The organism is Nocardiopsis sp. TRM 82005 (assembly GCF_056312425.1).
The window spans coordinates 1-57,671 of sequence record NZ_JBWDTQ010000013.1; the positions used below are offsets into that span (position 1 = coordinate 1).

The 57,671-nt window shown below is 67.6% G+C and carries 36 protein-coding genes (1 of these 36 running past the window's edge); 18 read left to right on the top strand and 18 right to left on the bottom strand.

All coding sequences use genetic code 11. The features are described 5' to 3' along the window. Positions 1–61: 61 nt before the first annotated feature. Complete coding sequence (locus AC0T5L_RS10210) at positions 62–316, bottom strand: glutaredoxin family protein (protein WP_476165171.1); 255 nt, start codon at positions 314–316, stop codon at positions 62–64. 436 nt (positions 317–752) lie between these two features. On the opposite strand from AC0T5L_RS10210, the gene AC0T5L_RS10215 reads away from it, so the two are divergent. Next, the gene (locus tag AC0T5L_RS10215; RefSeq protein ID WP_476165172.1) at positions 753–1,010 is read left to right on the top strand and encodes a hypothetical protein; all 258 of its coding nucleotides are present in this window, start codon (positions 753–755) and stop codon (positions 1,008–1,010) included. Positions 1,011–1,181: 171 nt separating this feature from the next. Continuing rightward, positions 1,182–3,314: a sigma factor-like helix-turn-helix DNA-binding protein gene (locus tag AC0T5L_RS10220; RefSeq protein ID WP_476165173.1), complete on the top strand. Its 2,133-nt coding sequence runs from the start codon at positions 1,182–1,184 to the stop codon at positions 3,312–3,314. A gap of 185 nt (positions 3,315–3,499) precedes the next feature. Here AC0T5L_RS10220 and AC0T5L_RS10225 read toward each other — a convergent pair whose 3' ends face one another. Beyond that, a complete protein-coding gene (locus AC0T5L_RS10225) occupies positions 3,500–4,135 on the bottom strand; it encodes a hypothetical protein (RefSeq protein WP_476165174.1) in 636 nt (211 codons plus the stop codon). A 962-nt stretch (positions 4,136–5,097) separates the two neighbouring features. On the opposite strand from AC0T5L_RS10225, the gene AC0T5L_RS10230 reads away from it, so the two are divergent. The 8 genes from AC0T5L_RS10230 to AC0T5L_RS10265 all read left to right on the top strand — a co-directional run bounded on the left by AC0T5L_RS10230 (position 5,098) and on the right by AC0T5L_RS10265 (position 15,146). After that, positions 5,098–5,763: a Crp/Fnr family transcriptional regulator gene (locus AC0T5L_RS10230; RefSeq protein ID WP_476165175.1), complete on the top strand. Its 666-nt coding sequence runs from the start codon at positions 5,098–5,100 to the stop codon at positions 5,761–5,763. A gap of 93 nt (positions 5,764–5,856) precedes the next feature. Continuing rightward, entirely contained in the window at positions 5,857–6,642 is a 786-nt protein-coding gene (locus tag AC0T5L_RS10235) for a hypothetical protein (protein ID WP_476165176.1), read from the top strand. Continuing rightward, positions 6,639–8,600, top strand: coding sequence for a hypothetical protein (locus tag AC0T5L_RS10240; protein ID WP_476165177.1), 1,962 nt, complete (start codon positions 6,639–6,641; stop codon positions 8,598–8,600). The genes AC0T5L_RS10235 and AC0T5L_RS10240 overlap by 4 nt, the downstream gene beginning before the upstream one ends. Before the next feature lie 338 nt (positions 8,601–8,938). Next, positions 8,939–9,412 carry a hypothetical protein gene (locus AC0T5L_RS10245; RefSeq protein WP_476165178.1) on the top strand — a complete coding sequence of 158 codons (474 nt, stop codon included), beginning with the start codon at positions 8,939–8,941 and terminating at the stop codon, positions 9,410–9,412. A gap of 104 nt (positions 9,413–9,516) precedes the next feature. Next, the gene (locus tag AC0T5L_RS10250; RefSeq protein ID WP_476165179.1) at positions 9,517–10,818 is read left to right on the top strand and encodes a hypothetical protein; all 1,302 of its coding nucleotides are present in this window, start codon (positions 9,517–9,519) and stop codon (positions 10,816–10,818) included. Further along, on the top strand, positions 10,805–11,371 hold the full coding sequence (locus tag AC0T5L_RS10255) for a hypothetical protein (protein ID WP_476165180.1): 567 nt from the start codon (positions 10,805–10,807) through the stop codon (positions 11,369–11,371). Before AC0T5L_RS10250 ends, AC0T5L_RS10255 begins: the two co-directional genes overlap by 14 nt. Then, complete coding sequence (locus AC0T5L_RS10260; protein ID WP_476165181.1) at positions 11,368–12,033, top strand: hypothetical protein; 666 nt, start codon at positions 11,368–11,370, stop codon at positions 12,031–12,033. Before AC0T5L_RS10255 ends, AC0T5L_RS10260 begins: the two co-directional genes overlap by 4 nt. Beyond that, positions 12,030–15,146, top strand: coding sequence for a hypothetical protein (locus AC0T5L_RS10265; RefSeq protein WP_476165182.1), 3,117 nt, complete (start codon positions 12,030–12,032; stop codon positions 15,144–15,146). The genes AC0T5L_RS10260 and AC0T5L_RS10265 overlap by 4 nt, the downstream gene beginning before the upstream one ends. On the opposite strand, the gene AC0T5L_RS10270 is transcribed toward AC0T5L_RS10265, so the two are convergent. From AC0T5L_RS10270 to AC0T5L_RS10310, 9 genes are all read right to left on the bottom strand, one after another. Next, positions 15,105–16,436, bottom strand: coding sequence for a Wadjet anti-phage system protein JetD domain-containing protein (locus AC0T5L_RS10270; protein ID WP_476165183.1), 1,332 nt, complete (start codon positions 16,434–16,436; stop codon positions 15,105–15,107). The two genes, AC0T5L_RS10265 and AC0T5L_RS10270, sit on opposite strands and share 42 nt — an antisense overlap. Before the next feature lie 203 nt (positions 16,437–16,639). Continuing rightward, positions 16,640–18,424 (bottom strand): GmrSD restriction endonuclease domain-containing protein, encoded by a 1,785-nt coding sequence (locus tag AC0T5L_RS10275; RefSeq protein WP_476165184.1) that lies wholly within the window; start codon positions 18,422–18,424, stop codon positions 16,640–16,642. A 41-nt stretch (positions 18,425–18,465) separates the two neighbouring features. Next, positions 18,466–20,583: a DEAD/DEAH box helicase gene (locus tag AC0T5L_RS10280; protein WP_476165217.1), complete on the bottom strand. Its 2,118-nt coding sequence runs from the start codon at positions 20,581–20,583 to the stop codon at positions 18,466–18,468. Between the two features lie 161 nt (positions 20,584–20,744). Continuing rightward, positions 20,745–22,070 carry a BREX system ATP-binding protein BrxD gene (gene brxD / locus AC0T5L_RS10285; protein WP_476165185.1) on the bottom strand — a complete coding sequence of 442 codons (1,326 nt, stop codon included), beginning with the start codon at positions 22,068–22,070 and terminating at the stop codon, positions 20,745–20,747. A gap of 2 nt (positions 22,071–22,072) precedes the next feature. Next, positions 22,073–25,000, bottom strand: coding sequence for a BREX-2 system phosphatase PglZ (gene pglZ / locus AC0T5L_RS10290; RefSeq protein ID WP_476165186.1), 2,928 nt, complete (start codon positions 24,998–25,000; stop codon positions 22,073–22,075). Then, the gene (locus AC0T5L_RS10295) at positions 24,997–28,830 is read right to left on the bottom strand and encodes a BREX-2 system ATPase PglY family protein (RefSeq protein ID WP_476165187.1); all 3,834 of its coding nucleotides are present in this window, start codon (positions 28,828–28,830) and stop codon (positions 24,997–24,999) included. Before AC0T5L_RS10295 ends, pglZ begins: the two co-directional genes overlap by 4 nt. Before the next feature lie 370 nt (positions 28,831–29,200). Continuing rightward, positions 29,201–32,914, bottom strand: a complete 3,714-nt coding sequence (gene pglX, locus AC0T5L_RS10300) for a BREX-2 system adenine-specific DNA-methyltransferase PglX (RefSeq protein WP_476165188.1) — start codon at positions 32,912–32,914, stop codon at positions 29,201–29,203. 182 nt (positions 32,915–33,096) lie between these two features. After that, the gene (locus tag AC0T5L_RS10305) at positions 33,097–33,453 is read right to left on the bottom strand and encodes a hypothetical protein (RefSeq protein ID WP_476165189.1); all 357 of its coding nucleotides are present in this window, start codon (positions 33,451–33,453) and stop codon (positions 33,097–33,099) included. A 113-nt stretch (positions 33,454–33,566) separates the two neighbouring features. Next, a complete protein-coding gene (locus AC0T5L_RS10310; protein ID WP_476165190.1) occupies positions 33,567–34,130 on the bottom strand; it encodes an ATP-binding protein in 564 nt (187 codons plus the stop codon). Positions 34,131–34,356: 226 nt separating this feature from the next. Between AC0T5L_RS10310 and AC0T5L_RS10315 the strand changes: the two genes are divergently transcribed. The 5 genes from AC0T5L_RS10315 to AC0T5L_RS10335 all read left to right on the top strand — a co-directional run bounded on the left by AC0T5L_RS10315 (position 34,357) and on the right by AC0T5L_RS10335 (position 39,267). Beyond that, positions 34,357–35,217 carry a helix-turn-helix domain-containing protein gene (locus tag AC0T5L_RS10315; RefSeq protein ID WP_476165191.1) on the top strand — a complete coding sequence of 287 codons (861 nt, stop codon included), beginning with the start codon at positions 34,357–34,359 and terminating at the stop codon, positions 35,215–35,217. Continuing rightward, on the top strand, positions 35,217–35,468 hold the full coding sequence (locus tag AC0T5L_RS10320; RefSeq protein WP_476165192.1) for a DUF397 domain-containing protein: 252 nt from the start codon (positions 35,217–35,219) through the stop codon (positions 35,466–35,468). Before AC0T5L_RS10315 ends, AC0T5L_RS10320 begins: the two co-directional genes overlap by 1 nt. A gap of 491 nt (positions 35,469–35,959) precedes the next feature. After that, positions 35,960–36,229: a hypothetical protein gene (locus tag AC0T5L_RS10325; RefSeq protein WP_150241173.1), complete on the top strand. Its 270-nt coding sequence runs from the start codon at positions 35,960–35,962 to the stop codon at positions 36,227–36,229. Then, on the top strand, positions 36,222–36,830 hold the full coding sequence (locus AC0T5L_RS10330; RefSeq protein WP_476165193.1) for a DUF6879 family protein: 609 nt from the start codon (positions 36,222–36,224) through the stop codon (positions 36,828–36,830). The genes AC0T5L_RS10325 and AC0T5L_RS10330 overlap by 8 nt, the downstream gene beginning before the upstream one ends. Before the next feature lie 64 nt (positions 36,831–36,894). Further along, positions 36,895–39,267 (top strand): ATP-binding protein, encoded by a 2,373-nt coding sequence (locus AC0T5L_RS10335; RefSeq protein WP_476165218.1) that lies wholly within the window; start codon positions 36,895–36,897, stop codon positions 39,265–39,267. A 126-nt stretch (positions 39,268–39,393) separates the two neighbouring features. Here the strand turns inward: AC0T5L_RS10335 and AC0T5L_RS10340 are convergent, their stop codons facing one another. From AC0T5L_RS10340 to AC0T5L_RS10350, 3 genes are all read right to left on the bottom strand, one after another. Then, entirely contained in the window at positions 39,394–40,380 is a 987-nt protein-coding gene (locus tag AC0T5L_RS10340; protein WP_476165194.1) for a hypothetical protein, read from the bottom strand. A gap of 159 nt (positions 40,381–40,539) precedes the next feature. Beyond that, the gene (pglW, locus tag AC0T5L_RS10345) at positions 40,540–44,808 is read right to left on the bottom strand and encodes a BREX system serine/threonine kinase PglW (protein WP_476165195.1); all 4,269 of its coding nucleotides are present in this window, start codon (positions 44,806–44,808) and stop codon (positions 40,540–40,542) included. A 205-nt stretch (positions 44,809–45,013) separates the two neighbouring features. Continuing rightward, the gene (locus tag AC0T5L_RS10350) at positions 45,014–45,214 is read right to left on the bottom strand and encodes a hypothetical protein (RefSeq protein ID WP_476165196.1); all 201 of its coding nucleotides are present in this window, start codon (positions 45,212–45,214) and stop codon (positions 45,014–45,016) included. A gap of 248 nt (positions 45,215–45,462) precedes the next feature. Here AC0T5L_RS10350 and pglX (AC0T5L_RS10355) point away from each other — a divergent pair, with 248 nt between their 5' ends. Further along, positions 45,463–48,939, top strand: coding sequence for a BREX-2 system adenine-specific DNA-methyltransferase PglX (gene pglX, locus AC0T5L_RS10355; RefSeq protein WP_476165197.1), 3,477 nt, complete (start codon positions 45,463–45,465; stop codon positions 48,937–48,939). Positions 48,940–49,126: 187 nt separating this feature from the next. Beyond that, positions 49,127–50,176 carry a hypothetical protein gene (locus tag AC0T5L_RS10360; RefSeq protein WP_476165198.1) on the top strand — a complete coding sequence of 350 codons (1,050 nt, stop codon included), beginning with the start codon at positions 49,127–49,129 and terminating at the stop codon, positions 50,174–50,176. A 359-nt stretch (positions 50,177–50,535) separates the two neighbouring features. Here AC0T5L_RS10360 and AC0T5L_RS10365 read toward each other — a convergent pair whose 3' ends face one another. Further along, on the bottom strand, positions 50,536–51,987 hold the full coding sequence (locus AC0T5L_RS10365) for an outer membrane protein assembly factor BamB family protein (protein WP_476165199.1): 1,452 nt from the start codon (positions 51,985–51,987) through the stop codon (positions 50,536–50,538). A gap of 188 nt (positions 51,988–52,175) precedes the next feature. Continuing rightward, positions 52,176–54,881: a DUF4132 domain-containing protein gene (locus tag AC0T5L_RS10370; protein ID WP_476165200.1), complete on the bottom strand. Its 2,706-nt coding sequence runs from the start codon at positions 54,879–54,881 to the stop codon at positions 52,176–52,178. Between the two features lie 533 nt (positions 54,882–55,414). On the opposite strand from AC0T5L_RS10370, the gene AC0T5L_RS10375 reads away from it, so the two are divergent. Further along, the gene (locus AC0T5L_RS10375) at positions 55,415–56,593 is read left to right on the top strand and encodes a hypothetical protein (RefSeq protein ID WP_476165201.1); all 1,179 of its coding nucleotides are present in this window, start codon (positions 55,415–55,417) and stop codon (positions 56,591–56,593) included. Here the strand turns inward: AC0T5L_RS10375 and AC0T5L_RS10380 are convergent. Further along, on the bottom strand, positions 56,542–57,162 hold the full coding sequence (locus tag AC0T5L_RS10380) for a hypothetical protein (protein ID WP_476165202.1): 621 nt from the start codon (positions 57,160–57,162) through the stop codon (positions 56,542–56,544). The genes AC0T5L_RS10375 and AC0T5L_RS10380 overlap by 52 nt on opposite strands. 78 nt (positions 57,163–57,240) lie before the next feature. Continuing rightward, positions 57,241–57,671, bottom strand: partial view of an SEC-C metal-binding domain-containing protein gene (locus tag AC0T5L_RS10385; RefSeq protein WP_476165203.1) — the 3' portion only. Its footprint extends 586 nt past the window's final position; 431 of the gene's 1,017 nt are visible here — the last part of the coding sequence; its start codon lies off the right edge, out of view — the gene reads right to left on this strand; the stop codon is at positions 57,241–57,243.

Sequence of the window (57,671 nt, forward strand, 5' to 3'; positions counted from 1 at the left end):
TGCGAACGCCCGGTCCGCTCATGCAGCCAGCCGAGCACGCCCAGGAGTGGCGACACCGCCGTCAGATCAACGACAGCTCGCGGAGCTTGGCCTCGACCCGCGCGTTGTCCGGTTCGACGTGGTGGGTCCCGTCCGGGTAGACGACCACCGGGATGTTCGTCCGCCCCGAGATCTCCCGGGCCCGCTCCGTCGCCGCCGGGTCGTGCTCGACGTCGATGTACTCGAAGGGCACCGCCAGCTCGGTCAGCTGCTTCTTCGTGCGTCGGCAGTCCCGGCACCAGTCGGCCCCGTAGACGCGGATCGCCGCCTCGTTCATCCGTCCTCCCCTGGGGTGGTCACCACGCCAGTGTGCCCGACGGCCCGATCCGCCCACCTCCGGGGCGGTGAGTACCGCCGCCTGCACGGCGAGATCGGCCTGATCCCACCGGCGGAGCCCGAAGCCGGTACATGCCAGATCCTCCAGTAAAACCGGCACGAGACAAGGCAGGGCATGGCCGGAAACGGCCACACCCCGCCCGAACTGGCACAACAACTGTGCGGTGTCGGCCCGGAAAGCGCTGCGGGGCCCGTTCGTCATCAGGCCCGTGCATGATCAGGCCATGGAACGCTGTGACTTCCGCGGACTCCCCGTCGGCGGCGGCTGCGCGTGCTCGCTCGTGCGTGAGGCCCGAACCCCCTGCGGACAGGACGGTGGTTCCTCCCTGGATGATGCGCACTTTCCAGGGGGCACCATCCTCATCTCACCTCGCGGCGTGGTCCACCGCCCGGGCTGCCTGCACCAGTCCGACTCCGCGATCAAGGCGCCCTTGTGGGGCTGGATCCTCCAGCCCGGCCCGCGGTTGTGGCGCCGTCTCAGCGGGGGCTCTCCCGCCCAAGCCACGCACGGCAACACCGAGCGGGTCGCCACACGGCGCTGCCAGAGCTGCGACACCTGCTCGGTCCGGGAACAGCGGGTGTGCGGAGTGACGTCGTTGGACGCACTCCACGATTCCCGCGCCGCCGATGCCTGACGAGGTCAGCGGCTCTTTGGTCTGCCGACCCTGGTGAACACGTGTTTCTGGTCCTCATGGGTGTGCCGGGCGGGGCGGCGCATGTCCCTGCTGGACGAAGAACGACGGGGATGTCGTCTGGTACCCCTAACGTGGATCCCGCCCCCTGCCATACGAGCGAAAGACCCCCTCTTGACCCGACCCGTTGACTTCCGCCTCACCCACCTCGTGCCCGCCCTCGACCACGTCTGCGACGATCTGGTCGCCGAGGCGATCGGCCACCCCTCCCTCCCGGAGGAGCACTGGTGGCGACGACTGCGCCTGCCACTCGTGCTGGGGCGGGTCGGCGCCGACCACCTCGCCTCGGGGCTGGCACTGCTCGCTCTCCTGCGCTGGGAGGGGCAACCCCTGGGCGAGCTGATGCCCGCGCTGTACGTGTCCGGCATCGCGGAGACGGAGGGCGCGGGAAGCGCCGAGACGCACCGGTTCCTCGCCACTCCCCTGTGGCGGTTGACCGCGGAAGCGAACGCCGACGCCGCCCGGAAAACGGTCAAGGACGCCTTTCTGGCCGTCCTCGAACGGCTGCCACGGGACCTGGTCGGGGATGACCTCTCCGAAGGCCGCACGGACGAAGAGGCGTCCGAACCGCGCCGACCGGTCGAAGAACCCGAGCCGGCCCCTTCAGTTTTCACCCACACCGCGGAGTCGCCACCTCGTGCACCCGCGCCCGAGGGGTCCACCGCTTCCGTCCGGGAGGACCGCCCACGCCCCGGTCTCTTCCAGGACTCGGGGTCCTCGACCGGTACCGAGGAGACAGACTCCGCCAACTCCCTGCTCGCCGAGATCGACTCCTGGTTCGCGGTCGGCGACGAACGGCACCGGGCTGTGGCCTCTCGACGGATCTTCACCGACACACCCGACACCCTGGACACGATCGGCGCGAACTTCGGGGTGACCCGGGAACGCATCCGTCAGATCCACAAGCAGGTCGAGCAGGACCTGCGTTCCTGGTTGGAGTCACCCTTCGGCGAGTCCCTGCGCGCTCAGGTGGAATCGGTGGCCGCCGAACTGGGGGCGGCCTCGCCGCTGGAGGCCTTCTGGTCGCTGCGCCCCGAGCACTCCCTCACCGTGCCGTCCCTGGGCATCCCGCTGGGACGCGTCGTCCTTACCCTGCTGCCCGGACACCGCACCGTGGAGGGCTGGTTGGTAACCGAGGCGGCCGACACCCTCGCCGAACACGTGACCGGCCTGTTGGAGACCAGGACCGCCCTTCCGCTCGACGAGGCCCTGGGGTCGGCCCACGGGGCGGGGGTCCTCCCCACACACGCACGGATGTGGCTCGACACCCTGCCTCGTACCCGCGTCGTGAACGACCACCTCGTCCGGTGGGGACGCAGCCTTCCGGACAAGGCGGTCGCGGTCCTGTCCGCGATGGGTCGGCCGCTGCACGTCGACGAACTCATCGCCCACGTCGGCGGGGACTTCAACGAGTCCGGTTTCCGCGAACGGATCCGCAACGACGAGCGCGTCATGCGCCGGGACCGGCGTGTGTTCGCCCTACGGTCCTGGGGCGGGGAAGAGTACCTGGGCATCGAGGAGACGATACGCAGCGAACTGGAGCGTGCTGGTGGCGAGATGCACGTGACCGAGCTCGCCGAGACCATCACGAGCCGATTCGACATCTCGGACAAGTCCATCCGGGCCATGGCGGCGGGCAGCGGGTTCGCGCGTCCCCGCCCCGGCTGGGTCGGGCTCCTTGACGGCTCGGCGGCCAGCGCCCACAGCTCCTACCGCCCCCGGCGCACCGTCGAGCGGGCCCGGCGCTGCTTCCGGGACGCTGAGGGCACCTGGTGGCTTCGATTGGACGTCAACGCGGAGCACCTGCGCGGTTCGGGCTTTCCGATCCCCAGCGGCTTCGCCTCATGGGCGGGTATGCGTCCGGGAGTACGGCTGCCTGTGCTCATCGGCGCCCGCGAAGCCATGGCGACCTGGAAGAACCAGCCGTTGATGAGCTCGATCCGCCCCCTCCTCCATGAGGAGGACGCCGCCGAGGGCGACCACGCCTTCCTCACCCTCTCCCAGGACCGTGTGCTGTGCCGGGTACTCCCGGCCGACCCGGCACCGACCGATCCGCTGTCCCGTGCCCTGTACCTGGCCGGTGTGGCCAAGCCGCTCTCCGGTTCCGACGCGGTGACTGCCCTGGCCGCAGCGATCGGTCTGGCTCCCGACGCCTCCGCGCAGCAGGTCCGGGCACACCTGACCGACCGTGGGGACGGCGACATCCTGGCGGCTCTCGGTGCAGCGCTGGACGGAGACCACAGCTAACGAACGGGGGAGGCGTTCTCAGGACGGCGGGCAGGGACGAGGAGGCGGCCGTCGGGCGCCCCCTCAACGCGGGAGGAGGTGTCCTTGGACCCTGGATCGGCCCTGGTGAGAGGTCCGGTTGGGAGAGAACGCCGGGGAGCCGACCGCTTCGACCACCCACAAGGCCTCTGGTAGGCCGAACACCGTCACTTCCAGGTGTTCCCTCCCCAGAGCCAGTCGGGTTCAAGGCTGGTTCCCAGCGTCTCGCCCAGGGTCTCCTTCACCAACGGGAGAAGACAGCACCGGGCGACCCTGGGATGCGCACCCGCGTCAGGGCAGATGAGCACAGCGAGGACGCGCAACTGCAACGCCAGGGCCTTCGGGTCGGCGTTCAGGAACCACTGGAAGCACTTCCAGAGAAACCCCAGAGCCACCTTCGCGAGCTCCGTTCGCACCGACCCCCACCCTGGAGGCTCCTCCGCGGCGAAGAGCGCCTCCCCGGCGACCGCGGGCACCCTGTCGAGCTGGTCGCCGCCCCGGTCCAGGACGTTCGCGATCTCGGTCAGCAGGTCGCACCAGAAGTGTCCGGCCATCGCGCTGCCGTAGTCCGCGAAGGCGGGATCCTCCTCGGCGCGCTCCGTGGCGTAACGGCGCAGATCACGGTCGAACACGTCAACGTGGAGTCCGTTACCGAGCTCACCGACCCGGTTCCGTGTCTCCTTCTCGTCCGCGAGCCAGGTGACCAGGGCTGCGACGGCGACGCCGCCCCCGGCCTGTCGAAGGTACCGGGTCGGTGCTTTGCGGCCGTTCTCCCTGTGCCGTCTTCTCTGGTCCCACCACACCTGATCGGCCGACTCACGTAGGACCCTGACCGCCTCCGGCGGGCCCTCCGCACGTCTGAGGTGACCGATCCATCCGTGTTGACTTCCTCCGCAGGCGGAACAGACGCACCTGGGTTTCGTTGCCTGCTCACAGCGTTCACTGTGCTTCACGGAGCCTCCGGGAGAGAGCATGGGGGGGTGGCTCTGGGCACGACGGGCCGCTCTCCACAGTGCCTCTGTGGTGGTGGGGCCCGGTACCCCGGGAGCGGGCACTTTCCCGTGTCCTCAAGGGCAGGCGTTCCTGCCTTCCCAGAACAGGAAAGCGGGAGATACAAGAACGGACGAGGACCAGAGCGACGTTCCGAACAGGGTGTAACAGGATCTCCACCGGCCTGCCCAGGAGGAGGGTGTCCAGCGCTTTCAGGCCAACCCCGGCCAGGTCAAGTGTGCCGATCTTCAGGTCGCGAAAGTACAGCAACGTGTTACGGCCGCCGACGTCGAACAGATCCATGCGCCGCTGCTTGACGGCCTTGGCCATCAGGAACGCCGTGTCGGAGAGAGCACCAGGGTTCAGGGACATGGACCCGTCTTCCCGGAGCCCGGTCCCGTCGAGAAAGTGTGTGACCAGTTCGGAGCGTCCACATCCGGCCAGCTGACCCTGGTAGCGACCATCCACGTCAGCCGCCGCCACAGAACCGCTACGTACCCCTCGCGCAACCCACGTTCGTGGGACGTACATAAGTTTCATTTTCGATACCACACCTGCGATTTCACCGAAGCGAAAGAGCAAGGAGCGCTTCTGGAACCACTTCTCACGCAAAGTGCAGGCCATCAGAAAATAGAACTAGCGTACGGTTTTTCAATCACGACTGATCCACGGCATCCGCATACCCCACCTCTGCCCTCTGGGAATGTCCGACGCGTTTGACACAATCCTGGTCGCCGCCCACTTTCCCGTCAGACCGGAGGGTATCGACGTGAACTTGCGAGAGAGCATTTCCACCACCGACTGGAACGAACTCGTACTCGGTGGAGCCCGCCGCGCCTTCACTCCCGGCGTACCCCTGATGCACCAGGGAGAGTCCTCTACCTTCGCCATCGCGCTGACCGAGGGCACAGTCAAGGTCACCGAGGACACGATCGACGGCCGACAGGTTCCCCTGGCACTACGCGGCCCGGGCGAACTGCTCGGCGAGATGGGCGTCCTCCTCAACGAACCCCGCAGCGCGTCGGTGTGGCCCACCACCAGGTGCGTCGGCCACACGATCTCCGCACCGGCGTTCCGCTCCCTCGTGGACCGCTGCGACCTGCACGGAGCCATCTACCGACTCTCGGTCACGCGTTCCCGCCAGAGGGAGCGACACCTGCGCAATCTGCTGTGCCACGCTCCGGACGTGCGGATGGCTCGCTTCCTCGCCGAACTGGCGAACGAGGTCGGCGAGCCACACGAGGGGACCACGGTCATCCACATGGGGATGGACCGCGAGGAACTGGGTTTCATGCTGAAGATGAGCCGGGCCACCGCGAGCGAAGCCCTTCGACGCCTCAAAAACCTCAATCTCCTAGAAATCGGACGCAAGGTCATCAAAGTACTGAATCAGGCCGGCCTGGAGAGCTACGCACCACAGGAACTGCGCGATGTGAGCTGATCCACTCGGCAACGTCCAGAATCAGACGGTCCCGCCAGAGAAGTCGAACCATGCTCTTCCTGTCACCAAGAAACCGTTCTTCCTGGAGGGGACATGAACATCTGGAAATGGGAGAAGCTGTGGCCCTACCGGGCCGTCGTGGCGGTGGACGCACGCGACTTCAGCTCACTGAACAGCACCGGGATGCAGCAGGTCAACCAGGACATCCGCACTCTGCTCTCCGAGGCCATGTCCACGATCGGCCTCAGTTCCTCGTGGGAGCGGCGCTACTTCGGTCAGCACACCGGCGACGGCTACGTGGCGGGGGTCAGCCCGGAGTGCCTGCCCGCGTTGGTCGGCTGCTTCCCCCGGTCCCTGCACGAACTGCTCCGCAACCGCCCGCGCCCGGACGGCAGGCCGCTCCAGCTGCGGGTGAGCGTCCATGTCGGCCCGCTCCCGGACAGCGGTATCGGCGACCCGATGGTGCAGACCCACCGTCTCCTGGACGACAGCAGGCTTCGCGGTCTCCTCTCACGGGCCACTCCCGAGCTCACCCCGCTGGCGATGATCGTCTCCGAACGCGCCTACGAGGACGTCTTCGCCAGCGGACAGCCCACCGGCGGGGTCGGCCCGGAGGAGTTCGCCCGGAGTCTGGTCCGCGTCAAGGCCTTCGAGAAGCCCGCCTGGGTCCACGTTCCCGGCCTGGACTGGAGGCTGGCGGACCCCGGGCTGCTGATCTCCGAACCGCCGGTTCGCAAGGAACCGGAGCAGGCGGAGGCCGCCCAACAGAGCGCTCCGGTGTCACCGGTGTCCTTCATCAGCAACGGGAGCGGACCCGTTGCTCAGGGACAGCAGCAGACCTTCCACAACTTCGGCGGCTATCCGGGAGGTAACCGATGACCGAGGACACCGCGACCACGACCGGGCAGGCCTCCTCCCAGTCCCAGTTCGATATGGACGTCGCGACCGGGGGGCAGGGGTTCCTGGGCCAGTACCAGTACTTCTTCGAACGGGGCTTCCTGCCTCCCACCCCTGTCGAAGAGCCCGAGTTCGCCCTGTTCCAGGACGGCCTGTACGTGGAACCGGACGCCACCGAGAACTGGAGCGTTCTCCCCGAGTACCTGGCGGACAACGGTGTCCTGGTGCTCAAGGCCCCTCCTGGCACGGGCCGACGCACCACCGCGCTGTGGCTGCTGCGCACGGTGCTGGGTTCCGAAAGGCAGTTCGTGGACCTGGAGGCGGACTGGCCCAAGCCGGAGGTCAGGCTCCTGCCCCAACTGGCCAAACACGGATGCATCCTCGACATGTCCTCACCTTCGGACAAGGAACCCGACGATCGCTTCGGACAGGCACTCGCTGCCTACGGCGAACAGGTTCGCGGGAACGACCAACTCCTAGTCGTGATCACCAATCCCGACGTGTGGAAGGGAAGGTGGACCGAGGGCGCACGCCCCTTCACGGTCGATCTCTCAGCACCTGACGGCCGTGAACTCGTTCGACGCCGCCTGGACGAGCAACGTCGGGATGATCTCGTCAAGTGGCTCGACGGAAACCACCTGACCGAGGTCTGGAAGCACAAGCCACGCGCACTCGACGCCGGGAACCTCGCCGAGCACCTGCTCCGCCTGAGCGATTCGGACGACCCCAGCAGTGAAATCGCGGCTCTCAGCAACCAGTTCACCGGCTGGCGCTCGCGTATCGAGGAACTGCTGGCCCCCAAGGATGACTTCGACGGCATCCAGCACGGTCAGGCGATCGCACGTTCCGTCGTCTGGTCCGGGGCCCTGCACGAGGGTTGCCGCCCCCAGTCCGTCATCCAGAGCTCCGACCGTTTCCTGGACGCGGCCGGTGTGAAGCGCAGCGATGCCGACGTCTTCACCGAACCCTCCGCGCTACACAAGCTCCACCTGGCCGGCGTGGAGGAGGAGAACGGCCTCGCCCGTTTCGAGGAACGTCCCGAGGCCCTCGACATGGCGGTGCTGAACCATCTGTGGGCTGGTTACAGCAGTCGACGCCTCACGCTCAGGCGATGGATCAAGGACGTCCTGCAGTCCGGTGAACTGAACGGGGACGAGACACGCCTGGTCGCACACCGTGTGGTCGACCTCGCCGTGACCCACTCCGACCGTGCTCTGTTCCAGACCCTGCGCGAATCCCTCGTCGGCGAGCACCACCCTCTGGCAGTGGAGGTCCTCACCAGCGCGTCTCTGGCCTCCTCGTCCGGCACCTACATGCGCGGTCAGCTCTACAACTGGGCCAAGAACCAGTCCGACACCGACACCCTGACTCTGGTCGCCGACATCTGCGGCGGCGAACTGGGCGTCCACAAGCCCAAGGTCGCCCTGACACGACTGCGCCTGGTCGCGGCGAACGCCTCCTTCGGGTTCGAGCCCCTCCGTGACGCCCTGGCGAGGATCCTGGCGAGGCACACCGACGTCAACGAGCCGCTGCGCGAGTGGTTGGAGAAGCCCGACAACGACCGCGCCCGCCTTGGCACCCTGCTCGCCCTCGCCCACAGCGGTCCGGGCTCCCGAGTCCTCCTGGGTGAGAGTGCCGAGCGCCTTGCCGAGGGCTCCCACAAGGACTCACTGTCCGGCTCACTGCGTCTCCTGATCAGCCACAAGGAAGCCGGGCTCTCCACTCACCATGCGCTGGAGCGTTGGGGAGAGCAGGTGAAGGCCGGTCACTTCGGTGACTTCGGCGACGAGGTCACCGACCTGCTCGTCGATGCCTACAGTGGCCCCATCCTCCACTCCGTCGGCCAGGAGTACAAGTACGAGGACCCCTACTGGCTCAACCTCTGGGACCGGGCGGTCGCTCGCAGCCTGGGTCGGCCGGAACCCTCAGTCCACACATGATCACCTCCGAGAACAACGGCAGGCGGGTGCGGATCCGCACCCGCCTGGCCACAGCCATCCCGGGTGTCTCCCTACGGATGTACGGCCATGTCCGCTACCGGACGAAGCACCGGACCACCCGTGCCGAGCGCCCAGCTCTACGCCTGGCCGCCACCCACTCGGTGTACCTGATCGCTCGTGACCTCACCCGAACTTCCCTACCCGGTGAGGACCATGCCCTCGGTGAACGTGTCTCCCTGGCACTCACTGACTGGCGGAAGTCACCACTCAGGGAATCCCCCGGACTCCAGGTCCGGGCCCGGGTACGGCTACGCCTGTCCCGAGCGGACCGCGAACGGGTGAACGAATACCACACCGCCCGCCGCCTGCGGCACGGTGATCTGGCCTTCCAGAGCGACCGACTCGATCACTTCTCCCGCAGGATCCTCCACAACACCGCCAGCGCACGTCTGTGGTGGGTGGAGAACCACGGCGTGTCCGAGGAGGCGCAGAAGGCATTCGACACGCTGTTTCTCCCCCTTGTCGGTAACGGCGACTGTCCACGGGACAAATCGACCAAAATTGCCGAAATCATCGCTTCCGCCATCCGTGACCGAGAGAACAAGCCGGGCGACTACAAGAACCTGGTCATGACTGTCGACGCTCTGCTCAGAAGGGCCGGACAGTCGGAACTGGCCGATCAACTCGACGGAGAGCAGCATGAGTCCGCAGACGATGTACCTGCGTCGTCTTATCCGTATGACATGCCCTCCAACGGCACCGCTCCACGTGCAGGGAACCCACCTGGAGACGTACCGCCACGTAGCAGGTAATTCCACAAAAGGCCGACATGGAAAACCCGCTTCTGTTTGACTGACATCCGCCCCATGTTCCTCTCCCCGCTCGAGCACTCACCCGAGAGACCGACAACCTCATCGTGCAGCCCGACCTCTTCTCCGACAACGATCCCGACCACTCGGGCAACGAGCACCTCGCTGCCTTCATCGCTCCCCTGGCCAAGGACAGCGATGCCGTCATCAAGGACCCCGGCCTCCTGGAAATCGCCGAAGCGGTGTTCGCCGCGTACTCGGCGACCGCCGCGGAAGGCGGTCTCAGCCGAGGAGAGCTGTGGAACGCCTGCTCACACCTGTGTGACGAGGAAGTTTTCCAGCAGCGCTTCACCACGTTCCGCAAGCTGCGCATGCTCCTCCCGGCTTTCCGCAAGGAACGCGAGGACCACTACATCCTGCATCCGATCAGCATGGCCGGAGTGCTCGTCGCACAGCGCCTGCGGGACCGGGGTGGAGTGTCGGAGATCCTCGCCCTGCTCGACGGCACGCGCACCGCCATCGAACACGGCGCCGGGGAGGAGGACGTACGTGCCTCTCTGGTGCGTTGTCGGCGCATGCTCACCGTCGTGACGGATCACCTGTCCGCGATCGTGTCCACCCGCCCCCTGACCGAGCTCATCCGGGAGCGTCGACACCACGAACACCCGGAACTGATGTCACACGTGGAGTCCCTGACCCGCATGGTCACCGAACTCTTCCCCGCCCTGGACGGGATGGCCGTGACGGTGACCACGTCGGCTCAGCGCTACGTCAGTGCCTGTATTCGTTTCCTGGGCCGACTCCTGGACGAGGGCGCGCGCAGCGAGGACTTCCGGATCCTGCACCACGAGCAGTACCTTACCGCGGCCATGGAGGCTCCACCGGACCTGTTGGCCGAAGTGTTCACCCATGTTGTCGTGGACCTACCTGACCCGGGCGTCTTCGAGTCCGCCGTGGTGGAGGCGGTCAAGGAGCTCAACCCCGACGAGCAGCCACAACCCAAGCCCGCTCGTGTCGAACATCCCGTGGCCACCGACGACCCGCTCGCCCGCATCGAGGACAAGGTCCGTTCCAGACGCGACGAGGCACGTAGGGTGGCCGAACTCGTTCTGGACGAGCGTCCGAACACGTCGTTGACGGACTACCTGCGTTCCCTCGGGTGGCCTGAGGCCGCCAAGAAGCTGACACAGCTCATCAACGAGGGCCAGGAGAAGGACAGTCCCTACTGGGTGGCCACGATGGACGACCTCTACGTCAGCTCTGTTGACGGCATCACCTACCTGTCGGAGGCAGAGCTCAAACGTGCCCCCGCGGACCCACCGATGCCGCCAATCCCGCCGACTTTCGAAACCACCTCGGCCGCCGATGGTGAGGAGAACGAGGAGGGGCAAGGCGATGGCCGAACATGACAGGAGGACCGCGCGCCTCACGCTGGCTCGTATGCGGGCCACCGGTGTGTCCGCCCAGGACTCGTACGGTGTCCCCGATCAGCTGGTCGGCGCCGCCCTGCTCACCGGACGCAGGCTGGTCGAGGTCTCCCACCACGGCCTCTCCCGGCTGGCTCTGGGCTGGCTCGACGGCCACGAGCCCTCAACCGACCCCGGCTCGGGGATCATCCGTAGGAAGGCGCCCCAGACGGAACTGGTCGTCTTCGCCGCGTGCCTGGGCTGCTGCTGGCCCGACGTCCACGACCATCCCTGGCCCGGCGAACCGTGTGACGAGGATTTGCTCCTGGAAACGGTCGCCGTGGCCCGAGGCAACCGCAGCAGCACCGCTCTGGGCGGTTACCGGACCGCGCTGGGTCATCTGTCCGAAGCTCTGTGGATTGAGCGGAAGAGCGGAACTATTCGCCTCGGTCCGAAGACCGCCGTGTTGACCAGCGCCCAGGTGGACATCCTGCGCAGCGTTCACGAGCTACTTCCACGTCCAGTGAACACGGACCCGAACGAGGAGGGCACATGAGTGTGTTCGGTCGGCTTTCTCCCCGGCTCCAGACACAGGTGCTCGATGCGGTCGCCGCGGTCGAGAGTTCCGAAACCCCGGTGCCTGAGCGTGCCTTCCAGGCCCTGCTGGACCCCGACCTGCGCGCGTGTGTGGCCGAGTGCCTCGACAACGCCGGTCGTGTGCTGGTATGCGTCGATCACGGGTACCTGTCGGGATACGCCGATGACATCGCCGACTCCCTCGTCGAGGAGGGCATCGGTCTCCTCCCCGCGCGGGAGCGGTCAGTACTCACGCTGGTGCTGTTGCACTGCGTCGCCATACCCCGCGCCAGGGGACGCCTCGCGGAAACCTCCTGGAGCGGTGGCGAACCCGTGCTGCGGGGAACCCTCAAGCACTCCCAGATACCGGACGGCGTGGTGTCGCGCTCCCTGCGTCTGCTGGCTCATCGGCGGTTGGTGCGCTTCGCCGGGCAGGGCCAGAGCCACGTGTGTCCCGGTTCCGCCCTGGACCGGCTCACCCCCGCCGCTCAAGCCCGTCTGTGGGAACAGTTGGTCCTGGTCGCCGATCCCCGCGGGACCATGGCCCAGGTCATCCGGCGCCGTCATTCGGTCGGCCTGTCAGAGGACCCTCCCACCACCCTCTTCTCCGCAGCACACTCCCGTGAGGAGAAAAGCCCGTGACCCTGTTCTCCACCCAGGAAGACCACCCTCTCGAAGGACGCGACAGCAGAACCGGTGTGGTGGGCGCGCGACGCCTGGTGGCCGTCCAGACCTTCGACATCGGCAGGTTGACCACCCATCCGGTTCCCATCGTCCCCTCCTCGTTCGTGGCGGTCTCCGGTGAGGGCCCCAAGCACGACTCCAACGGTTCGGGCAAGACCACCTTCCTCAGTGCCGTCTCCCTCCTGTTGGGTGATCCCCAGTGGCGGCTGGAACGGGACGGCCAGTACGCCGCCAAGCTCCTGTTCAGCCCGGAGGCAGCCGGGTTCGGACGCTGGCGGTCCGGGTTCGACCACGGCTACATCGTGGGCGTCTTCCTCTCCGACGAGGGAGACGACCCGTTCACCGTGTGGGTTCGCATCGGCAACCGACCCCCGTACGTGCGGATGCGCTGGGTTCCCGGTCTGCACGTGGCGCATTCCGACACCGAACAGGCCCGGATGGAGGAGGCCGACACCCTCTGGGATCAGCTGCCGAAACAGAACGAGCGCGGAGCACGGAACCTGGGCTCGGAGCTGTACGGGGAGGCTCCCCGGTGCCTGGCCTACCTGGACACTCCTATGAGACCCCCCGTGCCCTCCCTGCTCTCCCAGCAGATGACCTCGATGTCCCCCGCCGACATCGGACAGGCACTGATCGCTCTGACCGGGCGTGAACACCTCCTGACCGAGGAAGTGGAGGACAGGCGCAGGTTCGCGGTGGCGTCCGGCCAGCTCCAGCAGCGGCTGGACGAGGACCGCCGCAGCCGGATCATCGAGGAAGAGCAGCTGTCCATGGTCCAACAGCGGCACGAGGCCAGGACGAGACTGAAGGACGGCGAACGCCACTGGGAACTGCACCTGGCGGCCGGTTTCCTGGAGAAGCGGGGCGACGACAGGAGGGGCGCGGAACGCCTGAAGAAGATCGCCGATGACCTCCATGACGCCGAACAGGGTCGGGAACGGGCTCAGGAGGCACTCCAGGTCCTCAAACGGCGCAAGGATCTGAAGGAGCGTCTGGGCGAGGCTCAGAACGTCCGGTACCAGATCGATCAGCGAAAGCAGGCCAGCACCCAGGAGCGGGGCAGGCTCGAAGGGGTCCGGAACGCTCTGCTCGACCGCCGACGTGAGCTCATCGACGCGGCGCAGGGTGACACCGGGATCCCCGTCGAGGAGTGCCGGTCCCGGCTCCGCCAGGCCGACGAGCGGTTGACCTTTGCGGCGACGGATCGCAAACGCGCCGAGGAGAACCTGACCGCGGCGACCGAGCACCTGGATCGGGTGACCGACGGGCGGGACGGAACGGTGGGGGAAGCCCTCGCCGCACTCACCCACGCGGGGGTACGAGCCTGGGGTCTGCTGGACTGTCTGAGTCTGGCGGAGCAGGCCCGTAGGGTGTGGGAGCCCCGGCTGTGGCGTTTCCGCAACGCCGTCGCCGTGGCCCCGCAGGACGCCGACCGCGTCCTCGGCTCGCTCTCCCAGCACCCGGGGATCTCCGTGGTTCTCACCGACCCTCTGGGCAGTCCTGGCCACGCGCCTGTCGAAGGGATCAGTTCTCCTGTTCCGCTGACGGGGTTCCTCCACGCCGTCCAGGAGCGCTACTCCCACGAGGGCTCACCTGACAGGTCCGGGGACACGGAGCTGGGCGAATGGGTTCTGGGTGGGTTCACCGACCCCGTCACCGGCAGGGAGGCGCGGTTGGCCGCGGCCCGACGGGCCTACGAGCAGGCGCGCACAGCGCTGGAGGAGGCGGCCCGCACCCACACGAAGGCGATCGAGGCCAAGAAGCACGCCGAGAAGGCGCTCGAGTCGGCTGTGGCCGCCTCCGAGCTCGCCCGGTGTAAAACCGAGTTGGTCACTGCCGAGGAGAAGGTCGCCGAAGCCGCGGAGCGAACCGCTTCCCTGGAGGAGGAGTGGAACCGCGCCGACACCGCCTACACACGCGCGAAAAGCGCTCTGGACAACCACACCAAAGACGTCGAACTCGCGGAGCAGGCCCTCAAACAGTACGAAGAACAGGCCAAAGGACTGGCCAAGCGACACCAGGAAGTGAGCAAGGAGCGGGAGAACATCGGGCTGGAGGCCTGGGAACAGGCATGGCAGCGCAGTGTCGAGAGCGCGAGCCACCTCGTCTACTCCCCGGAGGCGACCGCGGAGGTCGCCCGCTCGTCCGACGCCTGGCGCGACCGTGCGGTAGGTGCCCTGAACGGGGCTCTGGCCCGGATCGCTCCCCAATCGGCCACCGCTCCCGTAGAACTCACCACACTGCTCAACAACGACCACAGGCTGTCCGAGCGTCTTCGTCCCAGCGCCGACCGCGAGGAGTTCAAGATCGTCACCGGCCCCCTCCGGGACTTCCTGGACAGCCAGCGCGATCTGGACGAGGTCCTGGAGGAGCGCATCGCCAGCAATCGCGCCGCCCGGGAACTCGCCATCGGAGAGTCCCGCCAGGAGGCCGAGTCCCTGGCCCTCGCCCTGGACAAGACCCGGCAGATGGTGGAGGGGTCCATCGACCGGGCCATGGCCAGGATCCGCGAACGCTTCAACGAACTCGACCTCAAGCGGGAAGGAGGGTTCGGCGCGACCCTGGACATCGATGTGCGCGCCCCGTCCGAGGAGTCACCCGGGTGGACCGTCAACGTCACCCCGAAGTGGATGCGGTCACACCAGGGCGGCTACATCTCCTACCGCCAGGTGGCCAACGGCGCGCAGATCAAGGTCTTCGCCATCCAACTGGCCCTGGCCGCGCTGTTGGCCGACGACGAGACCCCGGGGCGGGTGCTCATCCTCGACGAACTCGGTAACAGCCTGGGGGACGAGAACCGCAAGGACGTGCTCCGGGCGCTGCAACAGGTGGCGGTGGACAAGCAGGTCACCATTCTCGGCACCTGTCAGGACAGCGTGATCCAGGACGCCGCCGGGCACTGCGGGCAGATCCTGTGGTTCCACCACGCCTCGCCCAACGATCCCCACAACCGGCCGACCCGTTCGTGGGGATACGACAAGCGCTCCCGGCGGGTGGAACACATCGCCTACTGGCTACGGGCCAACCGTTCAGGACTCGGCACGGTGGGCGTCGAGGACCTGGTCGAGTAGTCCCGGCAGGAGGGGCAGGACCTTGGGATGCTGCCCCTCCTGTTCGAGGACCTTCCCCGCGTGTTCGGGATGGCTGGCGATCTGTTCGGTCAACGGCTTCAACCCGGCTGGGACCCGGTCGAGCAGCGAGTCGGCCAAGGCGATGTTGTCCTGACGGTTCTTCTCGGCGATGCGCAGGTAGGGGCCGTACAGCCAGTAGTGGGCGTCCATTCCGACGGGATGCACCGGACGCCCGACGCGGCGCTCGATGTCCACGATGATGCCGATGCCGGAGGCGTCCAGGTCGCCCCATGCGGCGACGGGTAGCGGGGCCAGGAGACGGAGGAACTCGATGACACCGGTGCTGGCCTTCCCTTTGCCCCACACACAGATCCATTCCCGGGTGATGCGCTCCTCCTTACTCACCACGTGGAAGGTCTGCTGGTTCTCCACCACGAGCACCCCCACCGCTCCAGCGGTTTCCACGGCACCCATGATGCGTACACCGTTGGAGGGCAGCGCCACCCACGGCCGGGCCGCACGCGCGTCGGCCAGAGTCGTCCCGTCGAACCAGCTCAGTGGACCGCGCACCCGGATGTCGTAGTCGACTCCCTCGAAAAAATCGGAGAAAGGCGCTCCCATGAGGTTCTCGAACGCTTGGATACGTGCCGGAGACCTCCAGTTCTCCTTGGTCCCCCTGCTGTGGGCATGTGAATGCGCCAGGGCCTCGGTGGGCACCGGCGTTCGGGTGCGGTCGTGCTCGGTCCACCACCAGTGCGCCAGACGCAGCGCGAACTCGTAGGGGGACCAGGACGAAGTCCCCGTCTGCGAGCTCTCCGGGGCCGACAAGGGAGCGTCGAGGTCCTGTGCCGCCAGGAGTACGTACTCATCCTTCAGTTGTTCGACTTCGGAGATGAGTTCGAGCAGAGCCCCGCGTGCCGTAGCCGGTTCTTCGTTTCCGGTCAGGTCCCTCAGCTTGTCGGGGGCGAACTGGGCCCACGCATCGCTTAGGGAGAACGAGATGGGCACGCCCACGCGCCGATGGTCGTCCACGGGGACGTCGACCGTGATCGCCCCGCATCGGACCAGTTTCTCCAGTCGTGTCCCGGCTTTCGCGCCCCAACGCGTCTCGATGCCCTTCCACAACCGCTTGCCATGGCCGGTTTTGAGCAGCCAGACCAGGTCCTTCTTGGACAGATCAGCCGGAGGGTCGAAGCCCTGTCCCCGGTGTTCGGCGGTGAGGGTGACCCGGCGCACTCTCAGCCGCCCCTTACGGTCGCGGCCAGGGCCCTTTCCTTCCGGGTAGGTCACGAACGCCTCGATACCTGGAGGAAGTGAAAGCGGTACGGATTCTGTGGGCACGGAGTTCCTACCTTTCCTCGGCTGTGCCGGAGGCCGTGTCGATCTCGGATGCCTTCCGCGTCGGTGCCCGTCTCCGTGCTTTCCGTGGATACGGGGATTCTCTCGGGCACGGCCCGCCACCCATGGGGGAGGCAGGGCCGTGCCCTTGGCCCCTACTCCTCCACTGGGGTGACGGGCTTGCCCATAGCCTCGGCGACCAGGTTGATCAGGAGCGCGGAACGAGCCTCGTAGAAGGCCTCGAAGTCGTCCAAGCGCAGGTGCACGGGGTCGATCAGGTGTCGTTCCAGATAGGAGTCCATCTGCTCGGAGGAGCTCTTCGTGGCCCCTTGGAGGCGCTCAAGATAGGAGCTGGGCGCATGTCCTCCGATGGACCTGTTGGTCGTGGCCGACAGGGGCGTCTTGTTGACGATGCTGTCATACCAGTCACGTGACATGCCCTGGTCCTCGCACCACTTCTGTGGGAAGACGTGGTGGATGTCGACGGCGTGATCGAAGTAGGTGTCCTCCTTGATGTTCGTCCCCGTCCGCCAGTCGCTGATATCGCGCTTGAGCAGGAGAGCGTAGATGCCCTTGTAGGCAGCGCTGTTGCGGGTGCGCAGGGTCTCCAGGCGTCCGGCGGAGAACTGTGCCTCCTCGACCGTGCGCGGTACGGAGGCCTCACCTCGCACCCAGGAGACGACATCGGGCAGGTCCCTGGCGAAGCGGGACTCCGTGCTACCCCCGTACATCTCACCGAGGATCCCGCACCAGAACCACCGCGAGATCTTCTCCTGCGCGAAGGGTGTCTCCGCCTCCTCGCCGAGGGTCGCGAAGATCGCCGCGAGGGGAATGATCTGGGTTCCGTAGGGCAGGAACTTCGTGTCGTACACGCACTGGCCGTACAGGAACCGTGCGGCCCTCAGCATCGCTTCGACCGTCCTGTCCGCCCACCCCCGGTAGTCCTCCAGGGAGAGCCTCAGCATCTCCGTGCGACGGCACCCGACCCTGGGCGCCCGGTCCGGGTCCCCGCCTCCCGCCCGCCAGACGTGGTTCCGTTCCTGGGTGGCGAGCAGTGTGACGGTCTGGAGGAAGTCGGTGTCCTTCACCTGTTCGAGCACCCTGTAGCGGCTGTCCCTGAGCCACGTGTTCCGCCGTTCCTCCCAGTCCGGACGCAACTCGAACTCGTCAGCGGCGAAGGTCGCGGTCAACAGCTCGAACACGGTCAGCGCCTCACCGCCGGTGTTGACCTTCTCGAAGACCTGGCACACCGCCTCACGCGGTGTCTCCTTGCCGAGTTCGATCAGCGGGAGCTGGTACTTCTCGAAACGCTTGACGACCTCGGTGTCGAAGAGTTTCCACAGATCCCGGACGGGCTTGGCGTAGTCGTAGTGCTCCCGGAACTCCTCCGCCCAGTCACTGGAGTCCAGGATCTGGTTGAGGGGAAAGAGCTTGGCCTCGTACTCCTTCTCCGGGGTGGAACAGTCCAGGATGACCTCCTTGCGGAAGTTCCGGACGATCCTGTCCTCGGGCAGGAACCTCACGGCCTGCTCGCGGTCGACTTCCGGGTCCACCGCCGCCTCGATGTCGAGGTAGAACCAGCCTGTGGCCTTCTTCCCCCTCTCGTCGTGGGTCTGGACGGGGGCCCTGAGGGAGACGGCCTGGTACAGGGAGGTCATCCGCTGCTGACCGTCGAGGATGAGGGTTTCGGCCTCCCTCGGACCGGAAAGGCTCACCCCTTCGACCGCCCTCTGCTTGAACCGGGACTTCCCTCCGGTCCGGAGGAACATGAGCGTACCGACCGGATATCCCTGGGAGATGGAGGCGACGAGACTGGCGATCCCGGTATGGGACCACACCCATCCTCGCTGGAAGTCGGGGAGTTGGATCCGTCCGTCGGCCACTTTCTTGAGCAGTTCCTCCAGGAACTCCTTGGTGCTGTCGAAGGTGTCTACCGCCATGGGTGATCCTGTCTTCGTTGCCGGATTGGGGGACAGCGGGGTCAGAGTTGAACGAAGCGGGTGGGTTCGTCCAGCAGAGCGCGCGCCCCGTCCACGTCGGCTAGCCGCGCCGACAGGGTGCGTTCGGCCAGGTGCTTGGGCAGGGCGGCGTTGAACTTGAGGCCGTTGAGGGCACGCACGGCCACGTCGGGCAGGGTGATCCGCTCGGCCGCACCGCGCCTGACGGCCGCCCAGGTGCGCGGGTCCAGGTCGGCGTTCAGGCGCAGGCAGGCGTCGCTCGGCTGCTGCTTGGGATCGGCCGCGGGCCCGAGGGTGGCCATCAGGGTCAGGTTGGCCTTGGCCCCGGCCCAGGTCCACCAGCGCAGGTCGCCGCCCACCCCGCGCACGATCACCGACCCGCCGGGGTGCACCAGGTCGAGGTGGTCCTCCCTCGCCTGGGCCAGGGCCCTGGCCGCCCGCTGGGTGAGCCTCACTTTGGGGTCGGCGCCCAGCAACACCTCGCGCACGGCCCGGGTGAGCTCGAAGACCGAGCCCAGGTGACCGCCCGAATCCCACTTGGCCTTGCCACCGCCGCCCTCGACCGGCTCCACCTGGCACCGCTGGCGACGCCAGTCGACCCAGGTGACCATCCAGGTGCGCCCGGCCAGCAGCAGGCGGCGCGGACCGGTCTGCTCCTCGTCGGCGGCCAGAAACGCGGGGTCCACCCGTCCGATCTCGACGCGCCCGTGCAGGGCGGTGAACTGCGGCGGCGCGGTGAAGACGCTGGTCAGTTCCATGAAGTGGCGGCGCCCGAAGCGCTTCTCGGCCTCGGGACCGATCATCATCAGCCCGCCGTCCAGGTCGAGAAAGCCCTCCCGGACCAGGTGGGCGGCGATGGGCGCGCACTGGTGGAAGGGTTCCAGGTCCCCCCACCATTCGGGCCACAGGTTCTCGGCCACCTCGGGTTCCTGGAGGCACAGCGCCAGCAACTGCTGGGCGACGATGTGCCGGGGCTCTGGGGTGGGCACGACCGGTTCCACCCAGTGCCGTCCCCACAGGTGCAGCAGTCCGGCCGCATCCAGTAGCCCCGCCTGATCCACGGCCAGGAACAGGCAGTTGCGGGCACTCCCCCTCCGACGCCCCGTCCTTCCAATGCGCTGGAGGAAGGAGGCAACCGTTCCCGGGGCGTTGATCTGGATGACCCGGTCCAGGTCGCCGACGTCGATGCCCAGTTCCAGAGTGCTGGTGGCGACGATGACGCAGTCGCGGGCCTCAGCGAAGGCGGCCTCGGCACGGCGACGCTCGTCCAGGGCCAGCGAGGCGTGGGACAGGAAGGTGGTCACGCCCAGCCCCCACAGCGCGTGCCCGAGTTCCTCCACGTACTTGCGCGAGTCGCAGAACACCAGCCGCTTCTCACCCCGGTGCAGCGCGGCGATGACCTTGGCGGCGTTGGTCAGGGAACCGACGTAGTCGAGTTCGACCTCCCCGGGCGGTGGATCCTCGGGCTCCTGCCCCAGCCAGGGCAGGTGCACCCCGGGGGCGATCACCCGTCCCGGGCGCTTGCCCACCATCGATCCCTGGAGCCAGGTGAGCAGCTCGTCGGGGTTGCCGACGGTCGCCGACAGCCCCACCCTCTGGACGGGCCGCCCGGCCACCCGACCTAGCCGTTCCAGGACGGCGAGCAGGTGCCACCCCCGGTCGTCCCCGGCGAAGGCGTGCACCTCGTCCACCACGATCGCGTGCAGGTTCGCGAAGAACGCCCGGTGGTCAACCTTGGTGCTCACCAGCATCGATTCGAGGGACTCGGGGGTGGTGAGCAGGATGTCGGGGCGGTTACGCAGGATGCGCTGGCGTCCGGCCGTGGTGACGTCGCCGTGCCAGAGCTCGGCGGTGCGCCCCAGCCACCCGGCGTAGGCCTGCACGCGCGGCAGCAGGTTGTTGAGCAGGGCCTTGATGGGGCACACGTACAGCAGTGATAACCCGTCCCCGGTCCGCCCGGCCATGGCGGTGAGCAGCGGGAACAGGGCCGCCTCGGTCTTACCTCCGGCGGTGGGCGCGAGCAGAACCGCGTCGTCGCCGTCGATGAGCGGGGCCAGGGCCTCGCGTTGCAGGGGGCGCAGGCCCGGCCAGCCCAGGGTGTTGACGACGTGGTGGGCCAGGGTGGGGTGGATCAGGTCCAGGCTGCTCGCCGCCGCGCCGTCCGCCGGAGGGTTTCCACGCCCCCCGGCGGCGTCGGCGTCCTCTTGGGGACCGGCCGTGCCGCCCGGCTCCGGGTTCCCGCCCTCCGGCACGGAACCCGCGCCGGTTTCGTCCGCCTCGCCCGCATCCCGGGGAACGTCGCTCACAGGTCGAGCTCCACCTCGTCGGCGCTGGCGGCCCGCTGCACGTGGGCTCCGCGTTCGACCTCGGTGAGTTCGCTGCCGCCGACGGTGAGGCTGTAGTGCTGCCTCGGATCGAAGTCGGGGTTCTGGTCCACCCGGTCCATGACGTCCACGAGTTTGCGCAGGTACAGACGCGGCGCGATGCCGACCTTGCCGCCCAGTTCGCCCGCGACTGTCTCGGCGAAGGCCAGCAGGTAGCTGTCGTCCACCCGGCCGCGTACGCGCTGCGGATCGTCCGCGCCCTCGGCGTACAGCTCACGTACCGCCACCCCCAGGTCGTGGAGCTTGTCCAGGTCGAACCCGGTGAGGCGGACCTGGGCGGCGCGCAGGTTGTCGTGGCGCGGGTCGGGCAGGAAGTCGGTGGCCAGCCGCTGGGCCAGGGGGGCCAGGCGCTGGACTCCCTGAGGCCCGTCGAAGAAGGCAGGGGTACCGGTGATCACCAGGTACAGCCCGGGGAACTGGTTGTTGGCGATCTCGTCCAGGAGCTGACGCAGTGCGTTGAGCCCCTTCTCCCGGGTGTCGGTACGGGCGCGCTGGAGGGTCTCCAGCTCGTCCAGGACCACCAGCAACCCGGGGTGACCGCAGTCGCGCAGTAGCACGAGCAGCCCCTTGAGCGCGGCCAGGGCGCCGAAGTGGTCCAGGTCGCCCTTGATCCCCGCGTAGCGCTTGGCGGCCGAGGCGACGTTGGGCTGTCCGCCCAGCCAGGCGATGAGGGCCTCGGCGATGGCGGCCTCGCCTGCGGCCTGGGCACGGTGGTAGCCGCGCAGGGCGGCGGCGAACCCGGGGTTGGTGGCCGCGACCTCGGCCAGGCGCCGCTCCAGCAGCTCCAGAACGGCCGCGTCGAGCGCCTCCTCGTCGTCCTCGTCCACCTCCCCGGCGGCCAGAACGTCCTCCTCCAGGGCGTAAACCCAGTTGTCCACGATCTCGCGCAGCGCGCTGGGAGGCTGGGTGGCGGTGGTGAGGCGTTCGGTCAGACGCCGGTAGACGGTCTCCAACCGGTGCAACGGAGTCTCGGTCTCGGAGATCTGGATCTCGGTGACCGCGAAGTTGGCCCTTTTGGCGCGCTCCCCCAGCCAGCGGACGAAGAAGGTCTTGCCGGAGCCGTACTCGCCGCGCACCGCCTTGAATCCCGCGCCTCCGGCGGTGACGGTGTCCAGCTCCCTGTCCAGGACGCTCTCGAAGCGTTCCAGCCCCACGGCGAACAGGTCGAGTCCGCCATGGGGCACGGTGCCGCGGCGCAGCGCGCCGACGACCTCTTCTCGGCGTACCGGGCTGACGGTGTTCATGGTCAGCTCCCTCCACTCAGGAACTGCTGCCGGAGCAGTGCGGTGTTGAGTTCGGCGTTGCGCTCCCCGTCGTGCAGGGTGAGCACGGGGTAGGCCTCGACGTTGAGGACCTTGCTGACCATCTTCACGAAGCGCGCGGCGCGGTGGGTCGCCTCGGGCTTGCCCGCGGCCCGGGCCACGGCGCTGACCGGCAGGCGCGGGTGGGTCTCCTCACCGGCGACGAGGGCGTCGATGACGGCGGCGATCTCCTCGGCGGAGGGCGCCTTGGCCACACGCTTGCGACTGAGTTCGAACTGGGCCGACCCGACCACCTTGGTGCCCAGGGTGCGCGGGGCGACGGCGTCGTCTCCGAACAGGGCGGGGGTCTGGTCGGGCACGGCCTGCCTGCGTGAACGCCCGCCTCCGGCGGCGCCTCTGGCCTTACTGGACGTGCCCGGAGTCGTAACGGCAATGTTTGGGGCCTGAACGGCCGCGGAGGTGCCACCCCTGACCGTGTTGTCCATCGAGGACGCCGCGGCCGGAACGAGAGTGCCCTCCAGGGGCCGGGACCACCACACGGGCTCCGTCCGGCCGGGGGCGAGCCGGTCCCAGCCCTTGGGCGTCTCGTCCGGAGCGGGCAGGAACACCAGCACGGGGATGACCATCTCGGCGGCGCTGAAACCGCCGTGGTAGCCCTCCTTGCGATCGGTGTAGCGGATGTCCTCGCGGTAGGGCACGACGAGGCGTCCGTCACCGAGCAGGACACGGTCCCCGGTCGCCAGGACCTCTCCTGTGCCCGCCTCTCCCGTGCGGTAGCGGGCGGACTCCCCCGACTGCGTCTTGGCGCCGTCCCCGCGGTCCCACACGTGCCCGTGGTCGGAGGTGAGCACGACGGGGCGCCCGGCCCGGGCCGCCGCGTCCAGCAGCGTCCCGAGCTTGCCGACGTGGTGCAGCTCCCAGATCTGGCTGTTGCCCTCGCGCCCCTTGGCGAGGGCGTCGTCGATGGTGTTGAGGACGACACCGACCACGGTGTCGGTCTCGTCGAGTGCCTCCTGCACCTTCGGCGGCAGGTGCAGTCCCGCACCGCTCTCCAGGTCGCGCTGGTGGTACAGGACCGCTGAGCGGCGTCCGAAGGAGGGTGTGGCCCACAGGGCGGTGAAACCGGACCTCTCCTTGTCCTGTTTGCCGACGGTGAGGCTGCCGGTCAGCAGGGAGGCACGGGAGCAGTTGGTGGTGGAGGGAACGGTGGCCAGCGCACCCTCCCTGCCAGCCGTCTCCCCGTTGACACGGCCGATCTCGGCCAGGCGACCGCGTGCGTTGACCTCCTCGGCGAGCTGTACGGCCACCTCGACGCTCATTCCGTCCAGGACGACGACCAGGGGCGCGCGGTCCGCCGTCAGGGGACGGACGAACTGGGCGAGCAGGTTCTCGGCGCGCGGCTGGGCATCGCTGGGGGCGTGGTTGCCGTTCCACCGGTTGACCACCCGGGCGAACTCGGCGTCGACCAGTGCCCGCCAGGCACGGACCCTGCGGTAGAGGGCCTCCAGAGCCTGGTGCAGTTCGGGGATCTGGGTACCGGTGTGCCAGATGCCGGAGGCGGCGCGGTCCACCCATCCGGTGTGGTGCACGTGTACCTGGATCCACTGGTGGGCGGTGGTGGGGGTGTCCGCCCCCAGCGGCCGCTGCGCCGTCCCGCCCGCCAGGCGGCGCAGGAGTCGGACGGCGTCGAGCGCGGCCCGGCCCTCGGCCTCTCCCGGATCGTGACGGCGGTGACTCCGGAGCCGCTCCAGGGCCGCCTCCACCTCACGCAGGTCCTGCGGCAGGGGCAGGGAGTCCTCCGCCGCGTCGCCGGAGCCGCCCAGGGCCAGGGTGATCTGGTGTCCCAGGTCGGCGAGGCGGCTGTGCAGGCCGGCGTCGAGCAGGCGGCTGGCCCGCGCGACGGGGACGGCGTCGAGTTCGGCGAGGAGTTCCTCGGCACGGCGGATGGTCTCCGCGGCCTGCGCCTGCTCGTGTCCGTCGAGCAGGCGCAGCAGGGCGGCGACACAGGCCAGGGAGAAGTCGGCCGTGTCCTCGGCGCCGGGCTGGTGTACACCGAAGTAGCGTTCCTGGGCGCGGATCCAGGCGGTGTGGGCGCTCTGGTCGTGCTTGGCCGCGTCGGCGAGTTCGGACAGGGCCAGTCCGATGGGGACGGCGTCCAGGACCTGGCCCCGGTCCAGCAACCGGAAGAGCACCCGGGGGACGGCTCCGAGACTGCGCTCCACGGCGTCGCGCAGCGCGTTGCGCTCGTTCTCGTGCAGGAGGGTGAAGGCGGTGACGGCGTTGGGGTCACGGCTCCACTCCAGGAGCGCGGCCCCGTCGATCTGGTCACCCGGCTCGCGGCCGAAGCGGACCGAGACGGCGATGGACAGGGCCTGTTCGAGTTTGAGCACGCCCGCGCCCAGGCGCAGCGGCCGGGTGGCGCGGATACCGCGCAGGGTGTCGGCGAGCCAGCTCCAGTGCCGGGAGTACAGCCGGGGGTCGACACCAGTGATCCGCAGGTCGGTGGCGAGCAGCTCCCAACTGTTGAGGCGCAGGACGTCCTCTCCCAGGAAGCGGCCCAGCAGGGCCTCGCCGAACTCGGCGGGCTCACGCGGGGTGAGCAGAACCAGGTACTCGTCCGCACCACGGGGCAGGCTGAGCGCGCGCACGGCGGCCAGCACGCTGTCGGCGCCCGCCACGCGCACCGTCAGATTGACGCCCTCGTGAGCGAGCGTGAGAGTCTCCGGTCCGTCCCAGTGCGGGTCCGCGGACAGGGCGAGTACACGGGAGGCGGAGGCGGGGTGGCCCTTGGACACCCTCTTGCGTTCGGCCTTCAGTACCCGCTCCAGCGCGCTGAGCACGGCCTCCTCGGTGACCCGGCCCAGGGCCGGAGCCGCCGGGGCCGGGCCGCTGCCGTGGGTGACGGTACTCACTCGGCCTCCCGGATGGTGATCTGGATGCTCTTGCCCGGGGCGATGTCGAGTGCGGCGCGCAGGTCGGCGACGGCCGCGGCGACGTCGGTGTCGGGGTCGATCCGCACCCAGTGGTCGGAGACTCGAACCGGGTCGGTCCGGCCGTCCTGTCCCGTGCCGGTCCCGGTGAGGCCCTGACCGGACCCGGATCCGGTGCCGCCGCCGGCCGAGGGCCGGGGATCGGGGCGCGGGGTCTTCTTGACCAGGAGTGCGACGACCGCACTGTTGGTGGCGCTGAGCACGGTGGCCAGACGCTTGCCGTGCTCGTTGTGGCGCGCGGCCTCCTGGAGGTCGGCGAGGATACGGGCGGCCTGCTCGGAGTCGTCCCCGCCCTCCTGGGCGATCTGTTGGAGGGCGTCCAGCATGTCCCACTGGACGGCGTCCAGCGCCTGGGCGAGGTTGGCCGCCCCGGCCATGCTGGTCTTGTACACGGGCGCCTCTTCGGGCAGGTCGGCCTGTCCGAGCGCGCTGACCAGCTCCGTGTCGTCGGCCAGCCCGCGCAGCCGGTTCAGCAGTTCGTCGCAGGCCCTGGCCGTGCGCAGCCGTGGCGCCTGCTCGTCCAGGCCGAGCACGTGGGTGTGCCGGGTGAGCTCCCTGACCAGGCTCTCCGAGGCCACCTGCCAGCGTCCGGCCTGCTCCTTGAGCTGTTCGGCCATGCGCTGGACGGCCCGGGCGTTGAGGACGGGCTGGCGGGTGAGCCCGAAGATCTTCGCGGCGCGCTCGTTGGCGCGGTCGAAGTCCTCCTCCGAGGGCAGTTCCTGGCGGCGCAGCACGATGTCGCCGCTGAGCTGGCCGAACCCGACACCGGTGTAGCGCTTGCCCGCGCGGATCCAGGCCCGGTCGCTCTGGATGGCGTAGACCTGCACGAGCAGGTCGACGACGTCCTCGGGCAGGCCCCGGCCGTCCTCGCGGTCACGGATCCACTTCTTGAGGTCGGCGACGCTCACGTCGGTGGTGTCGGCCCGGTCCAGGCTCGCGTACCTGTCGAGCCTGCGCACCCACTCGTCGCGCAGCACGAACACCTCGGTGACCTTGGCGATCTCCAGCGGGTCGGCGATCCGCCGCAGGGCCGACAGGTCGGTCTTGGGCGGGGTGTAGTTGTGCAGCTTCTCGGCCTTGGCCGCCTCGACCGCGTTCAGGACCGTGGACAGGTCGGGTCGGCGCACGGGGGTCTTGCCGGTGCCGATGGAGAAGTCCGGGTGCTCGGGATAGAGGTGGTCCAGGAGCTTGCGGGTGATGCGCTCCAGGGCGGCCGGGAACTGGCTCCCAGCCTCCAGCGGGATGTTGAGGGACGGGGTCAGCGGCTCGATGTTGGGGTCGGCGGGCGCCCCGTAGTCGCTGTTGTCCCGACCTGTCTCGATCAACCCGTAGGCGCCGCGCAGCAGGGCGCTGATCTGGTTGGTGAGCTGGTTGCGCTGGTTGTCGAGCTGGGCACGCGCCTCGCGCCGGTCGTCGCTGCTCCAATCGGGCGCCTTCTCCTCGATGACGTCGGGCTGGAGGAGGTACTCCATCATGAGGATGCGGCGGGCGTCCTCCAGCCTGCTCGGGGACAGGAAGGTGGGCAGCCACACCAGGGTGGCGGGCGGCTGGGGGAACTCCTCGCGCAGCTTCTGGACCCGGTGGCGGTCCTCGGAGGGGTTGTGGCCCCCCTCGTCGAAGGGATAGTCCAGGACGATCCGCACGGCATGGGGGGTGACGGGCTGGAACTCCTCGCGGCCCATGTCGTCGGTGGAGCGCACGTTGCCGAAGACGATCTCAACGGTGCGCTGGGTGCCCCGCCAGACCACGTTGGTGCGCTCGGCCCCCTCATCGAGTCCGAGCTCCTTCCACAGCAGGCGCTTGAACAGCTGGCGCAGCGCGTGGTCGTTGGCGGCCGGGTAGGCGCTGCGCATGAGCGACTCGGTGTCCACCCGCAGCAGGTTGAGGGAGACGGTGGGGTCGCTGGTCTGGGCGCCCACCCGCACCTCGCCGAACTGGGCCGCCATGAGCTTGAAGAACTCGGTGACGGTGTGCACGTCCTGGCCGGAACGGCGGGCCTTGACGATGCCCTGGTTGAGGGCGATGGCCCGGCCCGCGGTCAGGTCCTTCAGGGCGGGCACGTTGGGGGTGAGGGCGCTCAGCAGCAGGGTCTTGACGAGCAGGTCCTCCCGGCGGAACTGGGAGCGCACGTCGAGGTCGCTGATCTCGACCTGGTCGGCCTCGTGCCGCTTGCGCAGCCAGGGCAGCACCTTGTTGCGGTAGAAGGCGCGGATCTTGGCGTACTCGGAGCTGAGGTGGTCCTTGAAGGGACGCTCCTCGCCTTCGAAGAGCACGTCGAAGAGCGCGCCGAGCGGCACCATCTGGCCGACGGGCAGGGTGGTGCGGTGCCTGACCAGCAGCAGGAGGAGGAGCCTGAGGGCGCTGCGCTGGCGTTGCAGTGCGGCGGACAGGTCCACCATGACGTGCAGCAGGGCGGGGCTGAACGGGTAGAGGGCGCGGAAGTCCTCCCAGGTGCTGGTGTCACCGCCCTCGGTGTCCAACAGGGCGTCGCGGACCTCGGCGCGGGTGTTGAGCACGCGTTCGAAGGCCGTGTCGATCTCGGCTGCGGCCTCCGCGTTGCGCGGCTTGATGAGGCGGTGGCGGACCACCTCGGTCAGATTGGCGTCGGCGAGCTTGATGTGGCCGAAGCGCCCGTCCCAGTAGCTGATGGCCTGCGAGACGCCCTCGGTGCCGCCGCCCAGGCCCACGAGGTCGCGCAGGTCGCGCTGGCGCGGCACGAAGCTGACGATGGGCGCGGGCCTCTCGCTGCGGGAGGACTCCACGAGCTTGGCGATCTTCTGGATCTCGGCGTTGATGCGGCCCTCGTCGCCGATGAAGGCGGTGAAGCGCAGGATCAGCTCGTCCAGGAGCAGGACGACGGCGTCACAGCCGAGCTGTTCCTTGGCGTGGCGGCTGATGATGGACAGGCCCTCATCGATGGGGACGTAGGCGTCGCCGGAGTCGCCGACGGTGTCGGCGAAGCGCTGGAAGGGCCCCTTGAGCAGCGCGCTGATGAGCTCCTCGCGCAGGGACCGCTCAGCGCCGTCGCTGGTGCCGGGCAGGACCGCGAAGGCCCGGTCGAGGATCTCGGTGGTCCACAAATCCGGGCCGCCGTACTTGCCCCAGCGGCCGGGATCAGCGGCGGTTCCCTCGGCTCCGGAATCGGCGGTGCGCGGCGGTAGCTGGGCGATGAGCGCCTCGTCGCCCTCCCGCTCGCGCATGGCGCGCGCGTCGGCGAGCAGCCCGTCGGCCCGGTAAACGGGCGGCACGGGAGCGTTGGGGTACTCCGCGCGGACCTGACGGACGTAGCCGCCCAGGATGTTGGTCTCCAGGGAGACCTCAGGGTCGATGAGGTGGCACTTGACCTCGATGAACTTCTTGTCGGCCAGCCAGGTGTCGTGCTTGGCGACGGTGTCGGCCAGCCCCTCCTTGCCGCGGGCGTCGGGGTGGTGGTCCAGGATCGCGGAGAGCACGGACAGGAAGTGGCTCTTACCCACGCCGAAGGAGCCGTGCAGGTAGGCGGCCTGGGACTTGCCGTCGGCGACGGAGGAGCGAATGGTCTCCAGGGCCTTGTCGAAGCACTCCGCGAGCTGGTCGGTGACGACGTAGGTGTCGATGGCCTGGGCCTGGCGTTGCGACGTGCTCTCGGTGAGCTTGACGACCAGGTCACCGTCATGGACGGCAACCGGGATGTCGATGAGGTCGCTGATGACCCGGCCGTTGCCGACCCGTTCGCTGCCAGCGCTGCCCGGCCCAGGGGGAGGAGTCGCCACCATGCACCTTTCTGCTGTCTACAGGGGGAGGTGAACCACGTGCGGGCCACGAGGAGGGTGGGACGCGGTTCCCGAAGTTGTCTGGGTTCCAGCCTATGCCGACGTGGTGACAGAGGGACACGGCAGAGAGCGCGAAAAGCACTGCCAGAAGGCCCTGTTGGAGGGCACTGCCGGGAGACCGCTGACCGTTGCGGCCCGGGAAGACGGACAGGGGCACGGACAGCCGTGGCCGACGGGCTCGCGGCCGGACGACCGGGAAGCCGCCACCGTGCCGGATAGGTGGAACACACCTGTGGGACGGGTGTGCGGCCCCGCGGGTTGTCATCGCGGGACCGCACACCTTCGACGGAGGGTTGACGCGGGGAACGGGTCAGGCCTTCTTGCGCCGCCCCCGAGTGGCAGGAGCGGGCCGCCACCCCCGCATCTGTGAGTCGGTGATGCCGGTGGAGTTGCGCAGGGCCGTGAGGTCCTCCTCGACATGGTCGGCGGGGGTGTCGCCGTACTCGTCGGGTTCGGTGTGCCACTGCTTGACCCAGGGCAGCAACTCGACGATCCCGGCCAGCAGCGGGGTCATCTTGTCCGGCTGTTCTGCCCAGCCGTCCTGTTCGAGCCGCTCGTGCGCCAGGGTGGCCAGTGCGTCGGCCTGCTGGGCATGGTCCCAGCCCGCCCAGCCCAGGAGAAGGGTCGGGTCGGATTCGCTCTCAGCTCCGGGGTAGGAGACGAACCGCTCCTTGGGCACGTCGAGCTTGCCCCGGTTGACCCAGTACTCGTTCTTGCGGAAATCCGTGGACTTGTACTTGGGCGGAACAGGGATGTCGAGACGCTTCTCCTCCTCGCCTTCCTCCAAGTCGGCGTTGAGCTTGTCTTCTTTTCGCTGCTCGTCCCACACGTGCTCCCAGTCCGCGCGCTTACGCAGACCGGAGTCCTTGTAGCGGAGCGCAGCAAGGTAGGGAACATGTTCGGTCTTGACGATCTCAGCAATGACCTGTGAAAAGTCCTGTGCGGGGTCGTAGAGCGCGGCAACCTCGGCGGCCTCGGGGAAGAGGTCACGCACCCGGTTGGCCAACCCGCGAACGGAGAGCGGACGGGCGCGCTCGTCACCGTAGTCATCGGTGGTGAACCACAGGCTCCGATCTTCGCACTTGTCCAGCAACCAGGACTTGAGGGCGGCCTTCTGCTTCTTCTCCCAGGGCTCGGACTGCCAGCGGCGCTTAAACTCGGGGCGCTCGATCAGGCCGATGTTCTTCTCGGATTCGATGAGTTCGATGCGCTTGGCCACGACGTTCTGATAGGCCTCAGGCCAGTGAGAGGGAATCTCAGTGATGGGCGTGGAACGGTGCCGGTTGAACCAAGCCATTGAAGCCTCATCCGGCCGTTCCTGCATCTTACGCGCCAGCACGATCTCGAAGGCCCGTTCTCCCAGGTTAATGGATGGGACGTCAGCGGCATCCGGGATAGCCAGTTCAGCGAGTTGGGCATCAGTGATGAGCCCGTACCGGTGGTAAACATCCCAGTCAATTTCTTCCTGGAGAGCAATCATACGCTGACGGGTGGCGGTGTATTCAGCGTGAACCTCTCTAAGCCGGCCAGCAGTAGGAGCGCCTGTCGCAGCAACGGCAGAGGGTTCGAGGGAGGATAGCTTCTGCGCAAGGGAGTCGAGTTCCTGGGAACGTGCCAGCGGCAACTTCTGGGGAAGCGGGAACTCCTGAAGCTTGGTACCAGTGAATTCGTAGAAGTTTTCCCACGGGATCGTTGTCTGCCGCGCTCCCTTGTTGTCCACTGTGCTGCCCTTGTTGTGACTCACCTGCTTGAGCCAGAAGCACGCCGTCGAGGAGTTCAACACCCCTAGCAACTCCAGGTGTTGCTCCTCCGTCGTACCCTCAGGCAACTTGATCACGGGAGCCGAACGATTGAATACCTTCCCTCCTCGGTCAAGAACGAAATGGTTGTGCGTCGCCACAAAGGAAAATGAAATCAAGAATTGTGAATTAACTCGACTCCAGTTGAGCATTGTATGCTCATGCCAAGAAAGGTTGCGCTGCTCGCGGGTTTTCCCAAAAGTCAACCCTGATCGCAAAATTGACCTATATGGAAAGAAATGAACACTCCCACGAAGCGAATCATCTGGAAGCCCATTATTGTATGGCCACAGAACATTCACGGGGGAATTCGACCAATCCCTCACTGCATCCCCCAGCACAAGTGGCTTCCAGGGAACTCTTGACAACTTCAAGCCTGCAGAAATAGTAGATCCGAAGACAAAAACATCATCATCCCCCGTGATATCACAGAAGCCAATGGAGGAAATCTTTCCTTCCTTCAATTTCACGTTTGCTTCCAAAGTTGAAAGCAGGTGGGAGGCGCCACCACCACTCAAGCTCCAGGGATGCGCACTAAGAACTTTTCGATCAAGATCGACAATGCTCACCCATTCACTCTCACTACCAGGGGATTCAATGAGATCTGTAATTGACCGCCAGACCTGCCCCATCTTGGGTTCGTCCGGCTGAGAAGGCTCACCACGAATACCCAGAACAGCACGAATGGGGCTCCCCGTTCGCCACATCCGATTCCGCCCAAATAGGATCACTGTAGGTGTCCCGTGCCCCGGAATATATGCACCTGACGTATCGATAACACGAGTCAGATCCACTTTCATATGGAAGAAGTCTTCGATGAGCTTCTTTCCAAACTCACGCTTCATGAAAGAGTTGGCAGTGATCTGGCCAACAAAACCCGCGACTTCGCTAGATCCGCCAGCAATCTTAGCCAGATCAAAGAACCGCTGAGCAAAAGGAGCCGAAAGTGCGTATTTACCAGAACAAACTTGACCGTAAGATTCCCGATAGTTCTGATTTTCTCGCTTATCCTTGACAGTAATGTAAGGCGGATTACCTACCACTGCGTGATAGCTAGAAAACCCAAGGATATCATGACTAGGAACATACTCATGCACATCTTCTGTTGAGTAATAGTGAATCCCTCTACCGAAGAGTGTCCCCTGTTCGCCGGGAGCACCACGCCCATGGATAAGCGAGTCACCTGTGGCTACAATGATAGGCCACTCTGGAGTGCTCGAACTCAGGCGCGTGATTCCACCTTCCTTCATAGCAGCGACGAGGAGACGGAAACGAGCGATCGCAACCGCGAAGGGGTTCTTGTCAACACCATGCACGCTGCGCAGGCTACGGCTAATCAGATCCCAATCGGAAGCACCCGGCTCAGCCTCTCGCCACTTGGCAAGCAACCGATGGAAAGCCCCCAGCAGGAAGTGCCCCGAACCACAGGTCGGGTCAATCAGGCGGAAACCCTTGCTCTCAGACTGGTAGATCCGATTCCCGTCAAGCCCAAACTCCTCCACCGCAGGTTCAAGGGTGTAATCGAGAATGAACTCCTCGACGAACTCGGGGGTCTGGAGCAGCGCGTAGGTTTTGCGGGTAGCCTCGGACAGGTCCTGGTAGAGATCACCAAGGAAGCGAGTGTTCCACTCGGAGTCCGTGAAGTCGTGGACGAGGTGCCCATCGTCGCCCACAGACCGCCAGAAGTCGATCAGGGCCTTGGCCGCCTGGTGAGACGGCGTGATGCTCCACATCGGGTTGTGCTTCTTATCGAACAGTCCGGCCATCACCGCTGACACGCTCATCTGTTCGAAGGCGTGCTCCAACCAGTCACGATCGGTCCGCTCGGGAGCATCCGGATTCTCGCTGCGCCCCTGGAGGACCCAGTCGTCCTTGAGTTCCTGAGCAACGTTGTACCGGTCGTGCTCGCCCTTCGGTCCGGCGAGGAAGGGCTGTTCCAGGAGTTCGTTGTCCTCGCAGAAGCGGACGAACACCGTCGCCAGCACCCACGCCACAGCGGCCTGGGTCACTTGGCCCTCACGCCACGCGCCCTCAGTGGTAGCGGTGCGTTCAGCGTCACGAGCCTCCTGGTACTCGCGTTTCAGAGCCGCGTCGAAGGTCTCTAGCTCACCCTCACGGTTGAACCCCTTGAACGCTGTGGAGTCCTCACTGCGCTCCCGTAGGTCCGTTTCCAGCAAGCGGACCTGCTTCTGTAGGTCCTTCAGCAACAGAGCATGATCGACCATGGGGGCTCCAGAACAACGATGAGGGACGGGGTACCCCTCTATTCTGTCGTCTGGATGCACCTGCTCGCACCCGAAAAGCCCACTCCACGGTAGGTACATGAACCACTCCACTCTGGAACGGTGAAGCGGCGGCGACCACCCTTATTGCGGGGCAGGCCACCGCCGCTGAGAGAGTCACCGGGTCAGGCGAGGACGGGTGCCGGTTCCAGGAGGCGGGCGAGGGTTCCGATGGCGGGAACCTCGGCCAGGCCGGTGGAGGAGGCGACCCAGTAGGAACCGGTTTTCTCCCCGTACCAGATGACCAGGCGCGGGTTACGGCGTTGGAGGGCGGCGGCGAACGCGTGTTCTCGCTGGTACTCGGCCAAGTGGCCGCCCAGGCGGGGCAGGCGCTGGGCGCGGCGCTTGCGGCACGAGGGGTGCTCGCAGGCCGGGCAGAACGGGCCGATGAGCGGACGTCGCCGGGGCAGCGGCGGCAGGGGCAGCGGGGTCCGGTACAGCGGGTCGCTGGAGGGTCGCGGGACAGGGATAGGATGCGTCATCGATCCTGCTTTCTCACTATGTAGCAGTGGTGGATTTTGGGATTGGAGGGCCCGGGAAGAGCGTTGCCGCGCTCTCCTGGGCCCGTTTCACGTCTGACTTGATGAGCCGCGCTCTACGCGGCGGTGTTCCAGAGGTTGTCGGTCAGGTCGTAGGCCAGGAAGAACCACACCTGTCGGTGGTCGGGGATGCCGTTGTCACCCCAGGAGGTGGCCAGAGCGTTGATCAGCGCCAGGCCGCGCCCGGACTCAGCGGACAGATCCAGCCCGTTCGGGCGGGCGCGCAGGTACGAACGCCGGTCGGATTCGACCTGCTCGCAGTTGCGCGCACCCTGGTCGCGACAGGTCAGCTTCAGCCCGCCGTCGCGCCGTTCGCACTTGAAGGTGTAGGTGCCGTAGGGCTCACCCGAGCGGCTGTGCTCGACGGCGTTGTTCGCGATCTCGGACCCGAGCAGGGTGAACAGATAGCGGTAGTCCTCGGACTGGGTGGCGGCACAGGTGGCCAGGAAGGCACGCACCAGCGGCAGGTACTGGACGGAACCGCCGAAGGAGTAGCAGCGCGCCTTGTAGCTGCGGACGTCGGCGTCGCCGGTGAAGTAGTGACGGCAGCGCGGCGGGACCAACTCACCGAGCGGGACGGTCACCTCGGGCAGACCAGTCAGGGATGCGGTTGCGGGCATGACGAACAGACTCCTTGCGTGAGTGGAGTGACAACGGGGGTTCGACGTGCCCGCAGGTGTGAGACCTTCGCGTTTCCCCAGCAGAGGGAAGGGGCACGGCGTAGCCTGATCGACAGAGACTCTGTGTGAGTCCCTGATCACTGACCACACCATGAGCTTAAGTGTGAGACTCAGATAAGTCAACGGAGAAAAACGATTCTCGTACCTATTGGGCTACACTGGTGCCATGCAACGCCCTCACAGCCCAACGCTCCGCCGCCGCCGACTGTCCGCCGAGCTCAAGCGTGCACGAGCTGATGCGAAGCTCACCTCGACCCAAGCGATCAAGGCACTCGGGTGGGCCGCTGGCAAGCTCAGCCAGATCGAGAACGCTGAGACTCAGAAGGTCAAGCCCGATGACCTCGACAAGATGCTGGAGCTGTACAAGATCAGCGATCCGGCTAAGCGCGAAGCCCTGCACGCTTTGGCGCAAGACGCCAAGGTCCGGGGTTGGTGGTCGAAGTACCGGGAGGTGTTCGGACCTCAGTCACTCCCGGACTTCGAAGCGGAGGCATCCGCCATCCGCACCTTCGAGTCCTCAGTGATCCCCGGGCTACTTCAGACTCCTGAGTATGCCCATGCGGTCTTTCAAGGTGGGCGGTACACGGGAGCGGAAGAGATTGAACGCCGTACTCAGGCACGCATGGCTCGACGCGAGATCTTGACCCGCTTCAACCCAGCCAAGTTCCGCGTGGTCCTCGATGAGGCAGCGCTACGCCGCCCCATGGGCAGCTATGAGATCATGACTGAGCAGATGCGCCACCTGCTCTACATGGCCGAACTCCCCAACGTAGACCTTCAGGTCCTACCGTTCGCAGCCGGAGCACATGCGGCACTTGTTGCTTCCTTCAGCATCCTTGAGTTCCCAGACCCGTTGGACCTACCCATCGTGTTCGTGGACACCGCTACAGACGGCCTTTTCTTGGAGGAACCGGAAGAGGTCGAGCAGCATACTGTTACCTACAGCGATGTCCAGGGCTCGGCGCTGAGCACCGCACAGTCAGCAAGGTTCATCGCTGACCTCCTGAAATCCCTAGAGAGCGAATGATGATCAACGATCTGGTGTTCTGGAAGAGCAGTTACAGCGGCCAGAGCCAAAACTGTGTCGAGGTCGCCCACATCCCCACGGGCTTCCGCAAGAGCAGCTACAGCGCGCATGGCCAGAACTGTGTAGAGGTCGCCGACCTGCCCTGCGGCGCGGCCGTGCGGGACTCCAAGCACCCCACCAAGGGCCACCTCCCCTTCCCCGCCGCCGAGTGGGACGCCTTCCTCACCATCGCCCGCACCTCCCAGAGCTGACCTCGGCGACACGTGGTGGTCGATGGGTAGTATCCCGTCGACCACCACACTGCTTCACTGCTTCTTGCCGCGGTTCCCCCTCGACCATCGGCTGCCCTGCCCTCGCCCTTCGACGAGCCTTCAGACTGGGATCGGCCAGCGGCGCCAGCACCCTCGCCAGCTTCACCCAGACCCGAAATCTGAGCACACGGGTGACCGAGGACTCTTGCGCTCGCTTTTCTCGGAGTAGCAGTTCGAACGCCACCGAAGGAAGCCAGACAAACCACCACCGTCCTCACTGCACATCAGCACGCAGCACCGGCATCAAATACCACGTCATCCGCATACTTCACCGGCATAGCCGCATCTTTCCGGCACGGGTTCCAGCACCCGCTCCGGTTCATGTCGGCTTCGCTGCCGAGAACAAATACCAGCCTGGCTCAACACGACCATCGTGGTATTTTTCTCGCACGCGCTCACCCCCGATTCCAAGAGCGCGTAGGAGGGCCACCATGACACGTCCCTGGGAAGCGGACCCGTCCGCTGACATGACACGGAGGCTGGGCAGGTCTCCAGCCGAACTGGGCAACACCGACAGAGCCAGCGGCTGCCCCGACATCTGGGAACTCGACAACGGCGACATCGCCGTGATCGGGCGCGACCTGACCGACGCCTACGCGGAACGTCTGCCGTCAGGTGCCGCCATCGCAGAGGACGAACGTCTGGTCATCATCCCCCGCAACACCCTGATATCAGCGAAAGCGGACATCCCTGATGCTTGACACCATCGACGGCCTTTCCGGTGACCGGCTGGAGCTCGATCCCTATCTCGACGACTTCGATGGGCGTCTGGCATCGCTCAGGAACACTGACATCTGGAAGCTCGAACGGCGGCAGGTCTTCCACCAGCCGGAAAGTGACAGTTGGATGGCGTTCCGGGAGGGACGCCACGATGAGTCCCTCCGGCTTCTGGAGAACAACCGCTCCTCCTTGCGGGAGGAATTCGCCGAACTCGCCCGAGCGGGATGCGTGCTGCGACGAACTCGTGTCGTGGAGAAGCCTTTCACGACGTATCTGCTGTGGGAACTGCACTCCCTCCATCTGCGAGCCCAGTGCGGCGAGGACGTCCGGATCATCTCCCCCGAACCCCTCGCGGCGTGGGAACACAGTGGCCAGGTACCCGAGATCGTCGGGCTCGGCGACGAGGTGGCGTACAGAATCCGGTACGACGATCAGGGTGTTCTCCGAGGCGGAGTCCGGTTCACCGACCACGCCACCACCACACGGTGCCGCGCCGAGATCGCCGCGCTCCACGAGACCGGTGAGGATCTGAAGCGCTACTTCCCGCGCGACGTTGAGGGGGCTGCGCTCAGCCGTGACTGACCGCAGGCCCTCCGAACCCGGTGAGGAACCCGACGAGCGACCCGGTACCAGTGCCAGTGCACAGATGGGCGCGGTCGCGGGCCGCGCGGTGCAGGCGCGGGACGTCCGAGGCGGGGTGCACTTCCACGGCCAGGGCCCGACGGCGCACTCCGCTCCCGTACCCGGGCAGCTCCCTGGTGACGTGCACGGATTCGTGAACCGGGTGGGCGAACTGGAGGTGCTCAGCACCCACCTGCGCGCTGAGGACTCCGCCGGCGGCTCTGAGGCTCCCGTTCACGTCATCACCGGCACGGCCGGTGTCGGCAAGACCGCTCTGGCCCTGCACTGGGCCCACCGGGTGCGCGACCGCTTCCCCGACGGCCAGCTCTACGTGGATCTGCGTGGATACGGGTCCGGCCCACGGGTCGAACCGGATCAGGCGCTGGAACGCTTCGTCCGCGCCTTCGGGGTGCCCGCGGACGCCGTACCCGCGGACGTCGACAGCCGCTCCGCCCTCTACCGCTCCCTCCTGGCCGAACGGCGCGTGCTCGTCGTCCTCGACAACGCGGCGACCGCGGCGCAGGTACGCCCGCTGCTACCCGGGTCCTCGGCGTGCGTCGTGTTGGTCACCAGTCGGGACCGACTGTCCGGGTTGGTCGCCCGGGACGGAGCGCGGCGTCTCACCGTGCGTACGTTGGAGCCAGCGGAGGCCGTGGAGCTCCTCGAACACGTCACCGAGAACCACCGGCCGCGCGATGAGCCACACGAAATCGCCGAGCTGGCCCGTCTGTGCGGAGAGTTACCCCTTGCCCTGCGCATCGCCGCCGAACGGGCCGCCGGACGACCCCACATGCCCTTGGCGGAGCTGATCCAGGACCTGCGGGACGAGTCCGCTCTCTGGGACGCCCTCGCCACCGACGAGGAGGAGGAAGCCGACGCGGTCCGCACCGTCTTCGCCTGGTCCTACCGGGCCCTACCGGGGGAGACCGCACGCCTGTTCCGGCTGCTCGGGCTGCATCCCGGCCACGACTTCGACGCGGGCTCCGCGGCTGTCCTCAGCGGTCTACCGGTCCGGCGGGCACGGCGCGTTCTGGACATGCTCGTGGGCGCGCACCTGGTGGAACAGACCGGCCCGGACCGGTACCGCTTCCACGACCTTCTGCGTTCCTACGCGCTGGACCAGGCGCGCCGCGAGGAGCCACCGGAGAGTCAACAAGAGGCTTTGGGGCGCCTGCTGAGTTGGTACCTGCGCACCGCTGACGCCGCGGCCAGGGCGGTGGACTCACCACTGCGGCAGCTGGAGCCGGGCTCAGATTCGATCGAGAGTGCTGCCGGTGACATTCGCGAGTTCACCGACAACACGGACGCGGTCCGATGGTTCGAGGCCGAGAGCAGGAACCTGGTCGCCATGGCCGAGGCCGCCGCCGGGGCAGGGATGGACGGAATCGCCTGGCGCCTACCGGTCGTACTGAGACACGTCTACGTGTACCGAACGCCCATGAGTGCCTGGATCGCCACGACCCTCCTCGGGCTCGGTGCGGCCCGGCGAGAGCAGGAGCATGCGGCCGAAGCGGACCTCCTGGAGAGTCTGGGCATGGCGTACGTACAGTCCCACCGCATGCGGGAGGGCATCACGCACCATCGGCAGGCTCTTCGGTTACGGCAGGAGCTGGGTGATGAGCTCGGGGAAGCCATGTCGCTCAACGCGCTGGGGCTGGCGCATCTGCGCGAGCACCGGCTCGACGAGGCGCGCGAGGACTTCGAACGCTCACTCGAAATCGCCCGGCGTCTGGGCGAGCGGCGTTGGGCGGGGATCACGCTCGGCAACCTGGCGGACGCACTGCTCGATGCGGGAGATCTTCGTGCATCAGTGGCCCTGGCCGAGGAAGCTGTCGCGATACACCGCGAGATCGGCAACAGGATGAGCGAGTTCGCCTGCCTGGCCTGTCTGGGTGCGGCATGGCGGGAACTGGACTCGACCGACCGCGCGCTGTCCTACGCGCAGCGTGCTCTCGATGTCGCCCGGGAACTGGACAACCCGGTCCGGGAGGGGTTCGCGCTCTTGGAGCTTGGTAGGGCCCAAACGCTGCTCGACCAACCGGAGGAGGCTCTGGCGAGTTTCCATGAGGCAGCTGCACTGCACCGCTCAATCGGCGACCACGTGCGCGAATCCGAGTCCTTCGAGGGCGCGGGTGAGGTCTACCAGTCACTCGGACGCCTGGTCGAGGCAGCACAGTTCTTCCACCAGGCGGTAGGCGGATACCGCAGGAACAAGGCCCGCTGGAACCTCGCGGTATGCCTTGACCGCCTGGCCGCCGTGGTGTCCCGGAACGGCGAAACGGAGGCGGCACGCGGACACTGGCGCGAAGTGCTGGAAGCCCTGTCGGGCCTGGCTGACCCCAGAGCCGAGCACCTACGTGAGGCTGTCACCGGACACCTCGGTGATGCGACCGGTTGACGCCTTTCGAGGGGCAGCAGACTGCACGGGTGGGTCAAGACCTGTGCGCACGAGGTGCCAGGTACGGCCAGGAGGCCCGCGCGCTGCTGCTGCGCGCGATCGATGGGTTGACGGGTCTGCCCACCCTCACGCCGAGGCCCGCCCTCCCCCGGCCACCAGCGCCAGGATGTACCCCGGCCTGCGCAGATCCGCCCACGTGAAGCGGACGATACGCACCCCGGGGTACAGCCTCTGGAGCGCGTTCTGTCGCTCCCGGTCCCTGGCCAGCGCACGCGGGGTGCTGTGCGGCCCGATCCCGTCCGCCTCACCGATGAGCCGGGCCCCCTCCCACCAGAAGTCCACCACCGCGACTGTGCTGCCGCCGGAGTCCGTGAAGCGGCGCTGAAGTTCGTCAGGAGGTGATCCGCCGTCCCGGCAGACCAGGCGGATCCGGGTCTCCAGCGGACTCTGCGACCTCCCGTCGGCCAGCCCCCACCACCGGCGCACATCCACGCACCCCCGCCGCCCCCGAACGGCATCGTTCAGGGCCACGATCTCCTGTTCCCTGAGTAGTCCCTGGTTGAGGGCGGAGTCCATCAGGCACACGGCGGTCTCCCGGTCCAGCTCCGGCAGGGTGTCGCGCAGGGTCCTCCCGGGATCGGTAACCCTTACCCCACCGACCCCGCTGACACCCTCTCCACCGGCCCCACCCCCGACCACGGTGGTCTCCTCCGGCCGCACGTCCCAGCCGCGCAGTTCCACCCCGGTCAGTCGCCGCTGGACCTTCAGCCCCGGGACTGCCATGTGGACCACGCGCCCGTCCCACGGCTCCAGCCCCCGCATCCCCCACAGCCTCGCCGCGGTCCGACCGGCCGCGCACGCGGACAGCCCCAGCGCGAGCTGGGCGGCCAAGGCCACGCAGCGCAGCCGGTCGAGGTTGTGCGCCTCCGGCATGAGGGACCGCACGACGTAGACCTCGCGGTGGGGGTGCAGCCACTCCCCCTGCCGGACCAGCCGCTGGAGGTCGTTCTTGGTGAGCCCGCACCCCCGGGCCTGGGTATAGGAGAGGACGCCGTACTGACCGATCGCGGTCACGGTGGCCGCGGCCATGGGGCTCTGGGGCATGGGGCTCATGCCCTCCACTATCCGCGCGCACCGCCCCGGGCGCCACGGCAGTTCCCGCACCTGTGGACAGTCAGCCGCCATCCCCGGTGAACCCCCGTGCCAGAAGCACCCTCACCCGCCTCAATGCTTCCAACCGGGGGGCTCACCGCCCTGCGCCACGACACCGGTTCAGCCCGCCGGCGCGGCCTCCGGTACCGCGAAGCCCTTCGGCAGCAGCACCTGCTCGGAGTCACTGATGATCCCCGCCGGGTGACCGTCCAGGGTCGCGGGCCCCTGGGGGCCGCGCATCGGGCACAGCAGCCACAGTCCGTACGGGCTGGTGCCCGCCTCGCGTGCCTCCTGGACGAGGGAGCCCAACAGGGCGCGGCCCGGAGCGTAGCGGGCCAGAGGGGTCGCCCGGTACAGCAGCACCACAGCGTCCTCGCCAGGCCCCGCGGCCCCCGCCGAACGCACCCGGTGGCCGAGCCGTTCAAAGACGTCTCCCAGCATGCGTTCGAAGGCCGCGGGGCGACTGTTGTCGGCCTCGGCCAGGACATCCCAGTTCAGGTCGCCGCCGATCTCGCCCAGTACCTCGTCGACGACCGCGACGAACTCGGTGGAGACGTCGAAGGGCACCACGCCGGGGGCGCGGACCAAGGCCTCGGCGCTGCGCTCGGTGTCGGGCATCCACGTCTTGAGCGCACGGAAACCCCCGCTTCCCACCGAGGTTTCCAACTGCTGCCAGGCTCGGGCGGAGGCGGCGTCGAGCTGCCCCGGAGCATGGTGTGGTCCCGTGTGCGTGGAGGGCTGGTAGGTGGTCAGCTCTGGCTCCAGGTACCAATAGATGGTGCCCTGGTGTTCACGCTTGCGGAGTTTGGGATACTTGCCGGCCAGCAGGTCCCACAGTTGCCCGTCCCCGGGAGCCTCAAGCGCGGGGAAGCGGGCCCTCACCCGGTCGCGTACCTGCTGCGGGGTGATACCGGGAGCGCCCAGGTAACCGACGGCCTGGGTGAGCTGAAGCGCCCGTTCCAGGTCCAGGTCGACCGGGTAAAGCTCCAGCCGAGGAGTGACCTCGGCACGGCTGGAGGCCACCGCGGCCAACTGCACCAGGTCGGTGTCGGTCAGGGGCTCCATTCCCTCGGGCGAGGTGACGGCGCGCAGGGCCTCCCGGACCGTGGCAGGGGTGGGCAGGGGTTCCCCGGACCGGACACGCACCAGTTCGTCCGCGCGACGAGCGAGCGCCTCGGCGTAGTCGAACAGTTCGCCCTCCACCGGGACCGAGGGGTCGTCATCGATGACCTGTGCGACCAATACCTTGCGGTCGTAGCGGCGAACGACGAACCTCTGGTCGGTGCGGCGCTCCTCACACTCCACCGCCACGCGTACCGCCGCCATCGCGTAGGCGGCTCGGGCGTCCCCTTCCAGTGAGGTGCCGCGCAGGGTGAGCAGTTCCGCGGCGATCTGTCCGACCTCGCGGACACGGCCGTTGCGGGCGAGGATCTCCACCACGTCGTCGCGAACCGAACTCAGGAGTGAGGCGCTCTTGGACCAGTAGGTGACGGCGTGTTGCAGGTCCCGGTCCACGAGTTCCTGAGGAAGCCCCACACGCTCGGCGACCTTGCGGTGGGTGGGCCACCAGTCGGTGCGGGCCGCGGCCTTCTCGGGGATGCCGAGCAGCTCGCGCACCGCACCCACCCACCGTCCGTTGGCATCGGTGGAGGCCGGGATGAACTGGCGGATCACCTGGTCGAGGGTGGCCTTCCTCTTGTCGTCACCGTCAGCGCCACGGGGCAGCTTGGACCGCGTGGCGACCGCGTACTCGGCCACGTCCAGGCGCTTGCGCCAGTCGGTGACCGCTTTGACCAGTTCGTTGCGGGTGGGCAGGGAGACACCGCGCAGGCGGTGAAGATCCTGGACGGGTTTGGTGAGCAGGTCGCCCACCGTCTCGCACTTCAGCACCCGGGTGGCGGTGTCCAGGGCGAGCGGGGTGAGCCCGGCCAGGTGCAACGGCGTGTTCAGGTCCGCGCTGTCGGCGTTGCGTCGGCGTGCTGCCTCGTCCTCAACCACGGTCTCGGCCACCGGGGAGGCCGCGTAGAGGGCCGCCTCCCAGGCACTGCGCATGTCCTGGAGCGTGGCGAAGCGCCGCTCCACCCGCCGGTGCAGCGCGCGGTGGAAGAAGGAAAGCAGGAGGGTCCGGTTCTGTTCGGGGAAGGCGTCGCCGGAGAGTTGCGGAAGCTCGACGTCGTCGGCCAGGAACTCGGGGCCGACTCCGTCGTCGTCCCACACGGGGAGTTCTCCGGTGGCCATCTCGTGCAGGGTCACGGCCAGGGCGTAGCGTTCGGCGAACTCGTCGTAGGGGCGGTCGGGTCCGAGGAACGGATCGAGGTAGCCGCGGGTGCCCGCGGCGGTGTTCTCCAACGCTGTCCTGGACAGGGAGAAGTCGAAGAGCACCAGGGCACGACCCTGCTTGGGGGGCTCCTGGACACCGAGGTTGGCCGGCTTGATGTCGCGGTGGAAGACCTTCTTCACCTCCAGGTGCTCGACCGCGTCAAAGAGGTGTTGCCCGAACCGGAGCAGCTCACCGGTGCCCAGGGCCCCCTGGCGGGACAGGTAGTCCGCGAGGGTGCTCTCCCCCGCGTGTTGCAGGGGCAGGACGGTGCGCTCGCCGATCTCGCGCACACCCGCCTCCTGGCCCGCTCCAGCGGGGGCCAGGGCCACGATCCTGTTGCTGGATCCCACGATCCGGAGCGTCTGGGCCTCTCCTCGCAGGGAGGTGGCTGCCGAACCGGAGTTGAGGGCGACTTTGTGGACGACCTCCGCGCCCTTCGGCCCGCTCATGAGCAGGGCGCGCGCCGTGGCGCCCTTGCCCAGGACCTCCCGGACCCTCCACCCCTGTTCGGTCTCGTCGCCGGGTCGTGCGGTGAGCGGGTCGGTCTTGACCTCGGGCTGGGTCAGGTACTCCTCGACCTGGTCGAGCATGCGCAGGAAGGCCTGGACCGTCGACAGGCGGTCACCGGGGGAACGGCGGGTGGCCTCGCGAACGAGCGTGTCCAACTGGGGAATGACGTCGTCGCTCACCGCGGCCGGGGTGAGGCAGCCGTGCTCCTGGATCTGTCGGCTCAGCTCGCGGCGGTTGCGGCCCGGCGGCCGGCCGGTGAAGACGAGGTAGGCGAGCGCACCGAGGCCGAAGATGTCCTGGGGTGCGGCCCTGCCCCCGTAGTCGGGGAACTCCGGGGCCAGATAGGCCTGAGCGGCGGCTTCGACGTGCACGGCCAGGGCCCGCTCGCCCAGCGCGGCCTCCAGGTGCTCCGTCGCGCCCCCGCCACCGGAGGTGTGCCGTGTGTGACCTCCGCTGCGCAGGCGCAGGCTCTCACGGGAGGCCACCTGCCAGTCGGCGATGTACAGCCTCGGGAAGGAGCCGTCCAGCTCCACCCACACGCTGCGCGCGGCCAGGGCACGGTGGAACAGGCGGTTGCGGTGGGCGTGGTTGACCGCCTCGGCCAGTTGGCGGACCATCTCCATCCGGGTGTCGATCTCGAGGTCGTCCCCGTGCTCAGCCATGAAGTGGTCCAGCCGCGTCCAGGAGGACTGGTGCCGGAAGGCGATGCCCGGACCGACCTGGTCGACGACCCCGAAGTACTCGGCCTTGACGATTCCTTCGTGGGAGATGCCCTCCAGGGACATGTACTCACGCTTGGCCGCACGCTCGACCGAACGGCGGTCGTCCTCGTTCGGGGACTCGCCGTAGTGGTAAACGCGCACCCGGCTGCTGCTGCCCAACTGCTGGTGCCGGGCCCGGTAGTCGGTCCAGGTGGGTCCGCTGTCGAAGGAGCGCTTCTCCAGCGTGTACTCACCCAGTTTCAGCGCGCGGTCTAGCGACTGGACACCGATCGTCTCCATCAGGAGGGAGACGTTCTTCAGAAAACCCGGGCTGACCGTGGTGTGGGGGCGACCGAGCAGACCACTCCAGATGCCGTCCAGGCCGGTCTGGTCCTCCAGCCCCTCCCGGCCGTAGACCTCCGCCAGCTGCACCTCGTCGAAGTCACAGCGCAGGTCGTCGGCGGAGAGGAAGACCGCGGCCTTGATGAAGGGGATCCGCACGTCGTCGGGCAGGCCCAGTTTCCTGGCCGCCCACTGGAGGCGGTCCTTGAGTTCCTTGGCCTTCTGCTCGGTCAGGTGCAGCGGGTTGGTGATGGTCTGGCGGTGACCGTTGGTGAAGGTCCACTCACCACCCCGGTTGGTGGCGCGTCCCGGGTTGCTCTTGATCTCGATGAGGAAGGCACCGGTGGGGGTGACGGCGAACAGGTCGCATTCGCGGACGCGGTGGTTGCGCGCGGTGAAGGACATGCCCTGCCAGGCACGGTAGGGCTCCCGATCAGGGAAGTACTCGCGGATGTGTTCCAGGGCCGACTGCTCCCAGCGGAACTCCGAGGGTTTGCCCCACCATCGGTTCGCCATTCGGCCGCTCCCTCTCCAGTTCTGCCCCGCCTGACTGCCCGTCCAGCATAGGACTCCCCGGTGACACCGGAGGTTGTCCCGGGGGACTTCCTCCCTCAGGGTTCGGACCCGGTGTCCGAGTTCTTGTCGCGTTCGGCCGGCTCGGCGCCCTCGGACCGGGACCGCGGACTGCGGCCCCGGTGCCTTGGGCAAGGCGGAATCTCCGTCACAGGACCGCGAAGACGACGCCGACCACCGCGGTCAACGTGGTCATGGTGGCGAGCATCGTGGTGAAGGCCGTGCGCAGCGCGGCCGACCACGGCTTCTTCTCCTCTCGGGCGAGCAGCATGGCGCCCACGGCGCACAGCAAGGCGACACAGGCGGCGATGGCCATGGAAACGAGAACCGCGGAGAGCTTGATGGGCATGTGTCGTGACCTCTGTTCACGTGTGAATTACGGAGAGCGACGAACTGGGGGTGTGGTACGGCGCACCTGGGTGGGCCACAGCACAGAGCGGGTTCTACGGTGACCACGGTAGCAATCCATTGCAGCACGCACAACTATTTACCGCACTCAACAGATGGATTATGCTGGACGAGGTTGGCCGAATGCCTCCCTCTGCACCTAGAGATCCGATCTGACCAGGCATTCCAAAGGACGAGGAGACGGGGCGCATGAACGAGACCTTGCTACTGGGACCACTCCAACGTCTGGTGGGTACCGTCCGGGAAGGTCTTCGACCCGCTCCCGCCGCCGTTCGGGCAACGGAGCGGGACGCCGAACACGCTGCTGTCATGTGGGTACTCGCCACCGCCTTCGTCACTTTCTGTGAGGACATCGGGCTCGTGGGGCACACGTCCCTGACTCGAACGGACGTGCCGACTGACCTCTCGGGAACCGATCCGCTACGGGTCATCGAGCAGGCCATGACCGAGGTGGTCGAAGCGCACCCCGTTCTCGGCGAGGTCTTCCACCACGGCGCGGGTACGTGGCGAGAGCACCGGCCGGACGAGAGCGCGGCCCGGCGCTTGGTGGCCTTCTGGCGCGACAGGAAACGCGCGCCCCTGGGATCGACGATCGACCCCTCACTCACCGGCGCGGGACCGGACACCACCCTCTTCGAGGACCTCTACCAAACCCTCTCCGAGAACTCGCGCAAGGCCTACGCCCTGCTGACCACGCCCGACTTCGTCATCGACCTGGTTCTCGACCATTCCTTGGGACAGGCGCTCAAGGAAGCCGAAAGCGTCACGGAGCACGGGTTCCGCTACATCGACCCGGCCTGCGGTTCCGGGGGGTTCCTCCTGGGTGCGTTCCGTCGGGTGCTGCGAAGGGTCCACGCGGAAAAGCCGGACCTGCCCAGGGACGAAGCGGTCGCTCTGGCCCTGTCCTGTGTCCATGGCTCCGACCTCAACCCGATCGCCGTCATGGTCAGCCGCTTCCGACTCGCGATCGAAGCACTCGGACGGGCCGGTACCATCTCCGCCGACACCGAGCGGGAGTGGCGGATCCTCGTCGCCGAGGCGGACTCGCTACTGGAAGGGCTCGGTGCACCCGTGGTCTGGGGTGCGCCTTCGGCCGGAGGCGGCGATCTACCTCTCCTGAACATGGTCACGAGCGCGGAGGTCCTGGGACGTTCCAGCTACGACGCGGTGGCCACCAACCCTCCCTACATCGTCCCAGGTGACAAGGCTGCGATGAAGGCCTACCGCGAGGGCTACCTGAGCGCACGATCCGGCGTGTTCGCCCTGAACGCCCCCTTCACCGAGTGCGCCTTCTCCCTGGCCCGCCCAGGGGGGCGCGTCGGTTTGCTGACGGCGAGCGCCTTCACCAAACGAGACTTCGGCAAGCCCCTGGTCGAGTCCTTTCTCCCCACTGTGAAGATCGACGACATCATCGACACCTCCGGCGCCTACATCCCCGGCCACGGCGTACCAACGCTCATCCTCACCGGGCGCAACCAGACACCCTCCCCGGACTCACGTGTCACCGTCGTCAACTGCGAGCGCGGCGAGCCCTCCACACCGAACGACCCGGGTCAGGGCAGGGTATGGACCTCTATCAGGGACCGACTTGCCAAGGTTCCCAGCGAGGACTCCTGGACGTCCTCCCATAAGCGTCCACAGCATGAGTTCCGGACCCACCCATGGCTCCTCAGCCCGCCTCGGACCGAAGCCGTGTTCCGGTCCCTGCGTTCGGACACACTGCTGAGCGACCATGTCCACCGCATCGGCTACATCGCCAGCACCGGGGCCGACGACCTGTTCTCCGCGCCCCCCGCGTCGATGCGCCGTTGGGGAGTGGAGACCGAGGCCACCATCGATCTGGTCACCGGTTCGGAGGTACGTGACTGGCAGGTCCGCAGTGACCTCGAGGCCTTCTTTCCCCGAATGTGGGAGGACCGCACGAAACTCGTCGACCTACGGGACCTTCCCGGCCACCTCAGACGACTGTGGCCCTACCAGAACGTGCTCGCCGACCGGTCCAGGATCAGCTCGGAGAAGTGGTATGACTGGCACCAGTTGACGGCCAACCGGAACGTGTCCTCGTGGTCGATCATCTTTCCCTGGGTGGCGACCCACACCCACTTCGCCCTGAACCGGGATGTGAACGCGCCGCTGAACTCGGCCCCGGTCATCGAGCTGCCCACCTCCGTTACCGAGGAGACAGCCCTGGGGCTACTCGGAGTGCTCAACAGCTCCACCGCCTGCTTCTGGATGAAGCAGGTCAGCCGAAACAAGGGCAACCCCAGGGGCGACCAACTCAGGTCGGGGGACGGTTGGGAGGCGATCTACGAATTCACCTCGTCCCGAATGCTCAACCTGCCCGTGCCCGCTCTCACCGAGACGGAGACGCCCGGGGAACTCGACCTTCTGGCGCAGAAGCTCCTCGACCTGCGCGCCGAGGTCGAAAATCCTGGCACACCCCCGGCCGGGGAGCGCATCACGGTGCTGGGCGAAGAGTGGCGCTCCACCTTTCGACGCATGATCCTGCTCCAGGAGGAGCTCGACTGGCGCGTCTACGAGTCATACGGGCTCGTTCCCACGGGAAGTATTCCCCACGTTCTCCTCGACTCTCTGCCCGAAGGGATCGTTCAAGGGGAGCGGGCCTTCGAGTTCGCACTGGCCCAAGAGCAGGAGGAGGACCCTGAGACCTTCGAAGAGCGTGAGTGGTTCGAGAGAAACGCCATCGACCGCTTCGCGACCCCACCCACCCACTGGCCGTCCGATTACCGTCGGGCCGTGCTCGCACGTATCGACGCCCTGCGCGACAATTCCGCCCTGCGTGTGCTGGAACGACCGGACTTCAAACACCGATGGACCACTCCCCCGTGGGAATCCGTGTGGCGCCCCCCTGTCGCCGCCTGGCTCCTACAGCGGTGCGAAAGCCGAGAACTCTGGTATACGCGGGGAACGGACGGGGTCGACCGGCCGACCGTGCGCACTCTCTCCGAGTTGATCGGGGCGCTGGAGAACGATCCGGACGTGATCGCCGCCGTCGAGACGCACAGCCCCGGATCCACCGTCAGGAAGCTGCTCACCGCGTTGCTTCAGGAGGAACATGTTCCTTTCCTCGCGGCGCTCAGGTTCCGCCCTTCGGGCCTGCGCAAACACCGGGAGTGGACTCTGCTGTGGGATCTGCGGTGGAGACGGGAGAACCCTCTGCCCGAGGACACCGTCGAGGCCGACTCATCCGATGAGACGTCACCGCCCAAGTTCACTGCGGCCGATTTCCTCAGGAAGTCGTACTGGGCCAACAGGGGCAAGTTCGACATGCCCAACGAACGGTTCACCTCCTACTCTCCTAGCCCCTCCCCCGGGCTGTCCGCCACCAGCATGCTCGGGTGGGCCGGGTGGGACGCGCGTGACCGAGCATGGGCGTTGGTGGACATCGTCGAACGGAACCTGGCACCGCCCCAGGCCCCCACGGAGACCGTGGTCCCGCTGCTCGCAGGCCTGGCCGAGATACTGCCGTGGGTCGATCGTGTGGGGGCGGGAATCGGCCCGCGCCGTGCGCACGGAGACGGTGTCGAGCTGAGGAGGAGGTTCGCGGACTACCTGAACCGGTTGGAGCTCACCGAAGACCAGGTCACCGCGTGGAGACCGCCTCCCCCGCGCCGCGGGCGCCCGCCCAAGCAGACCGGGAACTGATCGTCCCCGTGCGCGCCGTCGCCTGTCCGGTGACGGCGCAGCCGGTACACCCGGCGCGATCAGCGGTTCCCGGCCGGGCTGGCCCTCCGAGACCGTCCCGGGCTTCGCGCGGACCTGGTTCTGCCCCAGGCCGGGCAAGGGGAGAGCACTACTATGCCGGGGGCCGAAACCGACGAAGGGAATCCCGATGGGGGAGACACGCCTGCTGGACGAGACATGGCACGGGGCACGCCTTCAACTGGTCCGGGACACCTTGCTGGCCATCGTGGACGACGAGTCCGAACCCGGCCTTCTCAACGACGGCTTCCTCGCGATCGCCTCCGACCTGACGAGCCGCCGCCCCTTGGGCCCCGCGCTCTCCTTCGACTCCCCGATCCACCTGGTCGGTCTTCCCACGCTCGGAACCGAACCGGTTCTGGCGTTCAACACGTCCAAGGACCTGATGATCGCCGATGTGCGTGATGGGTCCGTCCTGGAGGCCTTTCCCCTACCTGGCACACAGACAGCGGAACAGGCCTATGACGTGTGCTACCTGGCCCTGGGCCACCACGGCGGCCGTGACCTGCTCTTCCTGCACGAGGACGGCGACGGGCCTTACCACCGTTCGGTGTCGGCGACGAACCTGGCCACCGGCGAACCGGTCCCCGGTATGGCCTGCGACCACTACCGCTACCGCGAGATCAGCGAGCGCCTCACCCTACGGCACGGCTATCTGGCATGGCCCACCACCGAGGAGGTCGTCGAGTTCGGGGCCGACGACTTCAGTGTCCTCGACAAGCCCTTCGTCTACGTACAGCGGGCAGACGACGGCTCCTGGGTGGGGAAGGTCGCTCTCCACAGCTGGGTCCCCGAGGACCGGGATGTCGAGATCGCTCACGCGGCCGGGCACACCTACCTCGCCGAGGCCGGAAACATCGTCACCCTGCCCGATCTGAAGCCCGTGTTCCCAGAGGAAGATCCGTGGGTGGTGGTGTCGCGGGTGACCGAGTGGGGCGGCCGTCCGGTCGCCGTTCTCGTCCAGGAACAGCGCCACTCCCAGGAGCCTCCAGGACGGTTGTGCCACATGTTCCTGGACACGGACATCCCGAAGAAGGTCGTCCTCCCCTGGCCGGTTCCGCCACAGGCAAACGACCTGCTAGCCACCCCCGACGGCACGGTCGTGGTCTCCTCCGCCGAGGGCGTCCATGTGCTCAACGTCAACATCGAGGAGGCCGCGCGCACCGACCGACCGATGTGAGCCGGTTGGCACCAGGGCGGAGCCACGACCCCCACCCGGATGGCTGACGAAGCTCCGGTCTCCTCCCTCAGCGGAATGCGGTGCTGTGGCCCCAAGCACCCTCGCTGTCCGCCCTGGTCCGCACCCATGGGCAACGGTCGGCCATCCTCCGGTGAACCCCCGTCGGGGGTTGGTTCCACCCGCTCGCCGTGTCCACGGATGGGGGAAGGCACCGTCCCGCTACGGTGCGGCGCATGCGTTCCCCCCACGTCGCCTCGGTGCCCGCCTCGTCCGGTCGACCGCCTCGGGAAGGCGAGATCAGTGGGTCGGGAGCCCCACCCTTCACCGCGCGGTGAAGCCCCGCCCGGTGTGGCGGTGGGTTACCCGTAGGCGATCATCTGGCCGAGGCCGTCGCCGATGGGGTGCTCCAACTGGAAGATCCGGTCGTCGCGCCACCACAGCTCGGTGGCGCGCGGTTGCCGGACTCCGGAGAGCGGAGCGCTCAGGGGCTCCTCCTGGCCGGTGGCGGTGTCCACCGCGTAGAGCTGCCAGTCCCACTCGGGTCCGAGCATGCTGCACTCGCCGAACGAGCCGTCGCCGTCCAGCATCACCAGCAGCTTGTCGTCACGCACGTCGACGACCTGCGGCCCGGGGTCGCCGACACCCGTCTCCCAGAGCAGTTCGCCCGTGTCGAGATCGTGCGCGCGGATGTCGTTCGTGCAGCTGGGATTGGTGGAGTTCGTGTAGAGCCTGCCGTCATCCACTACGAACGTGCTCTCCCGGGAGGATGCTCCGAAGATCGAGGCGCCGACATCGAGTTCGTGCCGGAGGGGCCCGCCGTCGTCGAAGGCCAGGACCGGTTCGCTCTCGTGCCCTTCCCCGTCGCCGTCCGGCGCATAGCCCTCACTGCCGGCACCGAAGTGGTGTCCCAGGTCGATCGCGATGTGAATCGGGTCCGTGGCGACCAACCGCGTCCGCCTGACGGAGTCCATGTTGGGCTGGGAGCGCCCCCGGGGGGACTCGAAGGCACTGACGTCCTCGCCCGTCGCGGCGTCGGTCACGTGAACGGTGACGGACTCGTCGATGCCGCAGTCGGCCACGACGACCACCTCCGCGGCGTCGCGGGCGAGGAAGTCGGCGGCCGGGCAGAGGACCTCCCCCGCTCTGAACCCGCCGCGCCGCCACAACTCCTCGCCGGTGCCGCCGTCGAGCCCCACTAGTTCGCCCCCGACACGGACCAGGACCTGGTCGCCGGCCTGTTCGGAACGGGAACCACTGGAGAAGAGAAGATCGGCCTGTTCGAAGGCCTCGTCGGCCAGCGGGTCGGTCCGCCAGACCTCCTCGCCGGTGGTGGTGTCCACCAGCAGGGCGACATCGCAGGAGCGCGCCGGGGCATCCTCCTCGTCGGGCCCGGTCTCCTCCTCGGTGTCCCCCTCGAGGAGCACCACGCCGAAGCCGTCGAGGGCCTCGTCGCTCATTCCGCACACCGTGCCCTGGAGGTCCAGCCGCCACAGTTCATCCCCGGTTTCAGTGTCCAGGGCGGCCAGCCCCCTCTCGGCGCCGTAGACCATCGCCTCGGTGGTGTCCCAACCTCCGGTGGCTTCCCCTTCCGTTCCTTCAGCCGACCAGAGCGGGTTCCCCTGGATCTCGGCGAAGGGAGCGATGTGCCCGTCACGGAACCCGTTGACGGTCGCGATGACGAGAACGGCGACCAGAAGCACGGCCAGCGGGGCAACGAGGCATCCCAGGGACCAGAGCAGACATCCTCTGCGGGAGGGGTCGAAACTCCTGGACGCGTCGAAACCCGTGGATGTGTCGTTCCTGGCGGACATAGGCGCTCCGTGGACTACCGAAAGGTGAAGGACTGACGAGTGTTCGGACACACACGGGGATTCGGATGTTCACCTCGTGAACCGCGATAATCGTGCCCCTGGAACCACTCTCGCGGCTGAGACCGGTTCCAGGGGCAAGATCATCGCTGCTCGGGCACAACAATCGCAGCCGGAGGGAGCCCGATCCCCTATCCGTCCAGCCCACGGCGGATCTGCCCGGTGATGCTCGCGTCCTCGATGGCGCTGTCCCCGGCCAGCATCAGGGCCTTGGACAGGATCAGCGCCAGTCGGCCACCGCCCTGTTCGAAGGGCAGGAACACCCCCGGTCCCTTGTCCTTGCCCGAGGGCACGATGCACAGATAGGAGTCGTCCGGTTCCATCAGGATGTTGGCGCTGCCCAGGTGGGTCCGGTAGGAACGCAGTTCGCCCCGCACCCGCAGGAAACGCCCGTCGATCTCCAGCCGGTCGGCCACGCGCAGCCGCGGCAGCACACGCGCGAGGGCCTCGCGCCGCACGACGGCGTTCTCGGTGAGTTCGCCGAAGGCCGTCCGTCGCCAGTAGGGCAGGTGGGCACCCTCGCCCCGGTCGACCCACTGGGGATCGGCGGCGATCGAGGCCACTCCCACCGCCAGATCCACGTCGCGCATCGCCTCGGACAGCACCAGCGCCGGCACCTCCACCAGCGGGGCGGGTCCCCTCTCCCCCGCGCGGCAGAAGCGGACCTGGTCGGTGCCGCAGTGCCGGACGGGATCGGTCGCGCCCTCGTCGGCCAGGGCGATGTCGAGGGTGACGTCCCAGGAGGTCCCGCTCTCTCGATCGGTGCAGACGCGCTCGACTGGGCCGTCCTCACCGCCGTCCCAGCCGCCCAACTGGTGCACGCTCCACCCACGATCGTTCAGCAGGGCCTTGGCCTGCCCGTACTTGAGAATGTGGGCGGCGTACCGGTTGGAGTAGACCCGGGTGGCCTCCTCCGCCGGTGTGAGCAGGTAGATCTCCCGGTAGGCCTGCTTGAGGGGTTGGGCGATCTCTCGGTCGGTCAGATGCGCCCGCCACCGCTGCACCGTCTCCGGCTGGCTCCGCACGGGGTGCCACAACCGCACCCGGGCGCCGCCGTCCACGGTCGCGGTGTGCACGACCGTCGTCCCGTCGGGGTCGGCCAGACGCCAGTGGTCCCCGTCGGCTTCGGACAGCCCGCACGCCCAGGTCCGGCCGTCGTCGGCGCTCACCTCCCACAGCAGCCGCCGGGCGAGCGCCCCGGTGACCGGGTGGTCGAGGTAGTAACGGATCCAGGACGCGGCGTCCCACACCCGTCCCTGAGCCAGGAACCCCTCCAGGCGGACCCGTTCGGCCGCCACCGCCTGGCGCAGCTCCTTGAGTTCGGCCCGCAACGCCCTGACCTCGTCGGGGTGCGACTTGCGCAGGGCGGCGGGCGGGCTGGCGACGGGACGCCCCTTCGCGGAGACGAAACCCAGCACGGCGCTGCCATCCGCCTTCAGGGTCACAGTGACCGGGTGATCCCCCAGCCGGTCGGTCCGGGTCCCGTCCCGGTCCAGGCCGAAGCCGGGGACGGTGCGTTCCAGCAGTTCCTCCCCGGTGATGCCCAGCCGGTCGGCGATCGTCCCCAGGGCTTTGTCGACCACCCTCAGCAGGGTCTTCTTCTTGGCCCGTGCGCGAATCCGGGCGAGGGCGGCGACCGCTTCGTCGATGCCGCGCGCGGCCAGGACGCGCACGCAGGCGGAGGCCGTGCGTTCGGAACGCAGCAGCTTGGAGCCGCCCGGCCCGGTTCCGGCGAACACCGCGACCCGTTCCAGGAGGGGCAGCGACCAGGTGTCGGCCTCGGAGGCCTGCTCCTGCACCGCCCACACCAGGCCGTTGACGATGTTGTGCACGTGGATCAGGAAGTACGCCGTTTTCGAGCTGTAGCGGCTCCTCTCGGCCCGCGGCGTGTGCAGCACCGCCTCGACCACGCGCCGCAGCACGTTCTCCGCGTCGGGGATCGCGGCCAGCCTGCGTCGAAGCCCTTCGCGCCACTCGCGTGTGGGTCGGGCTCCGGGCGGGATCAGGAAGTGGACGAACAACTCCGCCAGACCGGGGTGGGCGGCCAACGAGGGTTCGCGCTCACGGAGCAGATCGCCGAACAGGTCCCCTGCGGGAAGGATGTGGTCCAGGGCCAGGGGGGCGCCCAGCCGCAGGAGGAGCAGGAGTCCCCGTGCGTGGGGCTCGGGATCGTCGGGTTCGCGGTTGAACAGCTTCTCTTCGCGCTCCTGGCAGCGCGCCCGGTACTCCTGCAGTTGTCCTACGCACGGAGCCAGGACATGGTCCTCCATCCGCTCGCAGACGTTGATGTGGGCATGTCGGCGGATGAGCCGTCGCTCCTCCGCATGCAGGAGAAGGGAGAGCAGGGCACTGTCCCAGGGCAGCACCATACGGGACAGGGTGAACGCGGCACTGCGGTGAACGCTGGAGAAGTAGTCACCGCGCTTGCCCTGCCCGTCGAGTTCGGTGTGTCGGGGATGGTTGGCGTTGAGCATGAACCAGAGCACCAGACGCACCCTCAGGTCGTCGTCGCACCGGTCGATCAGATCGCGCAGCGGGGTGCCCCGGTCGAATACGGAGATCGCCGTGTATCCCCGCCACCCCTGCTCGGGGGCGTGTGCGTGTATGAGTCGGTCGCACTCCTCGATCAGCTCCGGTAGGCCAGGGGCGTGCAGTCGACCCAGGACCCCCTCGGCCTGCTCGGGCATCGTCTCCCGGTAGGCCCACGTGCTCCTCCCCATGGCGTCGATGCCCAGGGCGAACTCCTCGGCGGTCCGCTTCGCCCACTCCAGGGCCGCGGCGGAGGGAACGATCGAGGTGAAGGGCGGGGGCGCGGCCGCGGTGGTGGTCTCGGTCATGGTCAGCCACCCGTCAGCGGAACGGGCTGGGCGAACACGGTCCCGAGTTCTCCGGGCAGTCCGGGAGCGGGGACGCAGACACCCAGGGGGCTCTCGATCCTGAGGAGGGCTCGGGGCATGGGGTGGTTCCTTTCACCGGCGTGGGGAGGCGCGTGCGGGGTCACGCTAGTGAGGGGAACCGACAGACGCGCCGGGGTCACGCGTCATCGCGTCGCCCTGAGACGGCCAGACCTACCTTGACCTGGATCACCCTGCCGACCCTGGGGCTGGTGGCCACCGTGACCTTCGCCGTGGTCACCCGGGTGTGCGGCCGTCGGGAGAGGGCCGCCGTTTCGGAGCGACACTGATTCACGTATGGGAAATCCTGGGGTCCGCCCTGGTCCTTTTCGGACGCCCTCCACACGAACACCTCATAAATAACAGCGGCCCCAGCATGCACACATTCAGTGGCCTCAACCGGCCACTCGGGGTTCGGGGAACGGGCGGGGGGAAGGAAACAGGCGCACGCCAACGCGGAACCACGAGGTGAAGCGGTGCCCACTTCCCCAGGGCCGTCCCCGTTCGCCAGCCACGCCCCATCCGATCCCCTCGCCGCCGTACGCGGCCGAGTCCTGCTGCACGTCAAGGGCACGGCCAACGCGCCACTGCACAGGGTTTCCACCGAGGCCGAAGGAGTGGTGTTCTCCGGAAAGAACGCATGGAAAAGGGCGAAGGAATTCGTCGCGGATAATCCGAGCACCCCCGTGGTTCTGGACCCTTCCGAATACGAGGACTTCTACGCGGCTTTCGAGGAACCCTTCACGCTCGAACAGCAACTCCGCATCGACACACAACGGACCGGCATCGGAGCAACCCTCGAACACCTGACGTCGAACCCCGCCGACCTGGTCCTGACCCCCACCCGGTACCTACGGTGTGACGCCGTGGGAGGACGGGCCCTGGACGAGGCCGTCAGACAGGTGAACAAGACGAACATGCGGGGCGTCGTCTTCGCCGTGCCCGTCGACGCGCGATGGCTCACCGACCGCCGGGAGCACCTCATCAGCGCTCTGCGGCGTGTACGCGCGCCCAAGGCACTGATCCTCGGGGCGCGGGGGAACCCGCTGGAATCGGCTGTCAGGGCGAGGGCGCTGCGAGAGGTCATCCGCTCCTGCCCGGGAACCGCGCTGCTCAGAACCGATATGGCCGCGCTGGACGCGATGGCCCACGGAGCGGCTTTCGCCTCCGTCGGCGACACCGCCTCGGTCCGCCACGCGGTTCCTCCCGACAAGCAGGGCGGAAAACCGGGTCCGAAATCCAGCCCCGATGTCATCCTGCCCGCCCTGATGGGCTACTTCCGCGGCTCCACCCTCGCCGAACGGCTGAGAAACCCTCAACGATGTGACTGTCTTCCCTGCGTCGAATGGGGTGAGGCGCGGAACAACGGTGAGGTGGGCAGGCTCCTCAGCGACTTCCAGGACTCGTCCGACACGGGAGAGGCCCACGCCCACAACATGGCGATCTGGTCCCGGTGGTGGAAGGAGCTGTGCTCTGAGTCCTCCTACGTGGATGTGCGGGCACGCTGGCGGGGGATGTGTCGGCGAGCCCACCTCGAATACGAGTGGCACAACAGAGCGGTCTCCCCCAGAGAGGACACGTTCACGGCCTCGGACGCACTGCGCTACTGGGCGGGTGACAAGGACGGGAGGTTTCGCTCCTCCACGGCCCGGTAAACGCGCTCGGCGAAACGCCAGTTGAGCGCCGCGGCGGATTCGGGAACCTCCGTGCGGGGTCTCACCAGAACCCTCACACCGTCGCCGTCGCGCTCCGCGAGTCCCACACCGTAGAAGTCCGCCTCCCAGCACGCCCGCTCCCGGTCCTCCCCGAGCGGAGAGCACACGGCCATGCGGGGTGCGACCGGACCGAGGACACAGGCCCGGTCGAGGGCGTCGAGCCACTTCTCTTCCTGGGTGACGAGCAGGTCCAGTCGCACGGGCATGTCCGCCAACCGAAGGACCCGCCCGTTCCTACGCGAGCGGGTCCACGTGGGCAGAGCCGGGAGAATGCGCTGTTCACGCTCGGTCAGTGCGTCCACGGGGACCCACTCCTCCAACGGAAGTGCCTGGAGTACCTGGTAGACCCCCAGGCGCGGGCCGAGCACCCTACCGCCCGCGCGGAGCCTGCCCTGTGTTTGGACAGGACGGTAGACGGCCGTGACAGGACCGCCGCGCACGCCCAGGTCCGCGGTCCGCGCCTCCATGGAACCGACGAGTGTCCGGACATGCTGGGAGTGGAGTTCCATCCCACAGATGGTGGCAGAGAAGCCCGTGCCCCGTACGTGGTTGTCCACAGGTGCGGTCAATGGGCGTACCGGTGACACTCACCGGTTCGAGGGCGAACCGCAGCACTTCTTGTACTTGCGCCCCGACGCGCACCAGCAGGCCTCGTTGCGCTCGGGCGGCCACGCCCGGAGCCTCGGGTCATTCGCGGCGAACTCCCGGTTCACCCAGGCTAGGGCGGTGGCGCTCTCCGCCGGGTCCAGGCCGGAGCGCTCGGCGAACTCCGCGATCTCCTCCACACCGTGCAGCACCACGCGCCACCGCGTTCCGGGCTGCTCGTGCTCCCGTTCCCGCAGGGTTCGCTCGGCGGCGCGGTAGTAGGCGTCAGCGCCGCGCTCGGCGGTCTCCTCCCCCGTGAGCAGTCCCCGGGCGCGGGCCTCGTCGAAGGCCTCGCGGGAGTAGAGCGTCTCCACGTCCCCCACCGGGCCGTCCTCCTCCGGCCGGTCCTCACCCTCTGCGCCGGGGAAGTCCA

Bases quoted from the DNA above. Each gene is read 5' to 3' on its own strand.
- pglX (WP_476165197.1), top strand. From the start codon at position 45,463: ATGAACGAGACCTTGCTACTGGGACCACTCCAACGTCTGGTGGGTACC.
- AC0T5L_RS10235 (WP_476165176.1), top strand. From the start codon at position 5,857: ATGAACATCTGGAAATGGGAGAAGCTGTGGCCCTACCGGGCCGTCGTG.
- AC0T5L_RS10325 (WP_150241173.1), top strand. From the start codon at position 35,960: ATGACACGTCCCTGGGAAGCGGACCCGTCCGCTGACATGACACGGAGG.
- AC0T5L_RS10255 (WP_476165180.1), top strand. From the start codon at position 10,805: ATGGCCGAACATGACAGGAGGACCGCGCGCCTCACGCTGGCTCGTATG.
- AC0T5L_RS10360 (WP_476165198.1), top strand. From the start codon at position 49,127: ATGGGGGAGACACGCCTGCTGGACGAGACATGGCACGGGGCACGCCTT.
- pglX (WP_476165188.1), bottom strand. From the start codon at position 32,914: ATGGTCGATCATGCTCTGTTGCTGAAGGACCTACAGAAGCAGGTCCGC.
- AC0T5L_RS10370 (WP_476165200.1), bottom strand. From the start codon at position 54,881: ATGACCGAGACCACCACCGCGGCCGCGCCCCCGCCCTTCACCTCGATC.
- AC0T5L_RS10310 (WP_476165190.1), bottom strand. From the start codon at position 34,130: ATGCCCGCAACCGCATCCCTGACTGGTCTGCCCGAGGTGACCGTCCCG.
- AC0T5L_RS10210 (WP_476165171.1), bottom strand. From the start codon at position 316: ATGAACGAGGCGGCGATCCGCGTCTACGGGGCCGACTGGTGCCGGGAC.
- AC0T5L_RS10275 (WP_476165184.1), bottom strand. From the start codon at position 18,424: ATGGCGGTAGACACCTTCGACAGCACCAAGGAGTTCCTGGAGGAACTG.
- AC0T5L_RS10335 (WP_476165218.1), top strand. From the start codon at position 36,895: ATGGGCGCGGTCGCGGGCCGCGCGGTGCAGGCGCGGGACGTCCGAGGC.
- AC0T5L_RS10240 (WP_476165177.1), top strand. From the start codon at position 6,639: ATGACCGAGGACACCGCGACCACGACCGGGCAGGCCTCCTCCCAGTCC.
- AC0T5L_RS10380 (WP_476165202.1), bottom strand. From the start codon at position 57,162: ATGGAACTCCACTCCCAGCATGTCCGGACACTCGTCGGTTCCATGGAG.
- AC0T5L_RS10305 (WP_476165189.1), bottom strand. From the start codon at position 33,453: ATGACGCATCCTATCCCTGTCCCGCGACCCTCCAGCGACCCGCTGTAC.
- AC0T5L_RS10365 (WP_476165199.1), bottom strand. From the start codon at position 51,987: ATGTCCGCCAGGAACGACACATCCACGGGTTTCGACGCGTCCAGGAGT.
- AC0T5L_RS10340 (WP_476165194.1), bottom strand. From the start codon at position 40,380: ATGAGCCCCATGCCCCAGAGCCCCATGGCCGCGGCCACCGTGACCGCG.
- brxD (WP_476165185.1), bottom strand. From the start codon at position 22,070: ATGAACACCGTCAGCCCGGTACGCCGAGAAGAGGTCGTCGGCGCGCTG.
- AC0T5L_RS10315 (WP_476165191.1), top strand. From the start codon at position 34,357: ATGCAACGCCCTCACAGCCCAACGCTCCGCCGCCGCCGACTGTCCGCC.
- AC0T5L_RS10260 (WP_476165181.1), top strand. From the start codon at position 11,368: ATGAGTGTGTTCGGTCGGCTTTCTCCCCGGCTCCAGACACAGGTGCTC.
- AC0T5L_RS10350 (WP_476165196.1), bottom strand. From the start codon at position 45,214: ATGCCCATCAAGCTCTCCGCGGTTCTCGTTTCCATGGCCATCGCCGCC.
- pglW (WP_476165195.1), bottom strand. From the start codon at position 44,808: ATGGCGAACCGATGGTGGGGCAAACCCTCGGAGTTCCGCTGGGAGCAG.
- AC0T5L_RS10320 (WP_476165192.1), top strand. From the start codon at position 35,217: ATGATCAACGATCTGGTGTTCTGGAAGAGCAGTTACAGCGGCCAGAGC.
- AC0T5L_RS10330 (WP_476165193.1), top strand. From the start codon at position 36,222: ATGCTTGACACCATCGACGGCCTTTCCGGTGACCGGCTGGAGCTCGAT.